This is a genomic window from Celeribacter halophilus (genome assembly GCF_018860305.1).
Classification (GTDB): Bacteria; Pseudomonadota; Alphaproteobacteria; order Rhodobacterales; family Rhodobacteraceae; genus Celeribacter; species Celeribacter halophilus_A.
The window spans coordinates 1-56687 of the sequence record NZ_JAHKPE010000022.1 but is presented as its reverse complement, the minus strand read 5'-3'; the positions used below and the strand labels follow the sequence as shown (position 1 = coordinate 56687).

Genomic DNA, 56687 nt, shown 5'->3' with positions numbered 1-56687 from the left:
GCCGTCCACATAGAAGGCCGCGGACTGGTGCGGGTTTTCGCCGTAACGCAGGGTCTGCTTGATCTGACCGGCAACAACACGGCGGCGCGGAGCCTCTTCGCCAATCGCGCCCGCCATCCAGTTCGACACGGCGGCGTCATAGGCCCCCGTGCGGGCATAGGCGATCTGCGCCATTTTCTGACGGAAGGCATAGGAAGTCTGGCCGTCATTCGCTTCAAGCTCGGCGATCAGCGCGTCGTAATCCTCGACATCCACCACGGTCGTCACGAACCCGTGGTTTTTCGCCGCCGCACGGATCATCGCCGGACCGCCAATGTCGATGTTCTCGATCATCTCGTCATAGTCCGCCCCGCGCGCCAAGGCGGCTTCGAACGGGTAGAGATTCACAACCAGCAGGTCGATGCCGCCGATCCCGTGTTCATCCATTGCGGCCACATGCTCGGCATTGTCACGCAGCGCCAGAAGGCCACCATGCACACGCGGGTGCAGCGTCTTCACACGCCCGTCCATCATTTCAGGGAAGCCGGTCACTTCCGAGACGTCTTTCACCTCAAGGTCGGCGTCGCGCAGCGCCTTGGCGGATCCGCCGGTGGACAAAAGCTCGACCCCCTTGGCAGCCAGCGCCTTACCCAGTTGGGCGAGGCCAGTTTTGTCGGATACGGAAAGAAGCGCGCGCTTCACGGGATAAAGGTCGGTCATAGCAGGTCCCCAGAATGGCTCGATGGCAAATCGGCTCACAGATCAGTTCAGCGTCTCGTCGTCCATCTCAAGATCGCGGAGCGTCGTAGGCGTCTCCTGCGCTTTCGCGAGAGTCCAACGGACACGGGTCGCATAATCCATTGCCGTCGCAGATAGAACCACTTGTTTGCTCGCACGCGGCTTTAAACGGTTTTTTTCGAGATAAACCGAGCGTTCGAGGCTCAATTTTGCGCGACCGTCATGGCGAAACACCCAAATCTCGCCGGATTTCAGCGCCAGAGACACAGCCGCGCCGCCCATATCAAGCTCGGCATCCACATCCGGATGAAGGTGGAACCGCACCTGAAACGGAATGCCCTGTAGTTTGAGCCGGTCCATCATCCGGTCGAATTGCCGCTCGTCCTCACCCGTGATCGTCGCCAGCGTGTCCTCGCCCGCAATCCCGCGCCCGTCTTTCGACAATTCGATCTGCCGGATATGGGTCAGCCCGTGGGTCTTCACATAGCCGTCATGCCCCGCAACGAAGCCGCCGCCATCCTCGCTTGAGCGCAATTCCAGACGCACAGCACTTGGCACATCGACAAGCAATTCGCGCAAATGTCCACCGATCATCCGTTTCGGACCGAGCCGCGAGGAGGAAAACCCTTCAATCCCCAGTGTGGAATGTGACGGGGTTGCCCGACCGGCACGGCGCCATTCCGGCCCGAAGCTGCTCCCAGCCCCGCAATTGACAATCAACGGCCTGCGTCCGGAGGTCAGTTCAAACGCCATCGTTGATGCATGGGCATTGAAAGAGGCCAACACCTTCGGGGGCGGAGCCGCATCGACAATGATTGACGTGCGTCCGGCGGCAAGCCGCAAGAACCCCATGTGAAGCCCCTGCCCTGGCGGGGTCTTGTTGCCCGAACTTGCCAAAGCGCGATCAAGCCGCCCCTCCATGCCACGCCCGCCGCCATGAAAGCGGGCCAGCCCGCCGTCCGAATGACGCAATGCACGCAATGTCGGCGCGATCCGTTCAATCGCCGCCAGATGCGCTTCATCTGCAATCTTTCCGGCCTCCGACAACGCCGCAGCGGCCCATGTCAAAAGCGTGAAGACCTCAAGTAATTCTTCCGGATTTCGGGTCGGAATGCCGCCTTCGTCATCAATCTCTGATTCGCATTCCTGCGCCAAGGCTTTGACCGCCGGCGCAACATGCTCTTCCATGCCCACGAGGGACAGGCCCGCATAGATCAGCCCTGTCAGCGCCTCGAAACGGGGCAGACCGGGGCTCGCCGTTTGCCACCGCCGCGACAGGAAGATCGTCTGCTGTCCGAGCGTCTTGTAGAACGCGTTCGAGACATCCGCCTCCTGCCCCGACAGGAAGAACAAAGCATGGTGAATCCAGCGGATAAGCCGCCGACCGGTCAGGTCCGGCGTCCAGCCCGGTCCCTTTCCGCCCGCATAGCGATCCATCCATTCCTTGATCCAGTCCTGCGCCCGATGGCGTGCATTGTAGTCCCCCACAGCCGCCAGATCATCAAGCCATGCAAATCCATGAATTTCTTCGACAAATCCCTGAGCTGGCGCATCAATATCCCAAATGGACGTGTTTTGCGCCTCGACCAGATAGCCCGCGAACAGGAAGTTGCCGCCGATCAACTGACGTCCACGCGCAAAGGAACCGATGGATTTGGGCTCGGGTTGCGAGACGAATCCCAAGGCCGGTTTCGCACGCGCTGCGCGCCACGCATGATACCTGTTCATGCGGCGTACATTTTTCGCCCGCCAATCCTCGCTTTGCGACATTGCCTGCCCCAGCCTGTCGGTTCGTTTTCGTTGCCCGGAAGATAGCGGGCGCTACGCGAGATGTCATCGGGAAATCCCCGTCTGTCATCCCCGTCGCAGAACCGTGATGAAGAAACCGTCCATCCCGCCACGCTCTGCCCAATAGTCGGGACGGGTGCGCAGCCCCTCTTCCCCGATCCACTCGGGCGCGACACCGTTGATGCGGAGCGCGTCCAGATCGACACGCAGATCAGGGTGGCGCGTTTTCGCATCGCGCACCTGCTCTTCGCCCTCGTCGATCAGCAGGGAACAGGTGCAATAGACCAGTTTTCCGCTCGGTTTGAGCATCCCCAAGGCGCGGTCGATCAGATGTTCCTGCAACTCGAAAAGCCCCGGAAAATCCGACCCGTCCTTCACATAGGGCAAATCAGGGTGACGCCGGATCGTGCCCGTCGCGGTGCAGGGCGCATCCAGCAGAATCGCATCGAACGGCCCACCTTCATATTCCAGCGCATCTCCTACGGCGATTTCCGCCGAGAGCGCACAACGCGTCAGGTTTTCCTGCACACGCCCCATCCGTGATTCGGAAATGTCGAGCGCCGTGACATTGGCCCCCATAGCGGCCAGTTGCAGGGTCTTCCCCCCCGGCGCGGCACACATATCGAGGACATGATCGCCTTTTTCGGGCGAAAGGATTCGCGCAGGCAGGCTCGCGGCTGCGTCCTGCACCCACCATTCACCCGCCGCGAATCCGTCAAGTTTCGTCACCTGAACCGCACGGCTCAAACGCACGGACCCACTCGGCAGCACCTCGCCACCCAAGGTCTTCGCCCAGCCTTCCGGATCGGATTTAACGGTTAGATCAAGTGGCGCACCCTTGGCCTGCACGGCCTCCATCGCGGCCACTGTCGCCTTGCCGTAATCCGCGACCAAAGGTTTGCGCAGCCATTTCGGCAACATCGGCGCGGGCAACACATCCCATTTCACCTTGTCACCATCGACCTTACGCAGCACCGCATTGACCAGCCCCTTGAAATGGCTAGATTTCGGCCGCTCCTGCATCAGAGTCACATAAGCATTCACCACGCCATGCGCGGCCTCGCCCATGGCGCAAATCTCGAACACCCCCATGCGCAGAGCGTTCATGACATGTGGCGCAGGACGTTTGCTAAGATGCGGGCCAAGCATCCGGTCGCAGCGATCCAGCACCCGCAAAGCTTCGGTCACCAGCCGCTGGGATCGCGCACGATCCTCCGGCGACAGGTCCTTGGTCCGCTGCAACAGCACTTCGGACAGAAGCCGCTTCTCAAGGAGCACGGCATCCAGAAGGGCCAGAGCGGCCCGGCGGGCTGCAAGCCCCGCGACATCAGATGATCTTGTTTTCATGGTCTGACCCCGTATATCACAAGGGCAAGCCGGACAAGATCATCCGAAGGATTTCCCGATGACCGACAAGACAGAAAACCCAGAAACCACCCTTCCCCCCGCCGCGCAACGTGCGCTGGCAGAGGCCGAAGAGCGCCGCAAAGCCCGCGAAGAGGCGGTGAAAGCGATGCCAACCGAACTGGGCGGACGAGACGGGCCGGAGCCGGTGCGTTACGGCGACTGGGAGAAAAAAGGCCTCGCCATAGATTTTTAAAAGAAAAACCCGCGGTATTCCGCGGGTTTTATTTTGCGGTGTTGAACCGGAAATCTCAGAGGCCCAGCACGTCAAGCATATCATATTCACCGGGTTTCTGACCCTGCCCCCAAAGTGCGGCTTTCAGTGCGCCTTTGGCAAAGAGAGAGCGATCGGAAGCAACGTGGCGCAGGATAATGCGCTCGCCATCGCCCGCAAACATCACGTCATGCTCGCCGACAATGTCACCGCCACGAATGGCGGAAAAGCCGATGTCACCCTTCTTGCGCGCGCCCGTGATGCCGTCACGCCCCGAATCGCGCACGTCACTGAGCTTCACGCCGCGCCCTTCGGCAGCGGCCTCGCCCAGCATCAGTGCCGTTCCGGAAGGGGCATCAACCTTGCGGTTGTGGTGCGCCTCGATGATCTCGATGTCATAGTCAGAATCCAGAGCCGCCGCGACCATTTTAGTCAGTTTCGTCAAAAGGTTGACACCCAAAGACATGTTGCCGGCGCGGATAATCGTCGCGTGATGGGCCGCCAGTTCGATCTTTTCCAACTCCCTCGGACACATGCCCGTGGTGCCAATCACATGAACGCAGCGCGCCTGTGCGGCCAGCCCCGCAAACTCCACCGTGGCTTCCGGTGCGGTAAAGTCGATCACCGCCTGCGCCTTGGAAAAAGCCTCCAACGCATCATCCGTCACCTGCACGCCCAGCGCCGCGCCGCCCATGGCTTCGCCCACATCGCGCCCGATCCAGTCGCTTCCGGCACGTTCCACCGCGCCCACAAGTCTGCACTTTTCCGAGGCCACAACGGTTTTGATCAACATCTGCCCCATGCGACCGGACGCGCCGGTAATAACAATGCCGGGAAGCTCGCTCATGGTTTTCTCTCCTGAATTCTCTTGGGCTGTGCTTTAACCTGTGCAAAGGCTTTTGGCAAAGCCCGCTTGCAAGACTCTCTGTTCAGGACTATCTGCGCACCTATGGCAAAACGATCTCATTCCAGCGGCCCTGGCCGGTCGCACCGCACCCTTCGCGTCGGCGAGGCCATTCGGCGTCGTCTGTCCGAAATTCTCACCCGTGGCGAAATCCACGATCCCGATCTCACCGCGATGTCCATCACGGTGGGCGAGGTCCGTGTCAGCCCGGACCTGCGTGTGGCGACCGCCTTCATCCTGCCGCTTGGCGGGAAAGACGCCGAAGAGGCGCTTCTGGCGCTGCGCCGGAACAAAGGCGAGATTCGTCACCACATGGGCAAGGCGCTCGGGATCAAACACACGCCCGAGATGCGCTTTGAGCTGGATGACACCTTTGACCGTATGGACGCGACGCGGCGCATGTTTGCCGACGAGCGCGTTCAACGCGACCTGCACAAAAGCGACGACGAGGAAGAGTAATGGCCCGACGCAAGAAGGGGCGCGCAGTTCACGGCTGGTTGGTCGTGGACAAGCCCGCCGGCATGACCTCCACATCTGTTGTCAACAAAGTGCGCTGGGCATTCAACGCGCAAAAGGCCGGGCACGCGGGCACGCTTGATCCCGATGCGACGGGCGTTCTGGCCGTTGCGCTGGGCGAAGCGACGAAGACCGTGCCTTTCATCACCGACGCGCTGAAATGCTACCGCTTTTCCGTGCGTTTCGGACAGGCGACGAATACCGATGATGCGGAAGGGCAAGTGATCGCGCAAAGCGATGCACGACCAAGCGACGAGGACATTCTCGCCGCCCTGCCGCAGTTTGAAGGCGACATCATGCAAGTGCCGCCGAAATTCTCCGCCGTGAAAATCGACGGCGAGCGCGCCTACAAACTGGCCCGCGACGACGAAGATTTCGAGATCGCCGCCCGTCCGCTCTATGTGGACGAGTTGAAATTCGTTGAACGTGTCGATGCGGATCATGCGATTTTCGAAATGGTCTGTGGCAAGGGCGGATATGTGCGCGCGATTGCCCGTGATCTGGGCGAGGCGCTTGGCTGTTTCGGCCATGTGGAATGGCTGCGGCGGGAATGGTCCGGCCCTTGGGATGTCGAAGAAGGCGTCTCTCTGGAAGAAGTTGAAAAGCTCGCCCGCACGGACGAGATTGACCAGCTTTTGCGCCCCGTCGAAGAGGGGCTTGCCGATCTTGACGAAGTGACCTGCACGCCCGAAGGCGCGACACGGCTCAGAAACGGCAACCCCGGCATGGTCTATCCGGCAGATGGTGTGGAATATGGCGACGAGGTCTGGGCCTCTTTCGAGGGCAAACCAGTCGCTGTCGGGCAATACAAGGCCGGTGAATTGCACCCCAACCGCGTGTTCAACCTCTGACAGCCAGATCTGCGCAAAGACGCACCTTGCCTTTCCGGTCGTATCGGTTTTCCTTGAGTGAAGTCGGAAACAAGAGGTTTTGACACATGAGCGAACGCAGGCAGGTTGCCACGAACGAAGACGCCCACAAGCTGCATGATCCGGGCGGAAAGGTGCATATCCGCCTGCCCGATGGCGTCATCGGTGGCGCGCGGTTTTCGGCCTGCGGTCGCTATCGTCAGACCCTGACACGCGACTGGACGCCGGAAGGTGAAGCGCCGCGCACCATTATGTTTCTTGGTCAGAATCCCTCTGTCGCACGAGCCGATGTGTCCGACCCGACCTGTGACAAGGAACTCAAATTCGCCCGCCTCTGGGGCTACACACGATATGTGAAGACCAACATGCTGGACTGGCGCGCCACCCATCCCAAGGATGTCCCGCATGATCCGGCCGTTGCACGAAGCGCGGAGAACCTGCCCGCCATCCTGCGCGAGGCGGAAGATGCAGAGGAAATTCTCTTGGCCTATGGCAAGTTGCACAAGAGATATGCCCCCATCGTCAAGCAGACCATTCAGGCGCTCAGAGCGACAGGCAAGCCCCTCAACTGCCTCAAACTGAACAAGGACGGATCGGCGCAGCACCCGCTCTACATCCGCGGCGACACCCAGCGCTTTCCCTTTCCTGATCCCGAAGAGTAACGCGGGGTTTTCCCGGCCTCATACTGCCCCATACATGAAAAGCGCCGGGCTCTCCCGACGCTTTTAAATGTTTGGCGATCAACTTCGCCACTCTACAGGAAATCATCCCTGCGCGGGGTGAAACAGTCGATAAGTTTACCCGGCTCAAGACACAAACAGCCATGCTCCATCCCTGACGGGATCACAAAGCTGTCCCCCGGTCCGACCTCACGCACCTCATCACCGAGGAAAAAGCGATAGCGCCCGCTTTCCACATAGGTCGACTGCACATGCGGGTGGCTATGGAGCGCCCCTTCGGCACCCTCCGCATCAAAACGGAAGGCAACCACCATAAGCTCGGGGCTCTCCGACAACACCTGCCGAGTGACATGCTCTCCGGTCGAAACGATTGGAAAATTTGCCATCATTCCCCTCCGCCTCAGCTAAAGAGCATCCCGCCGTTGATGTCGATATTCGCGCCGGTGATATAGGCGGAGTCGTCGGTTGCCAGAAAACAGATCAGGTTGGCAGTGTCTTCAGGTGTGCCCTGACGCTTGAGCGGCGCGGCGGCTTCGAGACCACGGCGGCCAGCATCCGGCGTGTGGATATTGTGGAAATCCGTGTCGATCATCCCCGGACAAAGCGCGTTCACGCGGATGTCAGGGCCGAGCTCCTTAGCGAGGCCACGGGTCATGGTCATCACGGCCCCTTTGGACGTGGCATAGGCCACAGCCCCCGGCCCACCACCGTCACGACCGGCTTGGCTGGCAAGGTTGACAATCACACCGGATTTCATGTGGGCGAGCACCGCCTTGGTCATCATGAAAATGCTGGTGAGGTTCAACGTCATCACCGTGTTCCAGTGCTCAAGCGGCATCTCTGCGATGGTTTTGCGCCCCACGAGACCACCGGCGTTGTTCACTAGAACATCCACGCCGCCAAAGGTATTGACCGCTCCGTTCACCAAGGCATCCACGCCCTCCTGCGTGCACAAATCCCCCTGAACCGCGATGGCTTTGCCGCCGAGCGCTTCGATCTCGGCCACGGTCTCCTCGGCTCCCTGCGCCGATGCGAAATAGTTGATGGCCACATTGGCCCCCTCTTTCGCCAGCGCCACTGCAGCCGCCCGTCCGATATCGCGCCCGCCGCCGGTCACAATCGCTGTCTTGCCTTGAAGTTTCATGGTCAGTCCTTCCATTCGTTTTCTTTTTTCGATGCACCAGTCAGCACATCACATTCACTCTGCGGAACATCGGGGCGCGTTCAGGCGCAACCGGCACAGCATCTTGGTTTTGATGATCCTTGCCAGTGTGTCGCCTGACATCCCGCCCCTCCCCGAAACCTTTGCCGCATCAGAACGCTGCGGCAGCTTTGCTATAATCAACATGGATTCACCGTTCCGTCAATCCTTGCATACAAGATGTTATACAAGTAATCTCGGCAAATCTCCCGCGCTTTTATCGCCTCTGCATCTTTGCTAGGGTCGGGAACGGACCATCTTGTGTCAGCAGACAGCATTGAAAGATCGACTATGGACCAAACCACGCCAGACACCCTGACCAAAAGCAGCGTCGATCAGATCACGGACCATCTCTACAAAGAAATTACGTCGCTGCGGCTCCTGCCCGGAGCGCGTATTTCGGAAACCGAGATCGCGCAGAAATTTGGCGTGTCGCGCCAACCCGTGCGGGATGCGTTCAACCGGCTTGCGACGATGGATTTGATCCGAATCCGGCCTAAAAAGGCCACAGAGGTCAAGAAATTCTCCACCGCCGCCATCACCAAATCACGCTATATCCGTGCGGCAATCGAGGCTGCCGTGCTGCGGGACGCCTGCAAATATTGTGATGATGAGGCCGGTTCTGCGCTGGACTCGGCCCTCTCCTTGCAAAAGCAAGCCCTCGTCGACCGCGATACAGAAGCCTTTGGAAAGCTGGATTATGCTTTCCACAAAACCCTCTGTGACATCGCAAAAGCGCCTTTCGCCTATGAGGTCATTCAAGCGGAAAAGGCCAAGGTGGACCGGCTCTGCGTGTTGAGCCTCGCCAAAGAAGATCGCATGCCGGAACTGGTTTCGGATCATCAAAAAATCGCCGAAGCGGTCAAAGCCAGCGATGAAAAAGCGGCGCAGGAGGCTGGCATGATCCACCTGTCCCGCCTGGATGATACAATCGCGCGCATCCGCGTGCAAAGGGCCGCATTTTTCGACGACGAAAGCGCCGCCGACTAACCCCTGTCGCGCGACATGGCCTCTTTCGGGATCAGCGCCCCACGATGGCTGATGACCCGTCCGGCGAGACGATGCCCCGCCAAGGCCGCTGCCACATCATCCTCCCCGCGAAGCCGCGCGGCCAGAAATCCCGCGTTGAAGCTGTCTCCGGCCGCAGTGGTATCCACCACCTTGATCGGGGTCGGAATGGGCACAAGCGTCTCCGCTTCCGTGCCGCGAATGGTGCAGCCCTCCGGCCCGCGTTTGAGCACGATGGTTTCCACGCCCAACTCCGCGACCCGCGCCAGTGTCGCCTCTGGCGTCGCGTCATTCCAGAGCATGACCTCATCCTCGAACGTGGGCAGAACCACCGAGGAAAGCGCCATCACCCGCTCAAAGGCTTCGCGCGCCAGATCTTCCTTCCCCGCCCAAAGACGCGGCCTGTAATTGCCATCAAAAGCGACCTCGACTCCCTTTGCGCGTGCCCGTTCCAAAAGCTCGAAAAGGCGCGGCAGATGATCGTTGAACGTATAGAGGCTGATCCCCGAAAGATAGATCATCCGTGTATCGAGCATCCCTTCAAGCCAGTCTTCGGAAGGCTCGGCAAAGAGTTTGCGCGCGGCGGCAGCGTTGCGCCAGTAGTGAAAGAACCGCTCCCCTGTCACATCATTGGTGATGGAATAAAGGCCGGTTGTATCGACGGGATCATTGAGCAAGAGAACATCGGAGACCGCGTTTTCCTGCAACGTCGCGCGGATACGTGTGCCGAAAGGGTCATCCCCGATTGCAGAGGCAAAAGCCGCATTGATCCCCGAACGCGCCAGATAGACAGCGGAATTGAGCGTATCGCCGCCCACCCCGATCTGGGTGCTGCCATCGGGCGCAAATGCGATCTCTCCCATGGCTTCCCCAAGGCAGATGATATCAAAACGGGACATGCGGGTTTTCCTTTGCGTGAGTATTGCGTTGCAGGCTTAGCGGGCCAGCCATCCGCCATCGACATTGATCACAGCTCCGGTGACATAGCGGGCCGCTTTGGAGCACAGATAGGCCGCCGTGCCGCCAATATCCGAAGGCTCTCCCCACCGCCCCGCAGGAATACGCGCCAGAATCGCGTCATTGCGGGCGGGATCGTTGCGGAGGGCTTCGGTATTGTTGGTGGCGATATAGCCGGGCGCGATGGCGTTGACGGTGATGCCATGCGGGGCCCACTCGTTGGCGAGGCTCTTGGTGATCCCCGCCACCGCGTGTTTGGAAGCCGTATAGGCCGGAACGCGGATGCCGCCCTGAAACGACAGCAGCGAGGCGATGTTGACGATGGCCCCGCCCGTCCCACGTGCGATCAACTCGCGGCCAAACGCCTGACAGGTGAAAAACAGCGCCTTCTGGTTCACATCAATCACCGCATCCCAGTCCGCCTCGCTATAATTCACACAGTCCTCGCGCCGGATAATCCCCGCGTTGTTGATCAACAGATCAAACCCCGCGCCGGAAAACACATCCCTTGCCGCCATCGGGTCCGCGAAATCCAGCCTCATGTCCTCCGCCTGCCCTCCTGCTGCGGTGATCTTCTGCACTGTGTCGGTGCAGGGCCGACGACCGGCACAGACCACCTCCGCCCCTTGCGCGGCCAAGGCACAGGCGATGGCCTGCCCGATCCCCGTATTTGCACCGGTGACAAGCGCCTTCCGGCCGGAAAGGGAAAAGAGGTCGTGCGGCATGGTGTGTCCTCAGCGCGAAGGGTGGATCATTCCGATCAAATCAGGGGCAGACTCTACTTAGCATAAATTCAGACCAATATTTCAACAAAAATGAAATGATGTTTCATTTTTATTAAGGCGCGATTAAAGTCTCTCGACAACGCCCCCGCATAGCGCCCCTAGTTATTGAGACGCAATGCTGACTGCTTGGAGAGACACGGATGCCTTCCCCCAAAAAGCCGGATAAGAAACCCGAAAACGTTGCCTCGGTTCTCAAGGTGTTTTCCGTGCTCGAAACCCTGTCGGAAGAAGGCTCCGCCCCTCTTGCCCGCATTGCGCAAAAGGCGATGACCTCGAAGGCCACGACCCACCGCCTTTTGCAGACCATGCGCGATCTTGGATATGTCGAGCAGCAGGCCCAGAGCGAAGAGTATCGGCTGACGCTCAAACTGTTTTCCCTCTCTGCGCGGGCGCTGGAGGGGCAGGACCGTTTACTCAAAGCCACAGAGAGCGGCATGGCGCGACTGTCACAGGAGACCGGAGAAGCCATCAATCTGGGTGTGATCGACGAAACGGGGCAGGATGTCGTCTATATCCGGCAGATCGAGTCCAGCTATGCGCTCTCGCTGAAATGCACCATCGGATCGCGCAACCGGCTCTATTGCACCGCGTTGGGCAAGGCGCTTCTGGCGTGGCGCAACGCGGCTGAGGTGGACGCCTGTTTGGAAAAGATGAACTTTGCGCCGGTCGGCCCTCAAACCCTCGCGGACGCCTCTACATTCCGGAACGATCTGGCCCAGACCCGCGCGCAAGGTTTCGCGGAAGAGATCGAGGAATCAGAGGCCGGTGTGCGCTGCATGGCGGTGCCGGTGCGGGACCAGACCGGCCAATCGATCGCGGCGGTCTCTATCGCCTTCCCGCTCTTTCGCTATGACGCGACCCATCGCGAGGACTATATCGCGCTTTTGACCCAAGTCGGGCGCGAAGCCTCCGAATCGCTGGGGTATCGCGGCGAACCGGCGCAAACAGGCCCCGCCATTATCCCCAAGGTTTGAAGCCAAAGGTCATGTAGTCACGTTGATACGCGGCTTTCACGGCCTCTTCGACCTCTCCGTCATAGATATCGGCAAGGGCAAAGGGCGCATCTTCGGGCTCGGCCACGACGGCGGGCGGCGTCACGCCCAGCGCATCGGCCAGATACGCAAGATCATCGGCAAGACGGTCTTCGCGCACCACAACATCCGGCAGGGAAAACTCCGCGAATCCCTTGATCACTTCGGATTGCGAAGCCCACGTCCCATCCACCCGCACGGAGGTCTGACCGTTCAGATTGCCCTGCACGAATTTCGCAAATTTCAAAAACGCCTCGCGGTGCTGCTCCCGCGTATAGGTCTCATCCGGCGCAGCAACGGGCAGCGGCAGTTTATAGGTGCTGCGCAGCGTTTCCCGGATTTCCCCATAGGTTTTGCCGCTGATGTTCAGGATATAGTCGCAGAACACCCGATGCAGCCTTTGGACCGGATGCGAAATCACCGTAAAGCTGCGATGCCCTTTGTTCTGGCGCTTCCACTGGCGCAGCGTCTTTTGCGTGAATTCCCGTAGCAGTGCGTCGGGCGTGACCTGATCAAGCGTAGACATCCATTCGGCCACGCTCGCCTCCGGCCCGCCACGCACTGGCATGTATAGAACCGGCGTTTTGACAGATGCCACATAGGTCGGCACGGCGGGCTTGCGCCGCGGCTCGAAATTCGGCGTGTCCGACAGGTTGAAATGGTCGATACTGGACAGGTCCGACACCATCTCTGCATAGTTCAGCACCTTGTCCTCAAGCCGCGACGGGTTCTGGACTTTGGTCTTCTGCGTGGTCTTGTTGCGCTCTTGCGTAACCCCGAGGAACCGCGCCAGACCGTTGAGCACCTCAACGTCCTGAATATCGGCATAATTGATATAAAATGCGGTCTGTCCGGTCATCTGGAGCTGACGTTGCAGGAAAATCTGAAACGCTTTGATCTCGTCAAGCATCTCCTGAAACTCGCGCCTGTCAAACGTGACTTTCGCAGATTTGGCATCCTTGAGGTCCCCCAAACGCCACTGGCCCGTCACGCTGGCAATCTTGCGGGACACATAGCTTTCCAACGGGTTGCGCGTCAGAATGATCTTGGCGCATTTCGGGTCGTTGAGCACATGGGTCAGGATACGCGGGTCGTGATCATGAAAGAACCGGAAGCCGGACAGACCCTTGGTCTCCTGACGCATCTTGTCCAGAAGAACCGTGGGCCTTGCCTCGCGGGCTTGCATTGTGACGCCCAACATCTCCTTTTGCCCCGACTTGCCGATAAAGGCGGGGTTGAAGACCTCGCCCCAGCATTTCAGTCCGGGGTAGGAATTGACGTTTTCCTCCAGAAAATTGGACCCTGTTCGCATCTCGGCAAAAATCACAAAATATTCAAAAGACTGGGCCATAATCTATTTTACCAAGTAAGGGCGCTTTTGGGAACGGGCGCGCGTATCGGGTTCGTTGCCCATGGGAAAGTCTCCCATGAGGTGGGGTTTCATGCCTTGGTTTTTCAGGTTTTGCAGGAATTGTCCAAACCCTGTCAAATCCCGCATCCGCGGCGCTTCGGCCAACCGGCGCACATTGCGCGGCGCAATCTCGTCAATAATCATTTGCAGGGGTTCCATCGGGCTTTCGATGAAATCCGCCAAGGTCCATATCCGGACCCGCGCCTTCACCTCTCGCGACCGTAGAATGTCGAGATGCTCCGCCTCGATTTTTTGCAGCAGCGCCGCTTCCCGCCGGATTTCGGAAAAGCTCATGTTCGAGCGGAACAGGCTCACCGCCCAAGCGCCGGAGATCACAGAGACCTGCGCATTCGGATCCGTAGCAACGAGCCAGCTGATCTCCTGATTGTCTCGCGGCCCGAACATAAAGCACTGGCGTTCGCCTCGCGTGTTCCAGACCAATGAGGTCAGAAAGCCGCAGGGGTTGTAGTCCCTCAACGCCGCCTCGGACGACAGAGCACCGGAAAAGACCTTTTGCCTGCCCGCGAACTCGGCCCCTTCGGGCGCATAAAGGTGCCCGTGGACCCGCGCACCGACCGAGCGCGACAGCCAACCTTCGAAATCCTCGAACAGATCGGAAAAACCCTCGAAAATCGAATACGGCCCGCTGGTTTTCCCGTGCTCTTTCCCATGCCCCGGCATCCGGCTTTGCATATACAGGCCCTCACGCCCGTTGACCCGACGATCAACCGCCTTGGAAAAGATACGGTCGATTTTCCCCGGATTGGGCTCTGCCCCCTTCATCGGGTTGATCTCGGTGTCAAGGAACGTCGCGTAGAGCCGCTCCGCCTTCGGCCAGATTTTGCGCGCCACGAAACAGTCGGACCGCCGCAGAAGCTGGAGGTGGTCGTCGTAGAAAATATGCGGCTTTCCCTCATAGTCGAATTTCGACAAAGTCAGAGACCGGCTTTCGATATTGTTCGAATAGAGCCGCACGAGGGTCTGGTAATAGCTCTCATCCGGTATCCAGACCTTTTTGAAATAGGCATCATAGATCTTACGGTCCGGATCTTCGAGAATGGCCGACAGTGTTTGCCGCGTCAAACACCACCATTGCGAGCCAAGATGCGGCACCAGTTTGTCCGGAATTTTGCGTTTATAACCGACCTTGCGTTGCAACGTCACATAGCGATCAAACAGACGCCGCTGTTTTTTCCACGAAAACGGGAAACGCAGGGTGAAGCGCTCATGATCCAACCCGCCAACGGTCCAAGGCACGTCCTCGGTCGTGACGCTTTCTATGAAGTTCGTCAAAGGACGTTCCGCGAGATATTGTTTAAGGTCTTCGACGGGGCGCAACGGCAGGCAGGAGCCGGACGCAAGATAGACGTGGCGCACCTCGGGAAAGCGCGAGAGCATCAACTCCGACGCATCCTGTGATGCCCCCACCAGAGACCATGTCCCCCACTCGCAGGCGCGGCGCTTCGAGAACACTACATTTTCAAGATCGGACAGGCTGTTGACGAAGGGCTGATAGCGCTCTTTTTTCACCCGCTGATCCACGTGGATCACGACGGGGCAACCGTGAGACGCCCAATGCCGCGCAACCTGTTCGGCGCGATGCAGCGCGGTATGAACCAGCATGACAAACCCGACCGTCATGCCCAGTTCCCCTTGGACATCAGGCCGAGAATTTCGAGTTGCCGCCAGTTGATGTATTTCTCCGACCAGTTGCACCACAGATCGGGGTCATCTTCGAGCCGGTTGTGATAGGCGAGATATTCGCGCGATCCGGCATAGTGCTGTTTGCGCTCAAGTTCCTCGCGGGTCTTCTCGACAAAGGTGTTCAAAAACTTCGCATGCAGCAGCGCGCCAGAGGCCTTTTCCCCGCCTTCGGTCTCGTAAACCAGATTGAGCCCGCGCGGCAGCAACATATGGGTTGAATGCATATAGGCATAATTGCGGTGCCATTTTACGAGGGGAATCTTGTTCAGCGATGGCGCGCTATAAGGATCGTCCTTGAAGAACACCCGCGCACGCGGCCCGCCCTGAATCCAGAGATTGTAATATTCGGGATTGGTGGAAATCATGTAATTCCCGCTGTCGAACCACTCGGCAATCTCAAACGGGTTCTGCCCCTCGCGGTAAAGCTGCGCATCAATCGGCCCTTTCGGATACATGTCGATCAACATAGCCGAAAAGCTGCGGATGCCGGAATTGTCGAGCCAGTCGGTCAGCGCCGGAATCGGACGGGTATCAGAGAAGGGGAAGACGAAAAATTCGTCTACATCAACCGTGAGCGTCCAGTGGCCGTGACAGTATTTGCGGGAAATCCAGTTCATCCAATGCACACCGAACAGCGACTCGCGATAGCTCGCCTTGGTATGCCAGATGGAGACGTCCTCTTGCCCCAAAAGATATTCGCGCGACCCGTCATCGCTGTCGTTATCCACGAACAGAAAATGACGCACCCCCATATCCCTGTAATACTTCAGGAAATACGGCAGGCGGATACGCTCGTTCCGCAGGGTGCAGACCAGCAGGACATCATCGGGTCGGATACACGGGGTATTGTCCTGCAACAGACTCAGCTCCCGACGCGCCTGAAAGGCCCGCCAGAGCGCGCGTTTGCGCCGCAGCCGCATCTTATATTGCCAAAGCCTGCTCACCAGTCTGCCTTATGCCCCCGAAACTCGGTAATCATGATGCCGCAACGCGTCACCCTGTCCAAAGTCTTTGCTATGTAACCTACGGATATTCAAATGAATCGTAAACAATTCAGATCAAATAGCAAAATTGTTTAATCTGCTGCGAGAAAACAGAGGGATTTCACCCTATTTCTTCCCCCACGCGCCACGGTTCATAAGCCCGAGAGCTTCCAGTTGCTCCCAGCCCTCATAGGCCACCGACCCCTCATGCCAAAGCGTTGGACCGCTGATGACAGCATCATAATAGGCACCAAAAGCATCCGGCTGCGCAAAATGCTGCTTTCGGGTCTTTTCCTCAACAGATTTCTCCACCGCGACCGGTAGGAATTTCGTATGCAAAAGCACCCCGCACAGCCGCGTGTCTCCGGGACCGTTATAGGCATGGTTGAGAGCGCGAGGCAGTATTGAATGCGTCGAATTCAGATAGACATACCGCCAATGCCACTTCACCAGAGGGAGCTTGTTCAGCGTCGGCCCGCGCCGCGGATCGTCTGCAAAAAACACCCGCTCCCGTGCGCCACCCTGAACCCATAGGTTCTCCTTTGGCGTCTGGCGCACCGTGCGGTAAGGTCCTGGATCAAAAAACGGCACAACCTCCAGAGGGTCTTGTCCGGCGCGATAGTCAACCCCGTCAATCGGCCCTTCAGGATACAAATCCAGCATCAAAGCTCCGAACGCTTTCTGCCCCGTTTCATCGAGAAAAAGCGTCAAATCCCGCAGGGTTCGGGTCTCATGGAACGGAAAGACGAGCATCTCATCCGCATCAAGCGTGAGGCACCACTTCCCCCGCGCATATTTCAACTGAAGCCATGTCGTCCAGTCCAGCCCGAACCGTGCCTGTTTATAGCTTTCCCCTGTAGACCAGAGCGACACATCCGGCTGACCGGAGAGCAACTCCACAGTTCCGTCATCGCTGTCGTTATCCACAAACAGGAAATGTGTCACTCCAAGGCGGCGGTGATACTCCAGAAAATAGGGAAGGCGCAGCGCCTCATTGCGCAGACATCCCACACAGAGGATGGATGTCTCATCAATGTCAGAGGTCCGGTCCTGTATCACACGCAATTTATGACGCGCCCGAATGGCACGCCACAAAAGATACCGTCGCCTGACCCACAGTTTATAGCTCTGCCAGATACGTCTCAAATCCGCCCGTCCCCCGTATCAGGGCCAGATGAGAGCCATGCGCGACAAACCGAAAACACGGCCTTTCGCGCATGACGTTTCACTTCTCGTAATGTCCGGTCTGATGCCATTTCCAAGCATCCCCGATCATCTCCGTCAGGTTGGAGCGATCCGGCGACCAACCAAGCTCCTTGATCGCGCGCTCAGAGCCCGAAACCAGCTTGGTGCAATCACCGGGGCGACGGTCGCCCTCGACATAGGGCACTTCCATATTGGTCACCGCCCGAGAATGATCGATCACCTCACGCACGGAGAAACCCTTGCCCGTGCCAAGGTTGAACACGCGGCTGCCCTTGCCATCTTCGAGCCATTTCAGCCCCAGCACATGCGCATCAACCAGATCGCAGACATGCACATAGTCACGGATGCACGTGCCGTCCGGCGTGTCGTAATCCGTGCCGAAAATGGTCAAGGCATCGCGCTTGCCCGCAATGGCATCAAGCATGAGCGGGATCAGGTGGGTCTCCGGCTGGTGGAATTCCCCGACCTCGGCCTCAGGATCGCCGCCCGCGACATTGAAATAGCGGAAGATCACCGAATTGAGGCCAAATGCCTGTTCGAAGTTCTCCAGAATATCTTCAATCGCCCGTTTCGACGCACCGTAGGAATTGATCGGCATTTGCACCGATTCTTCGTCCAGAACCACGTTGTCCTGATCGCCATAGGTCGCGCAGGTCGAGGAAAAGACAAAGTTCATACATCCCGCCGCAACCGCAGCCTCGATCAGGGTCAGCGAACCGATGACATTGTTGCGCCAGTATTTCGCAGGGTCTTTCATGCTTTCGCCGACCTGCGAGAAGGCCGCGAAATGCATCACGGCGACAGGGTTATACTTGGCGAAGACCTCATCAAGACGGGCACGATCCAGAAGATCTCCCTTCTCGAAAGGCCCGAATTTCACCGCATCTTCCCAACCCGTAGACAGGTTGTCGAAGGTCACTGGCTCATAACCCGCCGCACGCAATGCCTTACAGGCGTGCGAGCCAATATAGCCCGCACCACCTGTCACAATCACAAATTTCGACATCATCAAACCTTACTGGGCAGCAGCACGCTCGGCCGAAAGCTCGTCAAGGAACGTCTGAAGCTCGTCGCGCAAATCATCGCGTGACAAACCAAAGGAAATCGTCGCCTGAAGGAAGCCCGCTTTCGAACCACAGTCGAAACGCTGGCCTTTAAACCGGTATCCGTAAACGCCGCGCTCCGTGCCGATTTCATCCGCAATCGCATCGGTGAGCTGGATTTCACCACCAGCACCGGTCTTCATCGTGTGCAGGTTCTTCATCACCGACGGGTCGAGAATATAGCGACCGATCACAGCGAGGTTGGACGGCTCTGTCCCCGGCGCAGGTTTTTCCACCATGCCTTTGGCGGACACGGTGTTGCCCATGTCCTTGTCCACATCGAGAACACCATAGGAGGACACTTTGTCCGCCGGAACTTCCATCGCGGCAACCATAGAGCCATTGCCGCCGAGTTCTTCGTAGGCTTCGACCATCTGTTGCAGGCAGGGTTTCTCCGCCGCGATCACGTCATCGGGCAGGATAACGGCAAAAGGTTCTTTCGGGTCGAGCAGACGACGCGCACACCAGACGGCATGACCGAGGCCAAGCGCCTTATGCTGGCGAATGTAAGCGATGGCACCGCTGTCCATATTCGTGCCTTTCAGCACCTCAAGCAGCTTGTCCTTGCCCTTTTTGCGCAGTTCCTGCTCAAGAACCGGCGAGTGATCGAAATAGTCCTCAAGCGCGCCCTTGCCGCGCGAAGTCACAAAGATGAATTCCTTGATGCCCGCCGCTCGTGCCTCGTCAATGGCATACTGGATCAGCGGACGGTCGACCAAGGTCATGATTTCTTTCGGAATGGATTTGGTTGCGGGAAGAAACCGCGTCCCAAGACCAGCCACAGGAAAAATCGCTTTGGTCACTTTTTTCATCTCTACTCCTTCGGCTCGCACTCATGAGCCATTTATTTGCATACGCTGATGCGGACCTTATGGAGAATATGCCCTAAGGTCAGCTTCTGCCCTGTCTAATCACACAGGAAAGGCACAGTTTTACAACTCTGCCGCGCCCTTCCTGACATTCGCACAAAAAACAATCAAAGTTGAAGAATATTTCTTCAATTTACGCGCATTTCCGCCAACATGGATTCGATACGCGGCACATCTTCGGGGTTGTTCAATTCCCAGAACTGACGCCCGCGTGCTTCGACCTCGACGCAGAGAACGGGGCGCTCTTGTTCCAGAAAGCGCAACTGCTCCAAGCCCTCCAGACCTTCGAGCGGTCCCATCTCCCATTTCGGATAGGCACCAAGGGCAGAGGGGCGGTAGGCATAGACACCGACATGGTGGAACACCGGCGTCTGCGCGTCATCCGCATATGTGTCCGACGTGTAGGGAATAACCTCTTTGGAGAAATAAAGCGCCTTGTGATCCGAGCCGAACACTGCCGTTGTCCCGCCGACACGTCCGGCCTTGCGGTCTTCAAGAAAACCGTTCAGCGCACGCCCGTCACAACGCAGAACCGGTGTTGCCACCTCGGCCGTCGGATGCGCGCGCAGTCCCGCAACGAGGTCTTCGACAAACCACGCAGGCGTCAGCGGCGCGTCGCCTTGCAGGTTGACGATAATATCATATCCGCCACCAAGGTTCTCGAATGCCTCGGCGCAGCGTTCGGTCCCGTTGGCACAGGATTCCGAAGTCATAACCACCTCGGCTCCGAAAGCCTCCGCGGCCAAGCGGATACGGTCATCATCGGTCGCAACCACCACACGATCCACACCTTCAACGGCGACAGCCGCTTCCCAGCTGCGCCGAATCAGGGATTTTTTCTCACCGGATGCACCGGTCAATTCGACAAGCGGCTTGCCCGGATAGCGGGTCGACGCAAACCGTGCAGGGATAACAATCAGAACAGACATCAGGCTTCTTTCAACTCCACACCCGGCGCATAGGCGATAAAGAACGGATTGGCGTAATCCTCTTTGCCATAGGTCAGCGGCGTATGGTCGTCAAACCGCACAACATCACCACCGGCGCCCAGCAAGACAGCATGACCCGCCGCCGTATCCCACTCCATCGTGCGCCCCACGCGCGGATAAAGATCGGCCTCGCCGGTCGCAACCAGACAGAACTTGAGCGACGATCCTGCCGACTTGCTGTCTTTCGCTTTATATTTCGCCAGATAATCCTCGGTCGCCTGATCGCGGTGGGATTTCGACGCCACAATCATCAGCGCCTCATTGTCCGGCGTGGACACGGAGATTTTCTTCATCTCGCCCGGCTTTTCCAGATCGAAAGGCCCGAATTCCTCGTAAGACTGGCCCTCGGCATCGGTGATGAACAGACGATCCTTCGCCGGCGCATAGACCACTCCGCGCAGAGGCACCCCCTTTTCGACATAGGCGATATTCACAGTGAAATCGCCGCGACGCTTCACGAATTCCTTGGTGCCATCCAGCGGATCCACAATCAGGAACGTGTCGGACTTCAGGTCATGCGACTCCGCCTGCTCTTCGGTAATCAGGACGACATCCGGAAAGGCTGCGCGCAGACCGGCAGAAATCAACGCATCCGCCGCCTCATCCGCTTCGGTCACCGGACTTTCATCGGATTTGGTTTTCACCTCGAAATCCTCTGAATTATAAATTTCCAGAATTTTCTCCCCGGCTTCGATTGCGAGACGTCGCATCACCGGAACGAGTTGGTCAAAATCCATTACAAAAGCTCCTAAATCGCCATACCGTTGCGTTTCCATTGAAAGAAAACCTCACTAACCTTATGCTATGGCGAACGGGGAACAACAAGAAAACCCTCGACACCGGGCAATATTCTCAGGACAGGACCACTTGGCATGTTCCACTACACCAGAAGTCAAAGCGGCTTTTCCGCTGCCCTCACGGTTCTGAGACTGATTTTCGTCAACACGGTGCGCCATGTGCGCAAGTCTCACGGGAACCCGCTCATCGGCCTTTTCATCAGCATAACTCAGACGCTGATTCTCGTGGCGGTTTTCGTTTTCATGTATTCCATTCTGGGCGTGCGAGGTGCGGCCATTCGCGGCGATTTTATCCTTTATATCATGTCCGGCATTTTCCTGTTCATAACACATAACAAAGCCGTCGGTGCCGTTGCCGGCTCGGAGGGGGCCGCCTCCCCCATGATGCAACATGCGCCGATGAACACCGCTATCGCCATCACCTCTGCCGCCTTGAGCGCACTCTATATCCAAGTCCTCTCCGTCACCGTGATTCTGGTCGGCTACTCTCTGGGCTGGGGGACGGTGCATTTCCAGAATATGGCCGGAGCTTTCGCGATGCTGCTTTTGGCCTGGGCCTCCGGCGCTGCGATTGGCATGTTATTTCTGGCTGCAAAACCGTGGGCTCCGGGGTTGGTCGGCATCCTGCAACAGCTCTACACTCGCGCCAACATGTTCACCTCCGGCAAAATGTTCGTCGCAAACCAGACGCCCGCCTATATGCTGGCCATGTTTTCATGGAACCCTTTGTTTCACACGATTGATCAGGCGCGCGGCTTTACCTTTGTCAATTACAACCCGCACAACAGTTCGATAATGTATCCCGTCGTCTTCACGCTGGTATGCCTGACCATCGGCCTTCTGGCAGAGTTTTTCACGCGTCGGCGTGTGTCGCTCAGCTGGGGTGCCCGCTAAAACCTTTCGCTCGTTTTTTCGCGATACGCTTTCGTCGCAGATTCGCCTTATGTCACCACCCGCAAGGTGAGGTTGATCCGGCCCCCTTTCGGCAACAGGGTGCTGCTTTGCGGCTTCACCCGATCAATACCGTGATACAAAAGCCGCGACGTGCCGCCCATCACCACAACATCGCCTGAAGCCAGCCAAAGACTCTCCGTTTTGCCGCCCCGCGTTTCATTGCCGACCCGAAACAAGGCCTCGTCGCCCAAAGAGATCGACACCACCGGTTGCGTGAAATCCTGTTCGTCTCGGTCCTGATGCAATCCCATCTTCGCCCCTGCGTCATAGAAATTGATCAAACAGGTCTCAGGCGCCCGCGTAGCCCCCGACACCTTGGACCAGACCTTCAACGCCATCTCGGGAATGGCTGGCCAGCCCTGCCCTGACGGGTGCGCCTTGCTGTAGCGATAGCCTTTCGCATCCGTAATCCAGCCAAATTGGCCCGCAGACGTCATACGCACGGACATCGTTTTTCCCGACGGCGTCACCGGATGGAACAAAGGCACCTCGCGCACCACGGCGCGCAAATCATCGACCAGTCGCCCCTGTTCTTCCGGTGCCAGAAGTCCCTTGAACACCTGCATCCCCCGCAAATTCAGCGGCGAAACTTCCTGCATTTTTACCATCCCTGACGCTTTCTTGCGGAAATGACTCCATTTTTCCACGATTAGACCCCCTCGCACAACTTGCAGGGGCCAGAACCCGTCCTTATATACGCCGAGAAGCCTTGATCGGGTTGTTCTTCAGTTCGGTCAATTACATTGGGATCGACGGCGGACGCCGCAATGGGTCCATCGTCACAACATCGCCTAAGAGAGGATTTTGAGCATGGCCAAAGTCATCGGTATCGACCTCGGGACCACCAACTCCTGTGTTGCCATCATGGATGGTTCGCAGCCGCGTGTGATCGAGAACTCCGAAGGGGCGCGTACCACGCCCTCTATCGTCGGTTTCACCGACAACGAACGCCTCGTGGGTCAGGCAGCCAAACGTCAGGCTGTGACCAACCCCGAGAACACGGTTTTCGCCGTGAAACGTCTGATCGGTCGTCGCATGGGCGACGCAGCCGTTGAAAAAGACAAGAAACTCGTGCCCTACGCCATCGTCGATGGTGGCAATGGTGATGCGTGGGTTGAGGTGCGTGGCGACAAATATTCGCCCTCGCAAATCTCCGCCTTCATTCTGGGCAAGATGAAAGAAACCGCCGAATCCTACCTCGGCGAAGAAGTGACCCAAGCGGTGATCACCGTTCCGGCCTACTTCAACGACGCCCAGCGTCAGGCCACCAAAGACGCCGGCAAGATCGCCGGTCTCGAAGTGCTGCGGATCATCAACGAGCCGACAGCTGCGGCTCTGGCCTACGGGCTCGACAAGGAAGACACCAAAACCATCGCGGTTTATGACCTCGGCGGTGGGACTTTCGACGTGACCATCCTCGAACTGGGTGACGGCGTGTTTGAAGTGCAGGCCACCAATGGTGACACCTTCCTGGGTGGTGAAGACTTCGACATGCGCATCGTGCATTACCTTGCCGACGAGTTCAAAAAAGAACACGGCGTCGATCTCACCCAAGACAAAATGGCATTGCAGCGCCTTAAAGAGGCCGCTGAAAAAGCGAAAATCGAGCTGTCGTCCTCGACGCAGACCGAAATCAACCAGCCGTTCATCTCGATGGACCCGTCCTCCGGCACGCCTTTGCACCTCGTGGTCAAACTGACCCGTGCAAAACTCGAAAGCCTTGTGTCGGATCTCATCAAACGCTCCATGGACCCGTGTAAAGCGGCTCTGAAAGATGCAGGTCTCTCCACCTCCGACATCGACGAAGTCGTGCTCGTCGGCGGTATGACCCGTATGCCGAAAGTCATTGCTGAAGTGACCAAATTCTTCGGCAAGGAACCGCATAAGGGTGTGAACCCCGATGAGGTTGTCGCTATGGGTGCCGCCATTCAGGCCGGCGTTCTGCAAGGTGACGTCAAAGACGTTCTGCTTCTCGACGTGACCCCGCTGTCGCTGGGGATCGAAACTCTGGGCGGTGTGTTCACCCGTCTGATCGACCGCAACACCACGATCCCGACCAAGAAGTCGCAGATTTTCTCCACCGCAGAGGACAACCAGTCCGCTGTGACGCTCCGCGTCTTCCAAGGGGAACGCGAAATGGCCGCCGACAACAAGATGCTCGGCCAGTTCAACCTCGAAGGTATCCCGCCCGCACCGCGCGGCATGCCGCAAATCGAAGTGACCTTTGACATCAACGCCGACGGTATCGTTGAAGTGGGCGCCAAAGACAAAGGCACCGGCAAAGAGCAGAAAATCACGATCCAGGCCTCCGGCGGTCTCTCCGACGACGACATCGAAAAGATGGTCAAGGACGCCGAGGAAAACGCCGAAGCCGACAAGAAACGCAAAGAGCTTGTCGAAGCGAAAAACCAGGCCGAAAGCCTCATCCACTCGACCGAGAAATCGATGGAAGAGCATGGCGACAAAGTCGATCCGACCACGATCGAAGCCATCGAACTGGCCATCGCGGCGCTCAAGGATCAACTGGAAACCGAAGATCCGGACAAAATCCGCTCGGGCATCCAGAACGTGACCGACGCGGCCATGAAACTCGGCGAGGCCATCTACAAGGCCGAGCAGGAGAAATCCGGCAACGCCGATCCGGACGTAGATGCTGCCGACGGCCCATCTTCGGTTGATGACGATATTGTCGATGCCGACTTTGAAGACCTCGACAACGACAAACGTTCGTAAATGTAATCGCGGACACGATCGACCGGTCCGGATTTCCGGGCCGGTCGTCGCGTTCCAGAAGGAGTAAAATCCATGGCAAAACGCGATTATTACGAGGTGCTTGGCGTCAGCAAAGGTGCCGACGCGGCGGAGCTCAAGAAAGCCTATCGCAAGAAAGCGATGGAATTTCACCCTGACCGCAACAAGGACAACCCCGATGCGGAAGCCCAGTTCAAAGAAGTGAACGAGGCCTACGACACGCTCAAAGACCCCGACAAGAAAGCCGCCTATGACCGCTTTGGTCATGCCGCTTTCGAACAGGGTGGCATGGGTGGTCGTCCGGGGGGCGGTTATGGTGGCGCGGGCCACGGTGACTTCGGCTCGGCCTTCTCGGATGTGTTCGACGACCTTTTCGGCGACTTCATGGGCGGCCAGCGTGGCGGCGGCGGACGGTCTCGTGCCCAACGCGGCTCGGACCTGCGCTACGACATGCGTGTCACCCTTGAGGAAGCCTACACAGGCGCGCAGAAGACCATCAATGTGCCAACATCCGTGTCCTGCACAAGCTGTAGCGGCACAGGTGCGGCCAACGGTGCCGAACCGCAAACCTGTCCCTCTTGCTCCGGCATGGGCAAGGTTCGCGCGCAACAGGGCTTCTTCACGGTCGAACGGACCTGTCCGGCCTGTGGCGGGCTCGGACAGATCATCAAAGACCCCTGTCCGGATTGTCACGGTGCGGGCCGTGTTGAGAAAGAGCGCTCGCTCTCGGTCAACATCCCCGCAGGCGTCGAAACAGGCACGCGCATCCGTCTCGCTGGCGAAGGCGAAGCCGGTCTGCGCGGTGGTCCGACGGGAGATTTGTATATCTTCATCGAAGTCCGACCGCATGCCATTTTCGAACGCGACGGGGTGCATCTGCACTGCTCCGTTCCGGTCTCGATGGTGACGGCAGCACTCGGTGGCGACATCGAAGTTCCGACCATTGACGGTGGCCGCTCACGGGTGAAAATCCCCGCCGGTAGCCAGTCTGGTCGCCAGATGCGCCTGCGCTCCAAGGGTATGCCTGCCCTGCGCGGCGGTGGACATGGCGACATGTTCATCGAGCTGGCGGTGGAAACACCGGTGAACCTGACCGCAAAGCAAAAAGAGCTTTTGCGCGAGTTCGACAATCTCGGCGAAGACAAAAACAATCCGGAAAGTTCGTCTTTCTTCAAGAAAGTCAAAAGCTTCTGGGATGGAATGACACATTCCTGATACAGAGACGAGAGGGCGCTCCGGCGCCCTTTCTTATGCTTGTTAACCGCTTTTTTAGCGAATCGGTCAATGGATTGATCCATGACCACGATCACACACCCTTCCGCATTTCGGGAAATGCCCGACTGGCTCTTCGATCTTGAAGAGGCCCGCCCCGTCGCGCTTCCCTCACGTCCGCCCAGCTACCTGCGTAACCATCGCAAACAACTTCAGGACCGTTTCTTTGACGGTGGCGCACAGGCGATGCCGGATTATGAGTTGCTTGAACTCATCCTTTATCGCGCCCTGCCCCGTGCCGATGTCAAACCCATTGCTGCGGCGCTGATCGACGCATTCGGGGACTACAACCGCGTTATTTCCGCCCCGCTGGCACGGCTTTTAGAGGTGGAGGGAATGACCACTGCCGCCGCGCAAGACCTCAAAATTGTCGAGGCCGCCGCGCATCGCCTCGCCCGCGCCCGCGTGATGCAGCGGCCCGTCATTTCCAGTTGGGACGCGGTTCTGGACTACTGTCACACGACCATGTCGCATCTCGAAACCGAACAGTTTCGCGTCCTCTACCTAGACCGGAAAAACATTCTCATCGCCGATGAGGAGCAGGCCCGCGGCACCGTCGATCATGTGCCGGTCTATCCCCGCGAGGTCGTTAAACGCGCGCTGGAACTCAACGCCTCTGCCCTGATCCTTGTGCACAATCACCCCTCCGGCGACCCGACACCATCGGACGCGGATATCATGATGACCAACCAGATCAGGGATGCTGCGGAGGCTTTAGACATCCAGCTTCACGATCATCTCATCATCGGGAAATCGACCGAGTTGAGTTTTCGCGGCTCCAGCTACCTCTAAAGCCGTTCGCACATCTCAACGACGCGGTTTGAGCCAGACCTCGACACGACGATTGAGAGAGCGGCCCCATGCAATATCATCACAGGCCAGAGGCATCGCCTCCCCGAAGCCCTCTGCGCGCAAACTCACGCGATCCGCTTCAAAGGCTTCCCCCATCGCCTGTTGAACCGCCTTCATCACGGTCTGCGCCCGCCGTTTGGAGAGGGTCTTATTGATCGCGGCCTCGCCTTGCCCATCCGAGAATCCGGCGAATGTCAGGATCTGACCATCATAAACGCCAGCTTCCAGAAGCTCGGCCAGAAGATGCACATTCGAACGCGACTGCGCATCCAGCTTTGTCGAGCCGTCCTCGAACCGAAAGCCCAGCGTCAGCCGCTTGGCCCCTTGCAACGCCGAGGTCACGCCTTGCAAATCCTCAAGTGAGATCTCGCCGCCCGCATGGGCAATCGCATTGGCAAACCGGCGTCCCTGATCGCGGAATGACAATTCATCCACGCCCTGATCGACAAAGTCCGTCCGCGCAACCACGATCTGCGCCGCAGGGGAGACTGCATAGGCAAGAAATTCCCGCGCGAGCTTCGGCAACCGCCGCGCTGGTGTGTAGAGAAAAACCGGTCGGGTTAACGGGTAGTCCTCGCTCTTTACATCCGCGCCCATAGCCCGCGCCTCAAACCCGCAGGCCCCGCTCAAACCCACTGGTTTGACCGCACCACCCTCGGACATCCGCCCGAGACCAATCGCATAGGGGTCCTGCTCAATCGCCGCGACAAGAGCCTCATAGCGGTCGTGAAGCGTCACCCGCTCCTCATCGACCTGTGCCCGACCAAGGATCATACGGCGAAACTCGCTACCTTCTTCGAGATCATCGCGCATCAGATGGGCTGCCACCGGCGCGTCCGCTCCGCCGACCGCTTCCCAGTTTTCCACATGCCCCGTATAGATCTCCGCCAATTCCGAAAGCGAAAGCGACTCCACCAGATTCGAGCGCGAGACAACCGGCACCAAGCCGTCGAGTGCGACGACACGTGCCCGACGCGGGTCCGACAAATCTCCGACGCCAGCCTGACGCGCCAAATCAAGCTCTTTCGGCGCCACCTTGCGCATGGACAGAACGAGGTCGGTGTTCTCCGAAACCAGATCGGCAAAGCCTTCTGACGCGGAGGTATCGGACAAAAGAAACTCGCCAACGGTGAGATCATTCTCTGCATCCGTGAGCACCATAGATCGCTGGCTTTCGCTCAACGCGCTGGTCGCGACGGTATAACCGTTTCTGAGCGCAAAGGCGGAGATCAACGCGGGCATGAGCGTGCGCGTCCCCTTGGCGTCACCTGAGAGGCGGATTTGGGCGTAATACCCGTCCAGATTGGGGCACCCCGGCCCTTCACAACGCACGCCGGAGCTATCCACCGTCAGAACCCCGAGATCGGTCTCCACACGGTAAAACTCGCCATCGAAACTCAGGAAGTTTCCGCTTATTGCAATAGACCCGTCCCGCGACAACAGATTGACATCTTGGGCCGTCGCAACAAACGGAGCAAACAACAGCAGAAGGGTTACGGCGAAAGCCGCCACAGATTTCAGCATGGCGCAGCGCCCTTGTGGAATGTGAAACGTTGCAGGAGTGTCGGCTTTGGCGCGCGGATTTTCAACCGCACAGAGCAAAGAAAACGACCCGCGCCGAATATCGGGCACGGGTCGAAAATATCTGACTTACACGGCGCCGTGGCAATGTTTGAATTTTTTGCCCGACCCGCAAGGGCAAAGGTCGTTGCGCCCCGGATTGCCCCAAGTTGACGGGTCGTTTTCATCAAAGCCCGGAACCGCGTTGGGATGCCCGTCTTCGGGTTCGCCGACAGGATGCGCCTGCGCTCCCGCTGTTGCCGCCGCCTGCTGCTCCACAAGCTGTTGCAGCATGGCCTGACGCTCTTCCTCGGTCATCGGACGCACGCGTGACAGTTTCTGCGTCACTTCGCTGCGCAGGCTGTCGAGCATGGTTTCGAAAAGCTGGAAGCTCTCGTTCTTATACTCGTTGAGCGGATCACGTTGCGCATAGCCACGGAACCCCACCACAGAGCGCAGATGTTCAAGCGTCAAAAGGTGCTCGCGCCATTTGGCGTCAATCGTGTTGAGCAGGAACTGCTTCTCGATCTGACGCATCTGCTCGGAACCAAACGCCTCTTCCTTTTCCGCCATCATGCGATCGGAGGCTTCAGAAACCCGTTCAATGATCACCTCGTCATCCACGCCCTCTTCGTCGGCCCAATCCTTGATCGGCAGATCCATGTTCAGCGCTTCGACAAGAGAGGTGTGAAGCCGTTCGACATCCCACTGATCCGGATAGGATTTCGGCGGGATCGCCTCGCCCACAAGATCCTCGATCACCTCGTGGCGCATGTCCTCGACGATCTCGTTGACGTTCTCGGATTCCATGATGTCACGACGCTGGGAGAAGACCACTTTACGCTGGTCGTTCATCACATCGTCAAATTTCAAAAGCTGTTTGCGGATGTCGAAATTGCGCCCCTCGACCTTCGCCTGTGCTTTCTCAAGCGACTTGTTGACCCAAGGGTGAACGATTGCCTCGCCCTCTTTCATGCCAAGCGACGACAACATTTTGTCCAGCCGCTCGGAGCCGAAAATCCGCATGAGATCGTCGTCAAGCGACAAAAAGAACAACGAGCGGCCCGGATCACCCTGACGACCGGAACGACCGCGCAGCTGGTTGTCGATACGACGGCTTTCGTGGCGTTCAGTGGCAAGCACATAGAGACCGCCAGCCTCAAGCACACGTTTTTCTTCTTCCGCATGTTCGGCCTCGATCCGCGCACGAATCTCGTCCGGATTGGCCTCCGGATTGGCCGCGATAGCTTCCATGACTTTCATCTCGACATTGCCGCCGAGTTTGATGTCCGTGCCGCGACCGGCCATGTTCGTCGCGATGGTCACCGCACCGAATTTACCGGCGTCGGCAACAATCTCGGCCTCCCGCTCGTGCTGTTTGGCGTTCAGCACATTGTGGGGGATGCCCTCTTTCGTCAGGAAGTTCGACAGTTCCTCGGATTTGTCGATAGAGGTCGTGCCCACAAGAACAGGCTGACCTTTGGCATTGGCTTCGCGGATGGATTCCACCACAGCGGCCAGCTTTTCAGCCTCGCTGCGATAGACACGGTCATGCTCGTCAATCCGCTGGATCGGACGGTTGGTCGGCACTTCGACCACGCCGAGTTTGTAAATCTCCATGAATTCCTCGGCCTCGGTGGCCGCGGTGCCGGTCATGCCGGAGAGTTTGTCATAGAGACGGAAATAGTTCTGGAAGGTCACAGAGGCCAAGGTGATGTTCTCGGGCTTGATCTCGACGCCTTCTTTGGCCTCGATCGCCTGATGCAGCCCGTCGGACAGGCGGCGACCGGACATCATACGACCGGTAAACTCGTCGATCAGCGCCACTTCACCGTTGCGCACGATGTAATGCACGCCGTTCTGGAACAGCTTGTGCGCGCGCAGACCCTGATTGACGTGGTGCACGATAGTGGTGCTTTCCGGATCGTAGAGCGTCTGGCCCTCCGGCAGGAAACCGGCTTCATGCAGAATCTGTTCGAGGAACTCGTTGCCCTCTTCGGTAAAAGTCACCTGACGCGTTTTTTCGTCGAGCTCATAATGCTCTTCAGTGAGGCGCGGAATCAGCTTGTCGATGGTCTGATAAAGCTCGGAGCGGTCATCGGAAGGACCAGAAATAATCAGCGGTGTGCGGGCCTCGTCGATGAGAATCGAATCGACCTCATCCACAATCGCGTAATTGTGTCCGCGCTGAACCATGTCTTTCAGCTCGGATTTCATATTGTCGCGCAGGTAATCGAAGCCCAGCTCGTTATTCGTCGCATAGGTCACGTCACAGGCATAAGCCGCGCGTTTTTCGTCTTCGGGCTGCTGGCTGTAAATCGACGAACAGGTCATGCCGAGCGCCTCGAAGACTTTCGCCATCCATTCCGCATCCCGTTTGGCCAGATATTCGTTCACGGTCACAACGTGAACACCCTTGCCCGACAGCGCATTGAGATAGGAGGGGAAGGTTGCGACGAGGGTCTTGCCCTCACCTGTCTTCATCTCGGCAATATTGCCCTGATGCAGGAAAATACCGCCCATAAGCTGGGTATCAAATGCCCGAAGCCCAAGCGCACGGCGGGCCGCTTCGCGACAGTTGGCAAAGGCCTCCGGCAAAAGCGCGTCGAGGCTTTCGCCATCTTCGACACGTTTTCTGAACTCTTCGGTCTTGGCGATCAGGCCGGCATCGTCGAGCTTTTGAAACTCCGGCTCCAGCGCATTGATCTTTGCCACAAGAGGTCGGGTCGACTTGATCTTGCGATCGTTAGGTGTCCCGAAAACCTTTTTCGCGAGTTTACCGATGCCCAGCATATTTTCTCCGCTCGATGCGTCCTGACAGGATCGTGTGAGAGGAGGGATTGCCCCGCTGCCTCTCTCCCCATAGAAACGGGCATGAAGGCTCCTCTTCAGTGACCTAAGGCGATGTAAGGGGCCATACCATAAGTGTCAACGTCGCGCCTCGGAATGGTGCAGACAGGAAGGATTTTCTCCATGAAATACCGTTTTTCCGCAACTGCTATGCTGGTTTCCCTCGCATTTGCGACCACATCCCCCGTATTCGCAGAGGATATGTCCTCTGAAACCGTTGTCGCGACGGTGAACGGCACGGAAATCACCCTCGGCCACCTGATCGCAGCGCGCCAATCCCTGCCCGCGCAGTATCAAAGCCTGCCCGACGAGCAGCTTTATGACGGGATTGTGAACCAGATTGTGCAGCAGGAACTGCTGAAACAGGCCGCCGGTGATGTCACCAAGGCGCTGGAACTCCAGCTCGACAACGAAGAACGCGTGCTCATCGCGGGTCATCAACTCGAAACCATCGCGACAGACGCTGTGACGGACGACAGCCTGCAAGCCGCTTATGACGCCAAATATGCGGAATTCGAGCCGGGTCGCGAATATCATGCCGCGCATATTCTCGTCGAAACCGAAGAGGAAGCGAACGAGATCATCAAGGAACTCGACGAAGGTGCCGACTTCGCAGAGCTTGCACGCGAAAAATCGACCGGCCCGTCCGGCCCCAATGGTGGTGACCTCGGCTGGTTCGGCACCGGCATGATGGTCGCGCCTTTTGAAGAAGCTGTTGTCGGGATGGAAGAAGGCACTGTCTCTGCCCCCGTGCAAACGCAATTCGGCTGGCATGTAATCAAGCTGATGGAAACCCGTTTGTCTTCTGCGCCTGAACTTGAAGAAGTCCGTGATGAACTGACCGCCGAAATTCAGGATGCCGCAATTACCGAAGCTCTTGAAGCACTCAAGACCGATGGTAACGTCGAATTGGTCGAAGATATTGATCCCGCCGCTCTGCGGATGGACGATCTTCTCGCCGATTAATCACTGCCAATGTAAGGACGCCAACGATGGCTAAAATCGAACATGTTTCTCCGCTCGCTCCGAAAGAGGGCTTTCCCGATCTACCTGTGATCGACGGCGTGCGCTTTGCCGCGCTGGAAGCAGGGGTGCGCTATTCGGGGCGCACGGATGTCATGTTGGCCGAGCTTTGCGAAGGTTCTGCCATCGCGGGCGTCTTTACCCGCTCCTCCACACGGTCTGCGGCTGTTCTGGATTGTCAGGAGAAGATCACACAAGACCTGCCCGGCAAGGCCGCGATCCTCGTGAACTCGGGGAACTCCAACGCCTTTACCGGCAAGAGCGGCTTTGACTCGGTCGCAAAGATCACTCAAGCGGTGGCGGACGAGCTGGAGATTGATGTGAATCGCGTCTTCACCGCCTCCACCGGTGTGATTGGCGAGCCCATCAAATGGGAGCGCATCACTGCTAAAGTTCCTGATCTGAAAGCCGCACTCGCGCCCGATTCCATAGAGATGGCAGCGCATGCGATCATGACCACGGACACCTTCCCCAAAGGCTCCACCAGAACGATTGACCTTGACGGAACCACGATCAAAATCGCCGGTTTCGCCAAAGGCTCCGGCATGATTGCCCCTGATATGGCGACCATGCTGTGCTATATTTTCACGGATGCCGCGATTTCCCGCGATGTGCTGCAACACTGCCTCTGGCTCGACAACGCAAAGACCTTCAACTGCGTGACCGTTGACGGCGACACCTCCACCTCCGACACGGTGTTAGTGGCGGCGACGGGCAAGGCCGATATGGCCCCGATCACCGATTTCGCCGATCCGCGTGTGCGGTCCTTCCGTGAGGCGCTGCACGCCGTCATGAAAGACCTCGCGATCCAGATCGCGCGCGACGGCGAAGGCGCATCCAAACTGATCGAAGTGCAGGTGACAGGTGCCAATGCAGACGGCCCTGCGCATCGTGTGGCAATGGCCATCGCCAATTCGCCGCTGGTGAAAACTGCCGTTGCCGGCGAAGACCCCAACTGGGGCCGTGTTGTTATGGCGGTGGGCAAATCCGGGGAACGCGCCGAACGCGACCGGCTGACGATCTGGTTCGGGGATATTCTGGTCGCCGAAAATGGATGGGTCGCCCCGTCCTATACGGAGGAGGCCGGTGCCGCTTATATGAAGAATGACGAGATCGTCATTCGCGTAGACTTGGGGCTCGATAACGGGACTGCGACCGTCTGGTCCTGTGATCTCACCCACGGCTATATCGCCATCAACGCGGACTATCGCTCGTGAAGCTCGTTCTCGTCTCTGCTGTTGCTCTGATTGATGTGGAAGGGCGTGTGCTTCTCGCTCAGCGTCCTGAAGGAAAATCTATGGCTGGCCTCTGGGAATTTCCCGGAGGCAAGCTGGAAGCTGGCGAAACGCCCGAGGCCGCTTTGGTCCGCGAGCTGCATGAAGAGCTGGGGATCGAGACATGGGATTCCTGTCTTGCACCGCTGACCTTTGCTTCGCACAGCTATGATGACTTTCACCTCATGATGCCCCTGTTTGCCTGTCGCAAATGGAATGGCGTCCCCGTCCCTCGCGAGGGGCAAGTGCTGAAATGGGTGAAGGCGGGCGATCTGCGGGATTATCCCATGCCGCCGGCAGACATTCCCTTGATCCCGATTCTGCGCGATCTTCTTTAAGGCAGCGCAGAAAATTCACATAAAAAAGGCGGGCTCTTTGGCCCGCCTTTTCTGTATTTGTCAAAACGATCAAACTCAGTCGAGTTGACGTTCCACTTCTTCGCGTTCGAAAATCTCGATCACATCGCCCGGACGGATATCGTCGTAGTTCTCGAATGCCATACCACATTCCTGACCGGACTGAACCTCTTTGACTTCGTCTTTGAAGCGCTTGAGCGTTTTCAGTGTGCCTTCGTGGATCACCACATCGTCACGCAGGAGGCGAACTCCGGCAGAACGGCGTGCGACACCTTCGGTGACGAGACAACCGGCAACTTTACCAACACCCGACACTTTGAAGACTTCGCGGATCTCGGCGTAACCGATGAAGTTCTCGCGAATTTCCGCAGAGAGAAGACCCGAAGCCGCCGCTTTCACATCATCCACGAGATCGTAGATCACGGAGTAATAGCGAATTTCGACGCCCTTCTGGTTCGCAGAGTTCCGGGCCGGTGCATTTGCACGCACGTTAAAGCCGATCACAGGTGCGCCCGAAGCTTCGGCCAGACCAATGTCGGATTCCGTGATGGCACCCACACCGTAGTGGAGAACCCGCACACGGACTTCGTCGTTGCCGATTTTCTCCATCGCCTGAACGATAGCTTCGGCAGAACCCTGCACATCCGCTTTCACGAGAATCGGAAGCTCGGCAACAGTTTCGTCGGCCTTGGCCTTCGCCAGAAGCTGATCCAGCGTTGTCGCAGCACCGGCAGCAGCGCGTTTGTCTTTCGCGGCCTGTTCACGGTATTCGGCAATCTCGCGAGCTTGCGCCTCTGTCTCGACCACGTTCAGAACGTCGCCTGCTTCCGGTGTCCCGTTGAGACCCAGAACTTCGACAGGAACGGAAGGACCAGCCTCTTCGACGCGATCCCCCTTGTCGTTCACAAGCGCACGGACCTTACCCCACTGCTCGCCTACAACAAAGATATCGCCGCGTTTGAGCGTCCCCTTCTGAACAAGAACGGTCGCAACCGGACCACGCCCGACATCAAGCTGGGCTTCGATCACAGCACCTTCGGCGGCCCGATCCGGATTCGCCTTCAGTTCGAGAATCTCAGCCTGAAGCGCGATGGATTCGAGCAGGGAATCAAGCCCCATACCGGTTTTGGCAGACACTTCGACGTCCTGCACATCACCCGACATTTCCTCGACGATCACTTCATGCTGCAACAACTCCGTGCGCACCTTCATCGGGTCCGCGTCGGGCTTGTCACATTTGTTGATCGCGACGATCATCGGAACATCCGCCGCTTTGGCGTGGTGAATCGCTTCGATCGTTTGCGGCATGACCGAGTCGTCGGCAGCCACAACCAGCACCACAATGTCCGTCACCTGAGCCCCGCGAGACCGCATGGAGGTGAAGGCCGCGTGGCCGGGCGTGTCGAGGAAGGACAGAACCGCACCGGATTCTGTTTTCACCTGATAGGCACCGATGTGCTGCGTGATCCCGCCCGCTTCGCCGGACGTCACATTCGCGTGGCGAATCGCATCAAGCAAAGAAGTTTTACCGTGGTCAACGTGACCCATGATGGTAACCACCGGCGGACGCGGTTGCATCGTTTCCGGCGCATCCTCGACCTGTTGGATCACATCCTCAACGTCGGAATCAGACACACGCTGAATGCGGTGACCGAATTCTTCGACAATCAGTTCGGCGGTATCGGCGTCGATGGACTGGTTCTGCGTGACCATCATGCCCATTTTCATGAGCGATTTGACCACATCAGCCACACGTTCGGCCATACGGTTCGCCAGTTCGGAAACAACGATGGTTTCCGGAACCTGAACGTCGCGCACAACCTTTTCGCGTTGCTCGTTGCCGCCCATCGCCTTTTGACGCATGCGCTCTTGTTTACGCTTCATTGCGGCCATGGAGCGATGACGCCCGCCTTCGCCGCCTGTCAGCGCCTGATTTACCGTCAGCTTGCCGGAACGACGGTTGTCACCGCCCTTGCTGCGCGCTGTGCGGTTTTCGTTTTCACGCTCACGCCCGCGGGACGGGGTTGCCGTGCGGCCACCGCGTTCCTGTTGCTTCTGCAACGCAGCCTGAGCAGCCGCAGGATCATCGTCAACTTTTTGCGCCGCAGGAGCCGGAGCCGCCGCAGGTTTCTTCCGAGCTTCGGCTTCGCGCTTTTTCGCCTCTTCGGCTTCTTTCTTCGCGCGCGCCTCTTCCTCTTCCTTGGCTTTCAAGGCAGCTACACGCTCGGCTTCTTCGCGCGCTTTTTCTTCGATTTCGCGACGACGGCGTTGCCGCTCTTCTTCGCGCGCCTTTTCCTCGGCCGCACGTTTTTTCGCTTCATCTGCCTCGGCTGCTTTCGCTGCCGCCAGGGCTTTCATCCGACGCTCCATCTCGGCATCGGAAATGCCTGCGGGACGTCTTGATGGATTGCCCAGCGCCGCGTTGCCGCCGGAAGACGATTTCGCGCCACCCGGCTTCGGCACCACAACACGTTTGCGTTTGGTTTCAACCACGACATTCTTCGTGCGTCCGTGGGAGAAGCTTTGCTTCACCGAACCGGAACCACCACGAAGGCCGAGGGTTTTTTTGCCGTCTGTATCGCTCATTTCGTCGTCTTACCCTTCCCGGTGGAGCCCTCTCCACCGATTGTCTCACGCACGCCCATAAGGCGGTTGGCATCATCTACAACACGTGTTGAGAGTCCGCCACCAGCGAGCGCGCCATGTATCACACTTTCGCGGCCAAAAGCCAAACCCAATTCGGAACTCGTCAGATGACCGAACCAACGGCCTCCCTCGGGTGTCCAGAGTTTGCCTTTGCCACGTTCAGAGCCATCGGATGCCTGAAGCAGGACTTTAGCACGTCCATCAGACAGCCAGCTCTTGACCTTTTCAAATCCACACACCGCATGTCCGGCTTTTCGCGCCATAGAAATGAGATGCACAACCCGATCAGCCAGACCGGCCTCAATCAGGTTTACAAAATCGTCAGGCACAGTCACCTGAGTGCGCGCGGCCTTGGAAAAGAGCTTTTTCTTCAAAGCCTCTTCCAAAACAGCACGATCTGCGCTGACCCAGATTCCACGACCCGGCAGCTTTTCTGCCAGATCAGGAACCAAAAGACCGTCGGGCGAAACAACAAAACGGATGAGACCGCGCTTGGGCTCGGCCTCGCGCGACACAATACAGCGCCGCTCCGCTTCATCTTTTGTTTTCACCGCACCACCTCGGGTCATCAATCACCTTTTGGGCAAGGCCTGAAAATCAGGCCTAGCTTCCTTCTACAGCCACATCAGCTTCTGTGGCTTCTTCTTTTGTTTCAAGATCGGACGGGTCAACCCAGCCAAGCTGAATACGCGCTGTCATCACCAGATTCTGAGCTTCTTCGAGGGACATGTCGAACTTTTCGAGGACACCATCGTCCTTGACACGTTCGCCATTCACCGTTGTCCAGCCACCGGCAAGCTCCCAGTCGGCACAGGTTGCGAAATCTTCGAGCGATTTCACACCGTCCTCGGCCAGTGCCTCAATCATCTGGGGTGTCAGACCCTCAAAGTCAACCAGGCTGTCCTCCACACCCAACTCACGGGCGTGTTCAAGCGCCTTACGTTGCGCTGCTTCGAGCACATCGCGGGCACGGGCCTGCAACTCGGTGGCAGTGCCTTCGTCAACACCGTCAATGACCAGAAGCTCCTCCACATCGACATAGGCCACCTCTTCGAGGTTGGTAAAGCCTTCGGAGACCAGAAGCTGGGCGAAGAATTCATCCAGATCAAGGCTGTCCATGAAGAGTTGCGTGCGGGCCGCAAATTCTTTCTGACGACGCTCGGATTCTTCGGCCTCGGTGAGAATGTCGATGTCGAGACCGGTCAACTGGCTGGCCAGACGCACGTTCTGACCGCGACGACCGATGGCGAGCGACAGTTGCTCGTCCGGCACCACAACCTCGATTTTGCCTGCATCCTCATCAAGCACCACTTTCGTGACCTCGGCAGGTTGCAGCGCATTCACGAGGAATGTCGGCTGATCGTCATTCCACGGAATGATGTCGATTTTCTCACCCTGCAATTCGTTGACCACCGCCTGCACACGCGAACCACGCATACCAACACAGGCCCCGACAGGATCGATGGAACCGTCATAGGAAATCACGGCAATCTTAGCGCGCGATCCCGGATCACGGGCCACGGCTTTGATCTCGATAATACCGTCATAGATCTCCGGCACTTCCATTTTGAACAGCTCGGCCATGAACTCCGGCGCGGTGCGGGACAGGAAAACCTGCGGACCACGCGCTTCGCGGCGCACGTCCTTGATAAAGCAGCGGATACGATCGTTCGGGCGATAGGCTTCGCGGCCGATCTTTTCGTTGCGGCGCAGGATACCTTCGCCACGACCGATATCGACGATCACGTTGCCATATTCCTCGCGCTTCACAACACCGTTGATGATGGTGCCAACGCGGTCTTTGAATTCTTCGAACTGGCGATCACGTTCGGCTTCGCGAACCTTCTGCAAAATCACCTGCTTCGCGGATTGCGCAGCGATCCGGCCAAGCTCCACAGGGGGAACCTCGTCCTTGATCTCGTCACCGATTTGCGGGTCTGCCAGATATTGTTTGGCCTGCTCCACGGTCAGCTCGGCCTGATAATTCTCAAGCTCTTCATCCTCGACCACAGTGCGCACACGGGTAAATGTTGCCCGTCCGGTCTTGCGGTCGATAGAGACACGAATGTCCATTTCCGCCCCGTAGCGCGACTTTGCCGCGCGGGCCAGCGATTCTTCCATCGCCTCGACCACCAGTTCGGGGTCGATCATTTTCTCGCGGGCCACGGCCTCGGCGGTTTGCAACAGCTCAAGCTGGTTTGCAGAGGTGATTGCCATTACTCAGTCCTCTCTCAATCCTCTGAAGACCCGTCGTCGGTCTGGATTTCGTCAAATTGGTTTTCGTCAATTGCACCATCGGTTTTCCTCTGGCGCAGCATTTCGCGGATCAGCTCGTCGGTCAGCACAAGTTTAGCGTCTGACAGCCAGTCAAAATTCAGTCCGATGGTCACGTCCTCACCACCTTCTTCGATCGTGATCAGAACATCATCACCCTCAACACCGGCCAACTGGCCTTTGAAGCGGCGACGACCGTCGATCATCTCTGTTGTCTCGATCTTGACCTCATGGCCCTCGAAGGTTTGAAAATCCTTCAGGCGGGTCAGGGGCCGGTCGATACCCGGGCTGGAAACTTCGAGCGTATATTCGTCTTCGATCGGGTCTTCGACATCCAGAATAGCAGAAACAGCCGTAGAAATCTCGGCACATTCGTCAACTTCGATCCCGCCTGCGGGACGTTCGGCCATGATCTGCAATGTCTTCGACTTTGTCGAAGTCATGAGACGGATACGCACAAGTTCAAACCCCATCCCTTCGATGACAGGGCCGACGATTTCCGCCATGCGGCGGTCGATCGCGGTTTTTGCAATCAGGTCCGACATTGAAGGGCCTCTTTCGGTAAGATTCACGGGCACCCTGCATCAGGGCACAAAAAAACGGGCGCGCGGCCCGTCGATCTTTCTCGGTGGAGCTTCGGGAACTCCCGACAGCGCCGCTGTTGACAAGGCATATACGCCCGAAACCCAAGAGGCGCAAGCCCTATCCGGCCTCGCGCGCAATCCGGTCCATTGCCATGACCAAAGCCTGTGTGATTCCGGGCTCGGACAGCGCATGGCCCGCACGCCCCACCATGACCAGCTGCGATTTCGGCCATAGCCGGTGCAACTCATAGGCCGTCGCCGGTGGACAGATCATATCGAATCGCCCCTGCACAATGGTGCCGGACACATCCTTCATCCGAGGCACATCCGACAAAAGCTGACCATCATACGCCAGAAACGCCTTATTGAAGAAATAGTGATTCTCTATCCGCGCAAAAGTCCGCGCATATTCCGGCGCAGGCTCCCCCACAGCACCATCCGATGAAATCGACGCCAAAGCATTTTCCCAGCGCGACCATATACGCCCGAAGGCGATCTCCTCACGGTGATTGCCGCTGAACAGGCGCCGATGATAGGCGCTTATCAAATCATCCTGCTCCTCACTTGGAATCGCATCGCGAAACTCCGCCCAGAGATCAGGCCAGAATTGCCCCGCGCCGCCCGCGTAGAACCAGTCCAGCTCGCTTTGTCGCGCAGCAAACACGCCACGCAGGACCAGATGCAGCACCCGCTCGGGATGGCTTTGCGTATAGGCCAGCCCCAAGGTCGCCCCCCAACTGCCGCCAAAGACCACCCAGCGTTCGATCCCGAGGTCTCGTCTGATTTTCTCGATATCCGCAATGAGGTGCTGTGTCGTGTTCGCCTCGACCGAGGCAAAGGGGCGCGATTTTCCGCAGCCGCGTTGGTCAAACAGGATGATACGGAATTTGGACGGATCGAAATACCGCCGCATGAAGGGGCTTGATCCGCCGCCGGGACCACCATGCAGCACAACGACAGGAATCCCCGCCGGGTTGCCACTTTGCTCGACATACAATTGATGGCCGTCTCCAACCTCCAACATCTGGTGGTCATAGACCGCGATTTGGGGGTAGAGATACGAATATGCGCTCTTTTGGCCTGAGACCTTGTCCATGGAAATCCTATATAGAGCGGACTAGAAGTTAGTCCCAGCGGACGGATTTGAACATGAAGGAGGCGATCATGCAAACCACCATTGACCCCCAAGAGGTCGCAAAGTTTGAAGCAATGGCGGCCGAATGGTGGGATCCGGCCGGAAAGTTCAAGCCGTTGCACATGATGAATCCGGTGCGACTGGACTATATCACAACGCAAATCGCCGCTGAATTCGGGCGGGATCTGGCCTCCGATTTGCCGTTCAAGGGGCTGCGCCTTCTGGACATCGGTTGTGGTGGCGGATTGCTCTCCGAACCGATGGCACGGCTTGGCGCAACGGTTGTGGGGGCCGATGCCGCCGAAGGCAACCTGCCCGTCGCGCGAATCCATGCCGAAAAATCCGGCCTCGATATCGACTACCGCCACACCACCGCCGAGGCGCTGGCCGAAGCGGGCGAACAATTCGACGTGGTGCTCAACATGGAAGTGGTCGAGCATGTCGCCGATCCACAAGCCTATCTGACCGCCTGTCAGCAGCTTCTGAAACCGGGCGGCCTCATGCTCTGCTCCACGATTAACCGCAATCCGAAGAGCTATGCGATGGCGATTCTGGGGGCCGAGGTCGTGATGCGCTGGCTGCCACGCGGAACACATGAGTGGAAGAAATTCATCACACCGGACGAGCTGTTTGACCTGATTTCAAAGGCCGGTCTCACGCCCGTGGATCGCAAAGGGTTTGTCTTCAACCCCGTGCTTTGGACGTGGTCAACCTCTGCGCGTGATCTGTCGGTAAACTATGTGACCGCGTCGGTGAAACCGGAATAGATAGCCGGCGAGTCGCATAAACGCTCGACGCGGCTCAATTTTCGTCCTCAAGGCGAATGCGCATCTCGCGTAAGACGGGCAAAGCCGCCTTCACGCGCTCGGTGCCGATGGCCTCGACAATCTCGGAAAGAATGGGTGCAATCGCGGCCAAAGCTGCATCGCGTGCGGCGCGGCCCGAAGGCGAGATCGAGACAAACTTGCGCCGCGCATCGTCCCAGTCAGGCCGGATATGGACGTGCCCCGCCCATTCCAGTTTGTTCAACGTGTTGGTCATAGCGCCGCGTGTCACATGAAACGCACGCGCAAGCTGTGCCGGAGAACGTTCGTCATTCGCCCGCGCCAAATGGTTGAGCACGGAAAAATGGCTGATTTCCATGCCCTTTGGCAAAGCCTTGGTCAGCCGGTTCCGCGCCAACTGATCCGCCATAAAAATCTCGGAAAACAGGGCGACGGACAAGGCATCGTTGTTGGGTTTCTCCATCACGAGAGAACCTCGAATTCGCGGTCATGCAACAGGGCCGGAATGCGCTTTCGTGCCTTTTCAACCTCATCCAGATCAAGGTCGACAAGACCCCAACCTGGCTCAACACCGCCATCATACAGGACCTCCCCCCAAGGGGACACGGCCAGTGAATGACCATAGGTCCGGCGATTGGTGTCCACCTTTTCACGATGATGGCCCGTCTGGGCAGGCGCCAGCACAAAACATCCGGTTTCAATCGCACGCGCGCGCAGCAGGCTGTGCCAATGTGCTTCACCGGTCACGGCCGTAAAGGCTGCAGGTTGTGTGATGATGTCGGCGCCGGCCTTGGCCAGTGTCCGGTGCAAATGCGGGAACCGCAGGTCGTAACAGATCGTCATCCCGATCTTGCCGAAAGGCGTCGTGGCAACAACCGCCTTCTTCCCCGGCCTGTAGCCATCCGACTCGCGGTAGCGCTCCGTCTCGCTGACATCCACATCGAACATATGAATCTTGTCATACCGCGCTTTGATCTCGCCTTCGGGGTCGATCAGAAAAGACCGGTTGGCGAAGCGCCCGTCAGGATCATCCGTTTTCAGTCCCAGAGAACCAATCAAAATCCAGACACCACGCAAACGCGCCGTCTCTCGCAGTGCTTTCAGCGTCGGGTCATCGGCCTCGTGGCACAAGACCTCTTCCTGATGCGCACGGGAAGAAGAAACGCAATTCGTAACTTCCGGTGTCATGACAATCTGTGCGCCCGCATCTGCCGCTGCGTTCACATAGTCGAGCGTCACAGGCAAATTCGCCAGCGGATCGTCGCTTGAATTCAGGGTAACAAGGCCAACTTTGGTCATAGCTTATCCTGCCAACAAAGCGTCAAGCTTGCCCGCACGCTCCAATGCGTGAAGCTCATCGCAACCGCCAACATGGGTCTCACCGATGAAAATCTGTGGCACAGTATGGCCGCCATTGGCCTTTTGCATCATTTCCTTGCGACGTGACGGATCGCGCATGACATCAATATCGGTGTAAGAAACACCTTTTGAATCGAGCAGCCGTTTGGCTGCAATACAAAAGGGACAAATCGGGGTGGTGTAGAGTGTGACGGGTTGCATGGGAAATCCTTTGATCTTTCGGCGACTATAAGGATTTAACCCTCTCTGTCCACGCGCGCCAGCACAGCAACATCAACACCCTGTGCGCCAGCGTCGAGACAGGCCTGCGCGCATTGCGTAAGTGTCGCCCCTGTGGTCATCACATCGTCGATCAAAAGAACCCTTTTCCCTTGGATGCCGGCGGCGCGTTTTTCTGTCAGACGAATACTCCCCGTCACGGTTTCGCGCCTCTGTTCCGCAGTCATGCCATCAAGAGTGCGCGTTGCACTTGGGCGTTTGAGGAGGTCTGGCACATAGGTCAGCTTATGGATTTTCGCCACACGCGCTGCGAGCAAAGCCGCCTGATTATACCGCCGCCTCAAAAGCCGGAACCAATGCAAGGGTACAGGCGCCACCACCATCTGCGGAACAATCAGCGGTGCCGCCGCATTTGCCAGCCAAGCCCCCGCCGAATAGGCCAGATCTGTCCGGTCTCCATGTTTGAAACGCAACACGATAGAGCGCGCATTGCCGGAGTAGAGCATCACCGCCCGCCCTCGATCCCACACGCGCGGATGCGCCCGACAATCGTCGCAAAGATCGCCCTCCTGCGCCTCGCCGATCAAGGGCCGCCCGCAGGCCTCACACGGGTGATCGACGATAAACGGCGTGTCCGACCAGCACGTCGGACATAAACCCCGCGTCACCTCGATCATTTCGTCGCAGGTGAGGCATTGTGCAGGGTATATCAGCTTGCCCAGCCTTTGCATTCTCCGTTCAACTTCCTACATTGCGCCTACGTTCACAGCCATTTCAGGACAACCAGCCATGTCGAACACTGCCCCTTTGGTCGATCGGGATCAATTGGCCCGAAATCGCCGTCGTGCCGTTCAAATGGCCGGAGATTTCTTTTTGCATGATGAAGCCCGTTTCGAGATCGAAGATCGGCTTTCCATGGTTAATAAATCGTTTACGGCTCCGGCCATTGTCACCGGTTTTCCGGAAATCTGGGCCAAGTGGTTTCCCGACGCCACGATTGTGCCCGACGATGATCTATTAAACCTGAAAGAAGGGGCGCATGATCTGGTGATCCATGCAATGAGCCTTCACTGGGCCAATGATCCCGTCGGTCAGTTGATCCAATGCAACCGCGCATTGAAGCCGGATGGCCTGATGTTGGCGGTCTTTCTGGGGGATCAGACGCTCAACGAATTGCGCGCATGTCTCGGTCAGGCGGAAAGCATGGTGACTGGCGGGCTCTCTCCCAGAGTTTTGCCGATGGGGGAACTTCGCGAGCTTGGGGCGCTGTTGCAACGCGCCTCCTTTGCATTGCCTGTGGCGGACAAAAGTCTGCGCAAGGTGGCCTATCCGTCTCTTGCACGCATGGCCGCCGATCTACGCGCTATGGGCGAAGGCAATGCCCTCTCCGCACGCAAAAAGGAGTACAGCGGAAGAACCCTGTTCGAGACCACCGAACAGCTTTACCGGGAACACTTCTCCGAGAACGACCGCCTGATCGCCACTTTCGATCTGGTCTTCCTGACCGGCTGGGCACCGGATGCCAGCCAACCGAAACCTCTTATGCCGGGGTCGGCCAAGATGAGTCTGGCCGATGCGCTGCGGACCAAAGAAATCAAACTCCCCGAGTGACAGCTTGACCCGCAACGAAAGCGCTCTAAGCCTAAAGCCAGATATAATAAGGATGAAAACATGGGACAAATGAAGCCCTCGCGTCTGAACACTGATGCCGCAGACGCAACATGTCCGGCACATGCGCCAAAAGACCACGCAAAGATTCCAAATGAAAAAATCGGTGTGCTGCTCTCGAACCTCGGGACACCTGATGCGACGGACTATTGGTCCATGCGCCGCTATTTGAGCGAATTTCTCTCCGACAAACGCGTCATCGACTATCCCCGATGGAAATGGCAACCGATTCTGCAAGGCATCGTCTTGTCGATTCGTCCGTTCAAATCCGGCGCGGCCTACAAGACCATTTGGAACAACGAAGCCAATGAAAGCCCCTTGATGACCATTACCAAGGACCAGGTCGCCGCGATTGAGAAAGGTCTGAAAGCCGAATTCGGTGATCGGATCATGGTCGATTACTGCATGCGCTACGGGAATCCCTCGACAAAATCGAAAGTCGAAAAACTGGTCGCAGAAGGGTGCACGAAAATCCTGTTCTTCCCCCTTTATCCGCAATACGCCGGAGCGACGACCGCCACCGCGAATGACGAATTTTTCCGTGCTCTCATGGACGAAAACTGGCAGCCGGCAAGCCGGACCGTTCCGCCCTATTTCGATGATCCGGCCTATGTCGAAGCGCTCGCACAGTCGGTCGAACGCGCCTATGCCGCCGCCGAGAAAAAGCCGGATATTCTGATTTGTTCCTATCATGGCCTGCCGGAACGCTACCTCAAAGAGGGTGGCGATCCCTATCATTGCCAATGTCAGAAAACGACACGTCTGCTCAAAGAGCGGTTGGGCCGGGATGACACGCAGATCATGACCACCTTCCAGTCGAAATTCGGTCCGGAAGAATGGCTTCAGCCCTACACTGTTGAGGAAGTTGCGCGTCAGGCGGAGAAGGGAAACAAAAGCATCGCAGTTTGCGCGCCAGCTTTTTCGGCGGATTGCATCGAAACACTCGAAGAGATCAACGAAGAGATCAAAGAGAGCTTTGAACACGCAGGCGGCGAGGACTTCCTCTACATTCCCTGCCTCAATGCCGACCCTCTGCATATCGAGGCTCTGCTCGGGCAAATCAAAAGGAATCTTTCCGGCTGGGTTTGAAATCCCTTCATCCAAATGAAAAGGGCGGCCCAAGAGCCGCCCTTTTTAATTCTATGTTGTCAAACTGACAATTAGTCAGCAGCAACAGCCGCAGCAACGAGTGCCAGGATCAGAAGCGGTACAACGTAACCACCGGCAGAAGAAGAAGAAGTTTCTTCAACGATAACCGGAGCTTCGATGACCGGCTCAGAGTAGCCACCAGCGAAAGAAGCGGTGCCAGCAAGAGCGAATACGGCAGCAGCAGCGAGTTTTTTCATTTTAATCCTCCTTGAACCCCACAACGAGGGCAGGTTTGTTACACAGTGAAGCTATAGAATCTAAACCGTTAGAAAATCAATTACCCTGCTTAGGGGAAACGGTTTTCTTGGGGTTTGTCGTCAAATTAGCAACACTTGAGTGCCGACCTTAGCCAGTTTGAACAGTTCTGCAATATGTTCATTATAAAGACCGATGCAGCCGTTCGATGAGCGCCGCCCGATTTTACGCGTGTCATGGGTGCCGTGGATTCGGTAATATTGCCATGAGAGATAGAGCGCATGGGTGCCCAACGGGTTATTCGGACCGGGCCCGACAAAATCAGGCCACTCGGGATTGCGTTTCTTCATGGATGGCGTCGGCGCCCAGCTCGGCCCCTCCACCTTGCGTATGACAGAGGTTCTTCCGCGACGGGTAAGGTCTTCGGACAAAGGCACCGATGTCGGATAGAGTTTATAGATGCTTTCGTCCTCGCTCCAGAAATGCAGCGCGCGCGATGTGGTGTCGACCAGAATCGCGCCGTTTTTCAGATTACTGAAATAGGGCTGCCAGTTCAGCGAGCGAAAACTCGAAATATTCCGACGCACCATCGTCGAAATCTCACTCTCCAACTCGGTTGTGCCATCCGTCTGCGCCAAAACCGGCTGGGCAAAAAGCGCCGTGGAGCCTGCCATGAAGGCGCGGCGGGTAACCTTGGAAACAGATGTCTTACTCATTGAAGATAGCCAGTCATGATGTGATGTCTCTATATTAACTTATATGGCGCGATGGTCGCAGTCGCAAATCAAACCATTGTTCACAACAAAATAGCGCGATCATGATTTGATCCTGCCCGACAAAGCGTTTAACTCGTCCCGGTAACTTTTATGGAGTATCTGGAATGTCCCGGATTATTGCTATTCTTCTCGTGGCTCTGGTCGGGCTGACAGCGTGTGATGCGCCCACCGATCAACTCGGTCCGGACGGAAAGCCACTTCCCCGCCTCTATCGCATCCACGCCAGAGACGAGGCCAAGATCCAATACCGGATGCTCGATTCGATCAACGCACTGCGCTCAGCCGCAGGTGCTCCGCCTGTTGTGCTCAATGCCAACCTGAATGCCGCCGCAGCAACACACTCCCGCGATATGCATGTTCAGAACCGGCCTTGGCATTTCGGCTCTGACGGCTCCTCGCCGCTCGATCGCGTGGCGCGGTCCGGCTATCCGGGCATCATGCTGGGTGAAAACATCTCGGAAACCTATGAGACCGAGCTTGAGACCCTCTCCGCGTGGATGGAACAAAGCGATACGCGCGACATCATTCTTGATCCGCAAGCCACCGACATCGGCTTTGCGTGGTATCAGGAAGACAATGGCAAGCTCTGGTGGACTCTGTTGATTGGGGCCCAATCCGCGTCCACCAGCCTGACGTCAGGCCTATAAACCGACAAACGGCATTACGGGTAGATATCGACCTGTGTGCCGTTTTTTACCATCATATAGATCTTTTCGATATGACGGTCGCGCACGGCAATGCACCCTGCTGTCCAGTCTTTTCCCTTGCCCCAATTCGCTCCGGCGCGCCCGTGGATGAAGATGTCTCCCCCCGGACGGCGGCCCATCGATTCCGCATAGGCCCTGTCCTGTTCGTTCGGGTATGAAATCCCCAAGGACAAGTGAAAGGACGAATTCGGATTTCTCCGGTCGATGATATAGCTGCCTTCCGGCGTTTTTCCGTCGCCTTCGAATCGCTTGGGGCCAATCGGATTGCCACCCAAGCCGATCTTGAACGATTTCACGACCTCATCATTGTGCAAAAGATAGAGTTTGCGTCGCCCCTTATAAATGACCACACGCGTAATTTCCGGCCCTGTATAAGGCTTTAGATTGCGCGCAAATGCGCTCGTTGAGAACGATAACGCTGCCGCAGCCGTGGTGATGAAAGCCCGTCTATCCATGATCTCTGCCCGATTTGTTTTTTTTAGAGGAATACACGCGTTTTCGGTATCAGAACAATATTTTCCGACCTCAAGCCCGCTTAAAACACGCAGCAATTTCCACATGCGGAGACCAGCGGAACTGATCCACGGGCACAATCCAGTCGATTTCAAAACCGGCCTCGATCAAAAGCTTTGCATCCCTCGCAAAAGTGATGGGATTACAGGACACGAAACCCACCGTTTTCAGGTGACTTTTCGCAATCTCTCCACATTGCGCCAAGGCTCCGGGCCGCGGCGGATCGATAATGGCCGCATCGAACGCGTTCAATTCATCTTCCCGAACCGGTTGCCGATACAAGTCACGGGTCTCTACGGTGACGGCCTTCAACCCCGGTGCCTGACGCCACCCTTTCATCAAAGCCTCAAGCATATCCGAAACCCCTTCGACAGCGTGGACTTCTGCATATTCGGAAATGGGCAAAGAAAACGTCCCGCTTCCAGAAAACAGATCAATCACACGATCAGCGCCCGCAACCGCCTTGCGCATCAGGGCGATCAATACCGCCTGCCCCTCCGGTGTGGCCTGAAGGAACGCACCCGGCGCGGGCACAACACGCGCCTTGCCAAACGTGAGATAGGGCTGCGCTTCGCCCGCCAGCGCCTCACCATTCCACGACAGTCTGGAAAGGCTCAAATCCCGCACAAAACGTCCCAATTCGACCTGCATATCCAGATCAAGAGGCTTCCCGTTGGTCACAGAAATATCCAGACCTGTATCCGTGGAAATCACTGTAATATCCATCTCACCGCGTCGCGATCCGCCGATCTCGACCAGCCGGCTCAACGCGGCGTAGGCCTCCATAATTTCCGGCACCATCAGAATACAATCCGGCACTTCAACAAGACTGTCCGAAGCACGGGCATGCAAGCCTACCATTGTGCCCTTCTTGGTGCGTCGCCCGTGAAAAACAGCACGTCTTCGACTGCGCTCCGGTGACGTGGAAATTGGGCCCAAATCAACGGAAATCCCCTGATTTTTCAAAGCCGCCTCGACAAACTCCACTTTCCAGCGCGCCACGAAATCATCCGACGCGTGCTGCATCGCACATCCGCCACAGGATTTGGCATGTCGACACGCCGGACGCACACGATCGGCCGAAGGTGTGACGATCCGTGCGCCCTGAACTCTGCCATTTTCCTCGGTGCCTTCGACAATCTCTCCGGGCAAGGTGTTCGGCACAAACAGACCCTGCGCCGTAATCCCATCGCCTTTGTGCCCCAGACGCACGATTTCAAACTGGTCCATTTGGTCTAACCCTTTGCATGAGGTCTTCATGGGAGAGCGCAAATCCACTCTCGATCCATGTTTGCTCCAATTCCCGCAACATCGCTCCAAGCGCAGGCCCCGACAGATCAGGCATCAAATCCTGCGCAGATACGGGGAACTGCGCATTCGCCGCGCGGGCAATTTCATCCGACAAAGACGCTGGCAACGGCTGCTCGAAAAACGCTGCGCGCAGGGCCGCCACATCCCACGCTGTCTTTTCACCCTCACGATAGGCGATTTCACGGATCGTCTGTGCACTCGCGCTATAGGTTCGTAGCATGTCATATTGCCGCGTCTGTGCCTTGGACAAACGCAACAACGCCACCACATCAAACGCACCCAGCGCGGCGAGGCGCACCACGGGATCAGCCGCCTTTTCAAACGACGTCAAAAGAAAAAACGCTTTCGTCGATGCGCCGGGCAACAAGGCATTGAGGACACCGGCGTGATCCATTGCCGCAATGGCGCGATCCGGCGCGGATGCGGACAAAAGTTTCACCACCTCCGCGCCAATGCGCTCTTTCGACAGGCTGGACAGGCCCTCGACATTCTGGGCGCAGGCTGCAAGCCCCTCTGCATCCAGTCCTGCCTCATCATCTCCATACCACGCATGAAACCGGAAGAACCGCAGGATGCGCAGGTAATCCTCGCGGATGCGTTGGTCCGGATCATCAATAAACCGGACCCGTCTCGCTTCGAGATCGGCCAGCCCACCCAGAGGATCAATGACAGAACCATCCGCCCGCGCATAGAGCGCATTCATCGTGAAATCCCGCCTGCGCGCATCGTCTTCAAGTGTATCGGCAAACGCGACAACAGCTCTACGCCCGTCGGTTTCCACATCCTTGCGAAAGGTGGTGATCTCGAAGGCTTCCCCCTCAACGACCACCGTCACCGTGCCGTGTTCAAGGCCGGTCGGGATCGCTTTGAACCCTTGCGCTTTCGCGAGGTCCATCACGCGGTCAGGGCGCACAGACGTCGAGACATCAAGATCGCTGACACCCACATTCAAAAGACTGTTGCGAACACATCCGCCGACAAAATAGGCCTCTTCGCCCGCATCAGAGAACATACTCATAACACGCTGCGCCGCAGGCGCCGTGATCCAAGGAGACGTCACTTTCATTGCGCCACCCGATCCGCCAAGACCCGCAGAATCCGCGCCGTCGCCCCCCAGATGTAATAGGGGCCATATGGCACGGTATAAAATGACCGCATATGCCCGCGCCAACGCCGTGACTGAATGGTGAAATTGGCGGAGTTCAACACATGAGACAGCGGCACTTCAAAGATTTCCGAGACCTCTCCAGCCTCGGGCGTGAGCTCACAATCACCGCGAATCCAGCCCAGAACAGGATACATTTCGAACTGGGTCACGGTTTGATGTGTCGGAAGCTGTCCCAAAACCTCAACCACAGATGGCGGCAGGCCAATCTCCTCATGCGCTTCACGAAGGGCTGCCTCGACAGGGCTCACATCTGTCGGTTCGACCCGCCCCCCCGGAAACGCAATTTGACCGGGGTGGTGTTTGAGCGCCGAGGACCGTTTGGTCAGGATCAATCGCAGACCATCCGCCGTTTCCCTGATCGGAACCAGAACGCCTGCGGGCCGAAGCGGCTGTTTTATCGCAGGTTCCAGATCCTTGTTCAGATCAAAATCCGAGGACGGTTCACCACGATATTGCAACAGGGCCGAAATACGCGCCCGATCAGTCGCCGTCACCATCCTGTTTATCCTCCGCCTTGAAACCAAGCGTCTCTGGATCAAGGACATAATGCGCGCCGCAGAACTGACAATCTGCCGTTACAACCCCCTCTTCGGTGGTCATATGTGCAATGTCTTTCGCAGAATATATCGAAAGGCTCTCGCGCACACGGTCTTCGGAACACTGACAGCCGAATTCAACGGGCTGCGGATCAAACACGCGCGGTTTGTCTTCGTGGAAAAGGCGCACGAGAAGCTCGGTCGGCTGCACATGCGGGCCAACGAGTTCCATGTCTTCAACCGTGTCAAGCAGGATATTCGCACGGTTCCAGTCTTCGAAATCATCCCCGTTCAAAATGTCGTCCGCACGCAGCACGCGGTTTTCTTCAGCATCCTCAGGCTGCGCAACGAAAGGCGACGCTTTCGGCATTTTTTGCAGCATAACACCACCGGCACGCCATTCGGCCTCTTCCCCCGGCAACTGTGATTTGCCAAAACTCGCGACAAAACGGCTCGGAAGTTGCTCGGATTGAGCGAAATATGTTTCAGCACACGCCGAGAGAGAACCGCCCGAAATGGGGGTAATTCCCTGATACGGCACGTTGCCCTGTCCCTGATCAATCAAAATGGCAAAATACCCTTTGCCGATTTGGGAAAACGGATCGACCCGCGGCATGAGACGCGAGGAATCATAAGACGCATAGGCGCGGATTCTGCCCGGAGTGCCCTCTTTCGTCGGCGCATAGTAATCTGTGGCAATCAGCCGAACCGGCCCGTCGCCACGCACCTGCAATGACAACTTCCAGCGCAGCTTCATTGTCTGGCCGATCATGGCGGTCAACAAAGCCATTTCTGCGACCAGCGCCTCGATTTCATCCGGATACGCGTGTTGAGACAGGATTTTATCCAACACACCATCGAGGCGCACAACGCGACCGCGAATATCGGAGGCATCCAGTTGAAAAGGAAGAACTGTGTCATCCCATGCGATTTTTGATCCGAGCATTTTTGCTTTCCCTGACGTTCGGCGCTGGCATATCCTGTTCATATAGGCGGAACAACCACAGAAGAAAGGCCAGTGTCATGCGGCGTTATGGAGAACCACGGATTTCAGGGAAACCATATCGAGCACGTCCGGGGGCCTATGCAATCCTTCCACGCGATGGTCGCGTGCTTCTGACGTATCAAGCGGGAATACACCACGAATTCCAATTACCCGGTGGCGGAATTGATCCCGGAGAAAGCCCGATCCACGCCCTGCACCGCGAGGTCTACGAGGAAACCGGCTGGCGCATCGCCAAGCCCCGCTTTCTGGGCGCGTTCCGACGTTTTGTCTTTATGCCCGAGTATGATCTCTGGGCGGAGAAAATATGTCACATTTATCACGCCTTTCCTGTGCGCAAACTGGGCGAGCCCATCGAGCCGGACCATTCCGTGCACTGGGTCAATCCGGAGCTGGCCATAGATACTCTTGGAAACCCGGGAGATCGGGCCTTTCTTCAGTCCCTCTTATGATCTGGAAACTCCAACAAGACCGCCGAGATGTCATCGGGGAAGTCCTTGTCGTTGTTGAAGGTGCTGAGATCCCATAAAAACGTGTCGAAAAATGTCGTGCCTGTCTCTTTCGATGTTTTCCGACACATATCCAGCAAGCCCTGCTCTCCAAGCATCCCGTCTCCTCCATCAGGGCATTCCGTAACCCCATCCGAGAATACGAAAATCCTTTCGCCGGGTGATAACGTGATTTGCACATCACTGAAAATCGCGTCAGGCAAAAGTCCGATCGGCAACCCGCCTTCCCCCAAATACTGCGCGCTCCCGTCCTGTTTCTGGCAAACCGGATTCGGATGCCCGCATTGTGTCATCACAAACTCACCGGTGAACCGGTCAAAATGCCCTAAAATCATGGTGAAATAGAGGTCCGTATCCATCTCCTCCAGCATCAGACGGTTGAGATCCGCCGCAACACAAGACGGGCGACGGGCCACAAACTCGCCATCATCCCTCAGACATATCGCCAGATTTTGTTCAGGCGTTGAGCCCGTCAGATAGGCCGCCAAACGCGCCGTCATGAGAGCGGATGCAATTCCGTGACCGGAAACATCTATCGAAAATATCCCGAACTGGCGGTCGTTTATCGGGAAGAAGCCAACCAGATCACCGCCAACATGGCCACAGGGCCGCAGCAGAAGCGACACCTGTGCCGTCGAAAAGTCCCGAAAACGTTCCCGCACGAGCGACTGCTGCAATTTGCGCGCCTCGATCAAATCACGATCAAGAGCACCATAAAGCGTCGAGAGTTCAGCCAGAGTCGAGCTGACCAGCCGGTTCTTTTCAGTCAACTCACGCTCCATTCGCAAGATACGTTCTCCTGCACGAATACGCGCCAATAGCTCGTCCCCTGCGACAGGTTTCGTCACAAAGTCATCCGCTCCGACGTCAAGTCCCCGAGCAACCTCCGCCTTGTCGGACTTCGATGTCAGAAGGATGAAATATCCGTAATGCTCACGGTCAAGACGCCGGAACTCCTGACAAAACTCCAACCCGCTCATCTCCGGCATCATCCAATCGGACACAACGAGATCAATCACTTCGGAGCGGCACAGCTCTAAAGCTTCACGACCGGAAGCCGCCTCAAACACAACATATCCCCATCGCCCCAGATATGAGGAGAGTAGACGCCTCTGCGCACGGGAATCATCCACAACCAAAACAGAGCGAACCGCGCCCTGTAACCTATTCGCAGGCAGAAATGAGTGCGTTTTTTGAGCGATAGCCAAAAAGATGTCCTCGAAACCAATTGAGAACACGATCATGGCACAAGCAAATTAATGGCGTCTTAAATCGACGGTTTTTCAGAGGCTCTTAGCGCGGACGCTTTGAAAGCCGAAACGTTTATGATTGCCCCGCCCCGAAAAAGGAAAGACACAACACCATAAAGGCAACGTTCTACGAACTCTAAAACGATTGATTTTGAGCGGCAACCCATAGTTTTGCCTCTGTGGGGCGTGAAAAACACCGGAAATTATCACTTTTGCCACAGCAGCGATTACAAAACGTTTGTCTCTATTGTCACATTCTTGTGCCCCCAAAACAAAAAGGCTCTTTCGCATTCGTCTGCGCCTTCGATATCCGGCGGTCTTTACATAAAAATTAGGGATTTCGTAGGAGGTAAGACAATTCAAAGACACCCTGAGTTTAACAACCTCTGAGCATGTAGTCTGTTTTCGTTTATAATACACGACAGACAGTCGGTGAGTTCTTATCATGCCGCAGCAAAGGTTTTCGTCTTTCGAACAATCGCAAAAGAAGAAGCGGGATACGCTTCTGGCTGAAATGGATCAGGTCATACCATGATCACGTCTGGAAAGCTATTATGCATAAAACAGATAAATTTTCCCATCATTCGATAAAAATATTCATGGGTATGAGTAGCCATAAGTTACGCAGATTGTTAAGTTTGTCCGGAATACGAAATGTATAGACGCGCCTAGATGTCGAATACGTTTAAAGATCAGGAATAGCTTTGAGAATTGGTAGAGTGGCGTCTAGAAGAGTAAGAAAAACATATTTGTGTATTCGACTGCTTCGAGCTGTTTTGCGCGCCGTGCCGAGCCTACTTCCCAAGGTACGCAGATTAGTCTTTGGTGAGGCGATTGTTTGCGTTTTTGGCGGCCACGGAGGAGAGGCGTTTGACGACAACAGTAGGACTCTTGCGCTTTATTATGCCCAAGACCCCAAGACCCCAAGACCCCAAGACCCCAAGACGAAAGTCTACTGGATTAGCAACTCCGGGAAGGTTTTCGATGCAAACAAACACCCCAAAATCAAACAACTCAAAAGAAATAGTTTTCGCGCAGAGTTTACATATAATCTTTGCAACTTAGCGTTCTATTCTCACGGGTTGAGTGACCTCACCACACGAAAACACACACAACTCACATGGCGCGTTTTGGTGCACCTTAGTCATGGTGTTGAAGGATTTAAAAAGTGTGCGCGTTTTAAGGTTGGAGTCGATGACATAGCTTTCGACTATACGATAAGTTGTTCACATTGGCAGACAGGCGTGAAGAAAACACGCTTTGGCATTGATTCATCGTAACCGGCTCATTGGCACCGCCTTCTCGGTGATTGGATAAGATCTTAAGCTCTGTCGTTATTGTCGTCGTTATGGACGTCGTTTGATGCGGAGCAAGATATGCGTCATGAAGTTATTGTCGGCGTCGAGCGCAGAAGGCGCTGGCGAGATGATGAGAAGCAGGCGATCCTTGAAGAGGTTGGCGTGAATGGAGCGACCGTCACTGATGTGGCCCGTCGTCATGACATCACACGCCAGCATATCTACCAGTGGCGCCGGGCGCTGCGACGCAAGGGGCATGGTGTTGATTTCCACTGAGACGTGACCCGGTATTTCCACCGAGAATTGACCCACCCTTATCTATGTATCAGCGTTTATTTGGCAGTCAATTGTGGGGTCTCCTTTCGCGTTTTTTTGGCGGTTTCGGAACTGACTTTGAAGCGGTAGCTGTCGTTTCCAGTTTCGAGGAACGAGCCATTGAGCGCCATTGGTTCAAGCCCAATGGCGAGTGCAACGGTGGGTGAGCCGGTCGAGCAATGCAGTTGTCATTTTTGCATCGCCGAAGATCTGTGCCCATTCACTGAAGCTGAGATTGGTGGTGATGATCACACTGGTGCGCTCGTAGAGCTTACTCAGGAGATGGAAGAGTAATGCGCCTCCTGATGGGCTGAAGGGCAGGTAGCCGAGTTCATCCAAAATGACCAAATCGGTTTTGGTGAGCATCTCTGCAATTTTACCAGCCTTGCCCGCAGATTTTTCCTGCTCCAGTGCATTGACGAGTTCCACGGTCGAGAAGAAGCGGACTTTGCATCTGTGATGTTCGATGGCCTGCACACCGATGGCGGTGGCGATGTGGCTTTTCCCTGTACCTGGTCCACCGATCAGAACTACGTTTTCTGCGTTCTCCATGAATTCGCCGCGATGCAACTGCCGGACTGTGGCTTCATTGATGTCGCTGGATTTGAAGTTGAATCCTGTAAGATCCTTGTAGGACGGGAAGCGGGCCACCTTCGTATGGTAGGCGATCGACCGCACTTCCCGTTCTGCCATTTCAGCCTTGAGCAGTTGGGACAGGATCGGCGTCGCAGCCTCGAACGCTGGCGCACCCTGCGCTATCAGATCATCAACCGCTTGCGCCATGCCATGCAGTTTGAGGCTGCGGAGCATGATCACAATCGAGGCTCCTGCTGGATCATGACGCATGACGCTTCTCCTTTGTTTGTCTGAGGTCATCATAGCGATCGACATTGGCTTTGGGGGCCGTTTCCAAGGCCAGAGCATCTGGTGGGTCGATCTCCGGAAGATCGGTTTTCTTGGGGTCAATCAGCCTGTGAAGCAGGTTCAAGATGTGTGTCTTGGTCGGCACGCCTGCCTCCAGCGCCAGCTCTACCGCGCGCAGAACCGCAGCTTCATCATGATGAAGAATGAGGGACAAGATCTCGACCATCCACTGACCGGCAGTGCCTTTTCGTAGGAAAGGTCATGAGAGGGACCCGATCACCACCCTCTTTGCGCAACATGTGATCTTGTAGGCGGCGGAAGGCGTCCGGCATTTCCATAAATGGCGCACCATTGCGCAGTGCTCCGGGTTTGCGCTGGAGCGAGCCATTATCCGC

The 56687-nt window shown here is 57.0% G+C and carries 55 protein-coding genes and 2 pseudogenes (1 of these 57 running past the window's edge); 19 read left to right on the top strand and 38 right to left on the bottom strand.

Annotated elements, in window-relative coordinates; genetic code table 11:
* The 3 genes from purH to KO492_RS09050 all read right to left on the bottom strand — a co-directional run.
* Positions 1–699: the start of a bifunctional phosphoribosylaminoimidazolecarboxamide formyltransferase/IMP cyclohydrolase gene (gene purH, locus KO492_RS09060; protein WP_216044661.1), read on the bottom strand. It extends 891 nt beyond the left edge of the window; 699 of the gene's 1590 nt are visible here — the first part of the coding sequence; its start codon is at positions 697–699; the stop codon falls past the left edge of the window.
* 42 nt (positions 700–741) lie between these two features.
* Positions 742–2445 (bottom strand): heparinase II/III family protein, encoded by a 1704-nt coding sequence (locus KO492_RS09055; RefSeq protein WP_252735464.1) that lies wholly within the window; start codon positions 2443–2445, stop codon positions 742–744.
* A 126-nt stretch (positions 2446–2571) separates the two neighbouring features.
* Entirely contained in the window at positions 2572–3852 is a 1281-nt protein-coding gene (locus tag KO492_RS09050; protein WP_216044659.1) for an RsmB/NOP family class I SAM-dependent RNA methyltransferase, read from the bottom strand.
* Positions 3853–3910: 58 nt separating this feature from the next.
* Between KO492_RS09050 and KO492_RS09045 the strand changes: the two genes are divergently transcribed.
* The gene (locus KO492_RS09045; RefSeq protein WP_216044658.1) at positions 3911–4105 is read left to right on the top strand and encodes a DUF1674 domain-containing protein; all 195 of its coding nucleotides are present in this window, start codon (positions 3911–3913) and stop codon (positions 4103–4105) included.
* Positions 4106–4160: 55 nt separating this feature from the next.
* Here KO492_RS09045 and dapB read toward each other — a convergent pair whose 3' ends face one another.
* Positions 4161–4970 carry a 4-hydroxy-tetrahydrodipicolinate reductase gene (dapB, locus tag KO492_RS09040; protein WP_216044657.1) on the bottom strand — a complete coding sequence of 270 codons (810 nt, stop codon included), beginning with the start codon at positions 4968–4970 and terminating at the stop codon, positions 4161–4163.
* A gap of 102 nt (positions 4971–5072) precedes the next feature.
* On the opposite strand from dapB, the gene rbfA reads away from it, so the two are divergent.
* The 3 genes from rbfA to KO492_RS09025 all read left to right on the top strand — a co-directional run bounded on the left by rbfA (position 5073) and on the right by KO492_RS09025 (position 7074).
* Complete coding sequence (gene rbfA, locus KO492_RS09035) at positions 5073–5486, top strand: 30S ribosome-binding factor RbfA (protein ID WP_216044656.1); 414 nt, start codon at positions 5073–5075, stop codon at positions 5484–5486.
* The gene (truB, locus tag KO492_RS09030; protein WP_216044655.1) at positions 5486–6394 is read left to right on the top strand and encodes a tRNA pseudouridine(55) synthase TruB; all 909 of its coding nucleotides are present in this window, start codon (positions 5486–5488) and stop codon (positions 6392–6394) included. Before rbfA ends, truB begins: the two co-directional genes overlap by 1 nt.
* Positions 6395–6480: 86 nt before the next feature.
* Positions 6481–7074, top strand: a complete 594-nt coding sequence (locus KO492_RS09025; RefSeq protein WP_216044654.1) for a DUF1643 domain-containing protein — start codon at positions 6481–6483, stop codon at positions 7072–7074.
* Between the two features lie 92 nt (positions 7075–7166).
* Here the strand turns inward: KO492_RS09025 and KO492_RS09020 are convergent, their stop codons facing one another.
* Both KO492_RS09020 and KO492_RS09015 read right to left on the bottom strand, forming a co-directional pair.
* A complete protein-coding gene (locus tag KO492_RS09020) occupies positions 7167–7478 on the bottom strand; it encodes a cupin domain-containing protein (RefSeq protein ID WP_216044653.1) in 312 nt (103 codons plus the stop codon).
* Between the two features lie 14 nt (positions 7479–7492).
* Positions 7493–8236, bottom strand: a complete 744-nt coding sequence (locus tag KO492_RS09015) for an SDR family NAD(P)-dependent oxidoreductase (protein WP_066608532.1) — start codon at positions 8234–8236, stop codon at positions 7493–7495.
* 348 nt (positions 8237–8584) lie between these two features.
* Between KO492_RS09015 and KO492_RS09010 the strand changes: the two genes are divergently transcribed.
* Positions 8585–9283: a GntR family transcriptional regulator gene (locus tag KO492_RS09010; RefSeq protein ID WP_216044652.1), complete on the top strand. Its 699-nt coding sequence runs from the start codon at positions 8585–8587 to the stop codon at positions 9281–9283.
* On the opposite strand, the gene KO492_RS09005 is transcribed toward KO492_RS09010, so the two are convergent.
* Positions 9280–10200: a sugar kinase gene (locus KO492_RS09005; protein ID WP_216044651.1), complete on the bottom strand. Its 921-nt coding sequence runs from the start codon at positions 10198–10200 to the stop codon at positions 9280–9282. The two genes, KO492_RS09010 and KO492_RS09005, sit on opposite strands and share 4 nt — an antisense overlap.
* A gap of 36 nt (positions 10201–10236) precedes the next feature.
* On the bottom strand, positions 10237–10983 hold the full coding sequence (gene kduD, locus KO492_RS09000; RefSeq protein ID WP_216044650.1) for a 2-dehydro-3-deoxy-D-gluconate 5-dehydrogenase KduD: 747 nt from the start codon (positions 10981–10983) through the stop codon (positions 10237–10239).
* A 200-nt stretch (positions 10984–11183) separates the two neighbouring features.
* Between kduD and KO492_RS08995 the strand changes: the two genes are divergently transcribed.
* Complete coding sequence (locus tag KO492_RS08995; RefSeq protein ID WP_216044649.1) at positions 11184–12017, top strand: IclR family transcriptional regulator domain-containing protein; 834 nt, start codon at positions 11184–11186, stop codon at positions 12015–12017.
* On the opposite strand, the gene KO492_RS08990 is transcribed toward KO492_RS08995, so the two are convergent.
* From KO492_RS08990 to cysQ, 8 genes are all read right to left on the bottom strand, one after another.
* A complete protein-coding gene (locus KO492_RS08990) occupies positions 12001–13425 on the bottom strand; it encodes a nodulation protein NodH (RefSeq protein WP_216044648.1) in 1425 nt (474 codons plus the stop codon). The genes KO492_RS08995 and KO492_RS08990 overlap by 17 nt on opposite strands.
* Positions 13426–13428: 3 nt before the next feature.
* Positions 13429–15126 (bottom strand): beta-1,6-N-acetylglucosaminyltransferase, encoded by a 1698-nt coding sequence (locus KO492_RS08985; protein WP_216044647.1) that lies wholly within the window; start codon positions 15124–15126, stop codon positions 13429–13431.
* Entirely contained in the window at positions 15123–16109 is a 987-nt protein-coding gene (locus KO492_RS08980) for a glycosyltransferase family 2 protein (RefSeq protein ID WP_216044680.1), read from the bottom strand. The genes KO492_RS08985 and KO492_RS08980 overlap by 4 nt, the downstream gene beginning before the upstream one ends.
* 189 nt (positions 16110–16298) lie before the next feature.
* The gene (locus KO492_RS08975) at positions 16299–17318 is read right to left on the bottom strand and encodes a glycosyltransferase family 2 protein (RefSeq protein ID WP_216044646.1); all 1020 of its coding nucleotides are present in this window, start codon (positions 17316–17318) and stop codon (positions 16299–16301) included.
* A gap of 79 nt (positions 17319–17397) precedes the next feature.
* Complete coding sequence (gene galE, locus KO492_RS08970; protein ID WP_216044679.1) at positions 17398–18384, bottom strand: UDP-glucose 4-epimerase GalE; 987 nt, start codon at positions 18382–18384, stop codon at positions 17398–17400.
* Positions 18385–18393: 9 nt separating this feature from the next.
* A complete protein-coding gene (locus tag KO492_RS08965; protein ID WP_216044645.1) occupies positions 18394–19293 on the bottom strand; it encodes a UTP--glucose-1-phosphate uridylyltransferase in 900 nt (299 codons plus the stop codon).
* Between the two features lie 185 nt (positions 19294–19478).
* Positions 19479–20279: a 3-deoxy-manno-octulosonate cytidylyltransferase gene (locus KO492_RS08960; RefSeq protein ID WP_216044644.1), complete on the bottom strand. Its 801-nt coding sequence runs from the start codon at positions 20277–20279 to the stop codon at positions 19479–19481.
* The gene (gene cysQ, locus KO492_RS08955) at positions 20279–21076 is read right to left on the bottom strand and encodes a 3'(2'),5'-bisphosphate nucleotidase CysQ (protein ID WP_066608447.1); all 798 of its coding nucleotides are present in this window, start codon (positions 21074–21076) and stop codon (positions 20279–20281) included. The genes KO492_RS08960 and cysQ overlap by 1 nt, the downstream gene beginning before the upstream one ends.
* A 135-nt stretch (positions 21077–21211) precedes the next feature.
* Between cysQ and KO492_RS08950 the strand changes: the two genes are divergently transcribed.
* Positions 21212–22030 (top strand): ABC transporter permease, encoded by an 819-nt coding sequence (locus KO492_RS08950; protein ID WP_216044643.1) that lies wholly within the window; start codon positions 21212–21214, stop codon positions 22028–22030.
* 47 nt (positions 22031–22077) lie between these two features.
* On the opposite strand, the gene KO492_RS08945 is transcribed toward KO492_RS08950, so the two are convergent.
* On the bottom strand, positions 22078–22689 hold the full coding sequence (locus tag KO492_RS08945) for an alpha-ketoglutarate-dependent dioxygenase AlkB family protein (protein ID WP_252735463.1): 612 nt from the start codon (positions 22687–22689) through the stop codon (positions 22078–22080).
* A 211-nt stretch (positions 22690–22900) separates the two neighbouring features.
* Here KO492_RS08945 and dnaK point away from each other — a divergent pair, with 211 nt between their 5' ends.
* The 3 genes from dnaK to radC all read left to right on the top strand — a co-directional run bounded on the left by dnaK (position 22901) and on the right by radC (position 26905).
* Positions 22901–24823: a molecular chaperone DnaK gene (gene dnaK / locus KO492_RS08940; RefSeq protein ID WP_216044641.1), complete on the top strand. Its 1923-nt coding sequence runs from the start codon at positions 22901–22903 to the stop codon at positions 24821–24823.
* Positions 24824–24895: 72 nt separating this feature from the next.
* The gene (gene dnaJ / locus KO492_RS08935) at positions 24896–26056 is read left to right on the top strand and encodes a molecular chaperone DnaJ (RefSeq protein ID WP_216044640.1); all 1161 of its coding nucleotides are present in this window, start codon (positions 24896–24898) and stop codon (positions 26054–26056) included.
* 81 nt (positions 26057–26137) lie between these two features.
* A complete protein-coding gene (radC, locus tag KO492_RS08930) occupies positions 26138–26905 on the top strand; it encodes a RadC family protein (protein ID WP_216044639.1) in 768 nt (255 codons plus the stop codon).
* 15 nt (positions 26906–26920) lie between these two features.
* On the opposite strand, the gene KO492_RS08925 is transcribed toward radC, so the two are convergent.
* Positions 26921–28489, bottom strand: a complete 1569-nt coding sequence (locus KO492_RS08925; RefSeq protein ID WP_216044638.1) for a phosphate ABC transporter substrate-binding/OmpA family protein — start codon at positions 28487–28489, stop codon at positions 26921–26923.
* A 126-nt stretch (positions 28490–28615) separates the two neighbouring features.
* Entirely contained in the window at positions 28616–31318 is a 2703-nt protein-coding gene (gene secA / locus KO492_RS08920; RefSeq protein ID WP_216044637.1) for a preprotein translocase subunit SecA, read from the bottom strand.
* A 180-nt stretch (positions 31319–31498) separates the two neighbouring features.
* Between secA and KO492_RS08915 the strand changes: the two genes are divergently transcribed.
* The 3 genes from KO492_RS08915 to mutT are packed head-to-tail and all read left to right on the top strand — an operon-like array spanning position 31499 to position 34010.
* The gene (locus KO492_RS08915) at positions 31499–32341 is read left to right on the top strand and encodes a peptidylprolyl isomerase (RefSeq protein ID WP_216044636.1); all 843 of its coding nucleotides are present in this window, start codon (positions 31499–31501) and stop codon (positions 32339–32341) included.
* A gap of 26 nt (positions 32342–32367) precedes the next feature.
* Positions 32368–33615: a bifunctional glutamate N-acetyltransferase/amino-acid acetyltransferase ArgJ gene (argJ, locus tag KO492_RS08910; protein WP_216044635.1), complete on the top strand. Its 1248-nt coding sequence runs from the start codon at positions 32368–32370 to the stop codon at positions 33613–33615.
* Positions 33612–34010: an 8-oxo-dGTP diphosphatase MutT gene (mutT, locus tag KO492_RS08905; protein WP_216044634.1), complete on the top strand. Its 399-nt coding sequence runs from the start codon at positions 33612–33614 to the stop codon at positions 34008–34010. The genes argJ and mutT overlap by 4 nt, the downstream gene beginning before the upstream one ends.
* 75 nt (positions 34011–34085) lie before the next feature.
* Here mutT and infB read toward each other — a convergent pair whose 3' ends face one another.
* The 5 genes from infB to pip form a co-directional block, all read right to left on the bottom strand.
* A complete protein-coding gene (gene infB, locus KO492_RS08900) occupies positions 34086–36614 on the bottom strand; it encodes a translation initiation factor IF-2 (RefSeq protein WP_066608475.1) in 2529 nt (842 codons plus the stop codon).
* Positions 36611–37243 carry an RNA-binding protein gene (locus tag KO492_RS08895; RefSeq protein WP_216044633.1) on the bottom strand — a complete coding sequence of 211 codons (633 nt, stop codon included), beginning with the start codon at positions 37241–37243 and terminating at the stop codon, positions 36611–36613. The genes infB and KO492_RS08895 overlap by 4 nt, the downstream gene beginning before the upstream one ends.
* A 34-nt stretch (positions 37244–37277) precedes the next feature.
* The gene (nusA, locus tag KO492_RS08890; protein ID WP_216044632.1) at positions 37278–38891 is read right to left on the bottom strand and encodes a transcription termination factor NusA; all 1614 of its coding nucleotides are present in this window, start codon (positions 38889–38891) and stop codon (positions 37278–37280) included.
* A gap of 14 nt (positions 38892–38905) precedes the next feature.
* Positions 38906–39493, bottom strand: a complete 588-nt coding sequence (gene rimP / locus KO492_RS08885) for a ribosome maturation factor RimP (RefSeq protein ID WP_066608484.1) — start codon at positions 39491–39493, stop codon at positions 38906–38908.
* A gap of 157 nt (positions 39494–39650) precedes the next feature.
* Complete coding sequence (pip, locus tag KO492_RS08880; RefSeq protein ID WP_216044631.1) at positions 39651–40628, bottom strand: prolyl aminopeptidase; 978 nt, start codon at positions 40626–40628, stop codon at positions 39651–39653.
* A gap of 68 nt (positions 40629–40696) precedes the next feature.
* On the opposite strand from pip, the gene ubiG reads away from it, so the two are divergent.
* Entirely contained in the window at positions 40697–41434 is a 738-nt protein-coding gene (gene ubiG, locus KO492_RS08875; RefSeq protein ID WP_216044630.1) for a bifunctional 2-polyprenyl-6-hydroxyphenol methylase/3-demethylubiquinol 3-O-methyltransferase UbiG, read from the top strand.
* Between the two features lie 34 nt (positions 41435–41468).
* On the opposite strand, the gene KO492_RS08870 is transcribed toward ubiG, so the two are convergent.
* Genes KO492_RS08870 through KO492_RS08855 form a run of 4 tightly spaced genes read right to left on the bottom strand, consistent with a single transcriptional unit; the run spans position 41469 to position 43761 of the window.
* Positions 41469–41915, bottom strand: coding sequence for a MarR family winged helix-turn-helix transcriptional regulator (locus KO492_RS08870; RefSeq protein WP_216044629.1), 447 nt, complete (start codon positions 41913–41915; stop codon positions 41469–41471).
* Complete coding sequence (locus KO492_RS08865; protein WP_216044628.1) at positions 41915–42751, bottom strand: carbon-nitrogen hydrolase family protein; 837 nt, start codon at positions 42749–42751, stop codon at positions 41915–41917. Before KO492_RS08865 ends, KO492_RS08870 begins: the two co-directional genes overlap by 1 nt.
* 3 nt (positions 42752–42754) lie before the next feature.
* Positions 42755–43012, bottom strand: a complete 258-nt coding sequence (grxC, locus tag KO492_RS08860; RefSeq protein ID WP_216044627.1) for a glutaredoxin 3 — start codon at positions 43010–43012, stop codon at positions 42755–42757.
* A 35-nt stretch (positions 43013–43047) separates the two neighbouring features.
* Complete coding sequence (locus KO492_RS08855) at positions 43048–43761, bottom strand: ComF family protein (RefSeq protein WP_216044626.1); 714 nt, start codon at positions 43759–43761, stop codon at positions 43048–43050.
* Positions 43762–43819: 58 nt separating this feature from the next.
* On the opposite strand from KO492_RS08855, the gene KO492_RS08850 reads away from it, so the two are divergent.
* Together KO492_RS08850 and hemH are read left to right on the top strand one after the other, a co-directional pair.
* The gene (locus KO492_RS08850) at positions 43820–44641 is read left to right on the top strand and encodes a methyltransferase domain-containing protein (RefSeq protein ID WP_216044625.1); all 822 of its coding nucleotides are present in this window, start codon (positions 43820–43822) and stop codon (positions 44639–44641) included.
* Positions 44642–44701: 60 nt separating this feature from the next.
* Positions 44702–45787: a ferrochelatase gene (hemH, locus tag KO492_RS08845; protein ID WP_252735462.1), complete on the top strand. Its 1086-nt coding sequence runs from the start codon at positions 44702–44704 to the stop codon at positions 45785–45787.
* A 71-nt stretch (positions 45788–45858) separates the two neighbouring features.
* Here the strand turns inward: hemH and KO492_RS08840 are convergent, their stop codons facing one another.
* Both KO492_RS08840 and KO492_RS08835 read right to left on the bottom strand, forming a co-directional pair.
* The gene (locus tag KO492_RS08840) at positions 45859–46044 is read right to left on the bottom strand and encodes a hypothetical protein (RefSeq protein ID WP_066608502.1); all 186 of its coding nucleotides are present in this window, start codon (positions 46042–46044) and stop codon (positions 45859–45861) included.
* 120 nt (positions 46045–46164) lie between these two features.
* Positions 46165–46758, bottom strand: a complete 594-nt coding sequence (locus KO492_RS08835) for a L,D-transpeptidase (protein ID WP_216044624.1) — start codon at positions 46756–46758, stop codon at positions 46165–46167.
* A gap of 164 nt (positions 46759–46922) precedes the next feature.
* On the opposite strand from KO492_RS08835, the gene KO492_RS08830 reads away from it, so the two are divergent.
* Positions 46923–47465 (top strand): CAP domain-containing protein, encoded by a 543-nt coding sequence (locus tag KO492_RS08830; RefSeq protein WP_216044623.1) that lies wholly within the window; start codon positions 46923–46925, stop codon positions 47463–47465.
* A 14-nt stretch (positions 47466–47479) separates the two neighbouring features.
* On the opposite strand, the gene KO492_RS08825 is transcribed toward KO492_RS08830, so the two are convergent.
* Genes KO492_RS08825 through KO492_RS08805 form a run of 5 tightly spaced genes read right to left on the bottom strand, consistent with a single transcriptional unit; the run spans position 47480 to position 51999 of the window.
* Positions 47480–48085: a L,D-transpeptidase family protein gene (locus KO492_RS08825; RefSeq protein ID WP_436835700.1), complete on the bottom strand. Its 606-nt coding sequence runs from the start codon at positions 48083–48085 to the stop codon at positions 47480–47482.
* A complete protein-coding gene (locus KO492_RS08820) occupies positions 48051–49268 on the bottom strand; it encodes a class I SAM-dependent RNA methyltransferase (RefSeq protein ID WP_216044622.1) in 1218 nt (405 codons plus the stop codon). The genes KO492_RS08825 and KO492_RS08820 overlap by 35 nt, the downstream gene beginning before the upstream one ends.
* On the bottom strand, positions 49255–50367 hold the full coding sequence (locus KO492_RS08815) for a CCA tRNA nucleotidyltransferase (protein ID WP_252735461.1): 1113 nt from the start codon (positions 50365–50367) through the stop codon (positions 49255–49257). Before KO492_RS08815 ends, KO492_RS08820 begins: the two co-directional genes overlap by 14 nt.
* Before the next feature lie 44 nt (positions 50368–50411).
* The gene (locus tag KO492_RS08810; RefSeq protein ID WP_216044620.1) at positions 50412–51014 is read right to left on the bottom strand and encodes a CoA pyrophosphatase; all 603 of its coding nucleotides are present in this window, start codon (positions 51012–51014) and stop codon (positions 50412–50414) included.
* On the bottom strand, positions 50998–51999 hold the full coding sequence (locus tag KO492_RS08805) for an Hsp33 family molecular chaperone HslO (RefSeq protein ID WP_216044619.1): 1002 nt from the start codon (positions 51997–51999) through the stop codon (positions 50998–51000). The genes KO492_RS08810 and KO492_RS08805 overlap by 17 nt, the downstream gene beginning before the upstream one ends.
* Positions 52000–52076: 77 nt before the next feature.
* On the opposite strand from KO492_RS08805, the gene KO492_RS08800 reads away from it, so the two are divergent.
* The gene (locus tag KO492_RS08800; RefSeq protein WP_216044618.1) at positions 52077–52508 is read left to right on the top strand and encodes an NUDIX hydrolase; all 432 of its coding nucleotides are present in this window, start codon (positions 52077–52079) and stop codon (positions 52506–52508) included.
* Here the strand turns inward: KO492_RS08800 and KO492_RS08795 are convergent.
* Positions 52493–53809 (bottom strand): PP2C family protein-serine/threonine phosphatase, encoded by a 1317-nt coding sequence (locus KO492_RS08795; protein ID WP_216044617.1) that lies wholly within the window; start codon positions 53807–53809, stop codon positions 52493–52495. The two genes, KO492_RS08800 and KO492_RS08795, sit on opposite strands and share 16 nt — an antisense overlap.
* A 1382-nt stretch (positions 53810–55191) precedes the next feature.
* Here KO492_RS08795 and KO492_RS08790 point away from each other — a divergent pair.
* A complete protein-coding gene (locus tag KO492_RS08790) occupies positions 55192–55389 on the top strand; it encodes a transposase (RefSeq protein WP_216044616.1) in 198 nt (65 codons plus the stop codon).
* Positions 55390–55445: 56 nt separating this feature from the next.
* Here KO492_RS08790 and istB read toward each other — a convergent pair.
* Both istB and KO492_RS08780 read right to left on the bottom strand, forming a co-directional pair.
* A pseudogene (gene istB, locus KO492_RS08785) lies at positions 55446–56274 on the bottom strand (IS21-like element helper ATPase IstB).
* A pseudogene (locus tag KO492_RS08780) lies at positions 56264–56687 on the bottom strand (hypothetical protein); the annotation flags it as partial. The pseudogenes istB and KO492_RS08780, both read right to left, overlap by 11 nt.

Coding starts and splice junctions, on each gene's coding strand:
- KO492_RS09010 (WP_216044652.1), top strand. CDS start 8,585: ATGGACCAAACCACGCCAGACACCCTGACCAAAAGCAGCGTCGATCAG.
- KO492_RS08790 (WP_216044616.1), top strand. CDS start 55,192: ATGCGTCATGAAGTTATTGTCGGCGTCGAGCGCAGAAGGCGCTGGCGA.
- KO492_RS09015 (WP_066608532.1), bottom strand. CDS start 8,236: ATGAAACTTCAAGGCAAGACAGCGATTGTGACCGGCGGCGGGCGCGAT.
- KO492_RS08855 (WP_216044626.1), bottom strand. CDS start 43,761: ATGCAAAGGCTGGGCAAGCTGATATACCCTGCACAATGCCTCACCTGC.
- truB (WP_216044655.1), top strand. CDS start 5,486: ATGGCCCGACGCAAGAAGGGGCGCGCAGTTCACGGCTGGTTGGTCGTG.
- KO492_RS08950 (WP_216044643.1), top strand. CDS start 21,212: ATGTTCCACTACACCAGAAGTCAAAGCGGCTTTTCCGCTGCCCTCACG.
- KO492_RS08805 (WP_216044619.1), bottom strand. CDS start 51,999: ATGCTCGGATCAAAAATCGCATGGGATGACACAGTTCTTCCTTTTCAA.
- KO492_RS08925 (WP_216044638.1), bottom strand. CDS start 28,489: ATGCTGAAATCTGTGGCGGCTTTCGCCGTAACCCTTCTGCTGTTGTTT.
- hemH (WP_252735462.1), top strand. CDS start 44,702: ATGGGACAAATGAAGCCCTCGCGTCTGAACACTGATGCCGCAGACGCA.
- KO492_RS08865 (WP_216044628.1), bottom strand. CDS start 42,751: ATGACCAAAGTTGGCCTTGTTACCCTGAATTCAAGCGACGATCCGCTG.
- radC (WP_216044639.1), top strand. CDS start 26,138: ATGACCACGATCACACACCCTTCCGCATTTCGGGAAATGCCCGACTGG.
- KO492_RS08815 (WP_252735461.1), bottom strand. CDS start 50,367: ATGAGTATGTTCTCTGATGCGGGCGAAGAGGCCTATTTTGTCGGCGGA.
- galE (WP_216044679.1), bottom strand. CDS start 18,384: ATGTCGAAATTTGTGATTGTGACAGGTGGTGCGGGCTATATTGGCTCG.
- KO492_RS09050 (WP_216044659.1), bottom strand. CDS start 3,852: ATGAAAACAAGATCATCTGATGTCGCGGGGCTTGCAGCCCGCCGGGCC.
- KO492_RS08995 (WP_216044649.1), top strand. CDS start 11,184: ATGCCTTCCCCCAAAAAGCCGGATAAGAAACCCGAAAACGTTGCCTCG.
- KO492_RS09020 (WP_216044653.1), bottom strand. CDS start 7,478: ATGGCAAATTTTCCAATCGTTTCGACCGGAGAGCATGTCACTCGGCAG.
- cysQ (WP_066608447.1), bottom strand. CDS start 21,076: ATGGATTTTGACCAACTCGTTCCGGTGATGCGACGTCTCGCAATCGAA.
- KO492_RS09055 (WP_252735464.1), bottom strand. CDS start 2,445: ATGAACAGGTATCATGCGTGGCGCGCAGCGCGTGCGAAACCGGCCTTG.
- argJ (WP_216044635.1), top strand. CDS start 32,368: ATGGCTAAAATCGAACATGTTTCTCCGCTCGCTCCGAAAGAGGGCTTT.
- KO492_RS08870 (WP_216044629.1), bottom strand. CDS start 41,915: ATGGAGAAACCCAACAACGATGCCTTGTCCGTCGCCCTGTTTTCCGAG.
- KO492_RS08960 (WP_216044644.1), bottom strand. CDS start 20,279: ATGTCTGTTCTGATTGTTATCCCTGCACGGTTTGCGTCGACCCGCTAT.
- dnaK (WP_216044641.1), top strand. CDS start 22,901: ATGGCCAAAGTCATCGGTATCGACCTCGGGACCACCAACTCCTGTGTT.
- KO492_RS08850 (WP_216044625.1), top strand. CDS start 43,820: ATGTCGAACACTGCCCCTTTGGTCGATCGGGATCAATTGGCCCGAAAT.
- KO492_RS08835 (WP_216044624.1), bottom strand. CDS start 46,758: ATGAGTAAGACATCTGTTTCCAAGGTTACCCGCCGCGCCTTCATGGCA.
- KO492_RS08895 (WP_216044633.1), bottom strand. CDS start 37,243: ATGACCCGAGGTGGTGCGGTGAAAACAAAAGATGAAGCGGAGCGGCGC.
- kduD (WP_216044650.1), bottom strand. CDS start 10,983: ATGCCGCACGACCTCTTTTCCCTTTCCGGCCGGAAGGCGCTTGTCACC.
- KO492_RS08800 (WP_216044618.1), top strand. CDS start 52,077: ATGCGGCGTTATGGAGAACCACGGATTTCAGGGAAACCATATCGAGCA.
- KO492_RS08840 (WP_066608502.1), bottom strand. CDS start 46,044: ATGAAAAAACTCGCTGCTGCTGCCGTATTCGCTCTTGCTGGCACCGCT.
- grxC (WP_216044627.1), bottom strand. CDS start 43,012: ATGCAACCCGTCACACTCTACACCACCCCGATTTGTCCCTTTTGTATT.
- KO492_RS09025 (WP_216044654.1), top strand. CDS start 6,481: ATGAGCGAACGCAGGCAGGTTGCCACGAACGAAGACGCCCACAAGCTG.
- infB (WP_066608475.1), bottom strand. CDS start 36,614: ATGAGCGATACAGACGGCAAAAAAACCCTCGGCCTTCGTGGTGGTTCC.
- KO492_RS08810 (WP_216044620.1), bottom strand. CDS start 51,014: ATGGTGACGGCGACTGATCGGGCGCGTATTTCGGCCCTGTTGCAATAT.
- KO492_RS08965 (WP_216044645.1), bottom strand. CDS start 19,293: ATGAAAAAAGTGACCAAAGCGATTTTTCCTGTGGCTGGTCTTGGGACG.
- KO492_RS08945 (WP_252735463.1), bottom strand. CDS start 22,689: ATGCAGGAAGTTTCGCCGCTGAATTTGCGGGGGATGCAGGTGTTCAAG.
- KO492_RS09005 (WP_216044651.1), bottom strand. CDS start 10,200: ATGTCCCGTTTTGATATCATCTGCCTTGGGGAAGCCATGGGAGAGATC.
- rbfA (WP_216044656.1), top strand. CDS start 5,073: ATGGCAAAACGATCTCATTCCAGCGGCCCTGGCCGGTCGCACCGCACC.
- dnaJ (WP_216044640.1), top strand. CDS start 24,896: ATGGCAAAACGCGATTATTACGAGGTGCTTGGCGTCAGCAAAGGTGCC.
- KO492_RS08980 (WP_216044680.1), bottom strand. CDS start 16,109: ATGCGGCTGCGGCGCAAACGCGCGCTCTGGCGGGCCTTTCAGGCGCGT.
- KO492_RS08825 (WP_436835700.1), bottom strand. CDS start 48,085: ATGTGGAAATTGCTGCGTGTTTTAAGCGGGCTTGAGGTCGGAAAATAT.
- dapB (WP_216044657.1), bottom strand. CDS start 4,970: ATGAGCGAGCTTCCCGGCATTGTTATTACCGGCGCGTCCGGTCGCATG.
- KO492_RS08985 (WP_216044647.1), bottom strand. CDS start 15,126: ATGACGGTCGGGTTTGTCATGCTGGTTCATACCGCGCTGCATCGCGCC.
- KO492_RS08820 (WP_216044622.1), bottom strand. CDS start 49,268: ATGGACCAGTTTGAAATCGTGCGTCTGGGGCACAAAGGCGATGGGATT.
- KO492_RS08795 (WP_216044617.1), bottom strand. CDS start 53,809: ATGATCGTGTTCTCAATTGGTTTCGAGGACATCTTTTTGGCTATCGCT.
- secA (WP_216044637.1), bottom strand. CDS start 31,318: ATGCTGGGCATCGGTAAACTCGCGAAAAAGGTTTTCGGGACACCTAAC.
- pip (WP_216044631.1), bottom strand. CDS start 40,628: ATGGACAAGGTCTCAGGCCAAAAGAGCGCATATTCGTATCTCTACCCC.
- rimP (WP_066608484.1), bottom strand. CDS start 39,493: ATGTCGGACCTGATTGCAAAAACCGCGATCGACCGCCGCATGGCGGAA.
- ubiG (WP_216044630.1), top strand. CDS start 40,697: ATGCAAACCACCATTGACCCCCAAGAGGTCGCAAAGTTTGAAGCAATG.
- KO492_RS08830 (WP_216044623.1), top strand. CDS start 46,923: ATGTCCCGGATTATTGCTATTCTTCTCGTGGCTCTGGTCGGGCTGACA.
- nusA (WP_216044632.1), bottom strand. CDS start 38,891: ATGGCAATCACCTCTGCAAACCAGCTTGAGCTGTTGCAAACCGCCGAG.
- KO492_RS08990 (WP_216044648.1), bottom strand. CDS start 13,425: ATGGCCCAGTCTTTTGAATATTTTGTGATTTTTGCCGAGATGCGAACA.
- KO492_RS08915 (WP_216044636.1), top strand. CDS start 31,499: ATGAAATACCGTTTTTCCGCAACTGCTATGCTGGTTTCCCTCGCATTT.
- KO492_RS09045 (WP_216044658.1), top strand. CDS start 3,911: ATGACCGACAAGACAGAAAACCCAGAAACCACCCTTCCCCCCGCCGCG.